Below are 57664 nucleotides of genomic sequence, written 5' to 3'. Positions count from 1 at the left end.
GCCGAACCATTATTATACCATTGGTACGACGTTGCATTTGCAGTTGTACCATCTAAAGTAATAGTTGAACCCTGACAAACCATAGCCGGGCCGGTAATCACGGGTGTGCCGGGAGCAGTACCCAATGTAACAGGAAAGTTTGATGAGGCGGAACTTGTACCGCAAGCCGAAGAAGCCGTTACGGTAAAATTGCCGGCAGTAGTCACAGCAAGCGAGGATCCTGTTTGACCACCCAAAGCCGAACCATTATTATACCATTGGTACGACGTTGCATTTGCAGTTGTACCATCTAAAGTAATAGTTGAACCCTGACAAACCATAGCCGGGCCGGTAATCACGGGTGTGCCGGGAGCAGTACCCAATGTAACAGGAAAGTTTGATGAGGCGGAACTTGTACCGCAAGCCGAAGAAGCCGTTACGGTAAAATTGCCGGCAGTAGTCACAGCAAGCGAGGATCCTGTTTGACCACCCAAAGCCGAACCATTATTATACCATTGGTAGGATGTCGCATTACTGGTTGTGCCATCTAAGTTAATAGTTGAACCCTGGCAAACAACATTAGGCCCGCTGACCACAGGTGTGCCGGCGGCATTACATAACGAAAAGGTTTTACTGATTTGAAAAGTCCCATTATCATAATTTTTACTCGCATTTATTGTATAAGTGCCAGGACTAGTAAGGGATGAAGGCGAAAAGGTATTCCCAGATACTCCAGGACCGGAAAAAGTAAGTCCACTAATATTTGAAAATGTTGTAAGATCAATATTTGCAGATGAGGGCGAAATATTGTCTAATTGTGATTCATTGCCATTCCAGGCAAGACTTTCGGGATATACGGTTAGTGCGCCAAAACGAGGTGTGCGATTACGCACATATTCAGCAAGTGATAAGACGATTGGTTGCGTAGCGGTACTTCCCAAGGGTTCAATTAATTGAGCCCCGAAAGTGAACATGTTTTGATCAGCAATATTCGAATTCCAATAAGAGGGATTGAAAGGTGCGAGGAACCTTCCATCTATAATATTTGGATCCGCATTATTCCTCGTTGCCACATACACTGAATCCAGGGGTTTCATATTCCATCCAGGTACAGGGCTTGACGGCTTTAAGATAAAGAGGAAATCTTCATAAATCCCCTGCCACTGACCAGTTAATATTGCATTTGGGCGAAATAACAGCATCACAACAATAGGATCGGATGTTAAGGTTGCCGCAGCATTTGTATTCACAAGGTAAACCGATGGTGCCTTTGACCAAGAAGGCGGAAATGGCTCAGGATTTGCCGGAGGTCTCACTTGCGCAATCACATTATATCCACTTAGGATTATTAATGTAAAAAGGATGAAAAACTTTATACTCTTTTTCATGGTTAATTGATTAAATATTTGATGCCTAATTGAATACCGTACCTCTCCCTGCCAAAAGAATTACTAACCATAACCTTTTGAGTAAAAGAGGTCGTAAGCATGAGGTAATCTGTGATTGCCGCTTCCACTTCCGCGCCGACTAATGGCCCGAAGTTGATTTTATGGCGGTCCTGGTACCAAAAGTCTTTAACTACATCGTAGCTGACATTGGCACCCATTCCAACATTGAAAAAAACCGTTTCCTGGATATTGTAAGGCGAATAATAATAAATCAAGGAACCGCCATAAGTGCCAAAATGCACCTGGTTAAAAATCCCGTTTTCGTAAGACGCACCCGCCTTGATATACCCCGTACTGGTTAGGTAATCGGTTCCGGATAAACTGTACGTAAATCCTATCGGCGAACGGCCAATAGCACCTTCAATTCCGATCTGTCCCGGATAGTGCCAGACAGACCCTAAACCGGTATTTCCCCCAAATTGGGCAAAGGCGCGGCCAGCAATCAGCATGATTGCTAAAAAAATTAGACTGTATTTCATATTATTTAATTACTGGAGGTTTTCATAGATTGATATTCCTTGTAGAGCAGTTGTTGCCTTTGCTGCCGGATTTTTTCACTTTGTGTTGCGGTCGGGGTTACCGCTTCTTTTCGCAAAGCGTCAGCTTTTACTCGCAGATCGGCAGATTGGATCATAAGGTCGCCACATTGTTTTAATAAACTCAGGCGCTCAGCGTGTGTCATTGAAAATTGACTATCTGTTTTTATTGAAGCGGACAACTCGACCGACTTTTCTGCCAGGTTATCAGCGGTTTTATCATAAAAATCAGCGACCTGGAGTTTACGAATACTGCTTGCATCGTCTAATTGTAACCTGGTATTTTGCGATTGCTGTAAATTTGTTGTCACCGCGGGCTGCGTTAAGTTTTGCTGATCCCGGCCATTGAAAGAATAAAAGACAGATTTGGCCGACTCTCCCGATGTTGCACCACTTTGTAAAAGTCTACCCGGCATCCCCTGATTTGGATTTGGGATAAGGTTTCCATAGTTTAACGAAATCCCCTGAGCCGCACTATATAAAGTGTTCATATTTGACCACTTTAAATTAGCTATCTGACTTACTGCCAAAAGTTGTTGCTTCACCTCACTTTGCATATTGAACATTTGGGAGGCTATTTTTTGGCTGTTATATAAAGTCTGACCGATGGTAGCCAAAGTTGCATTGGATTTCATCATATCTAAAGCTTGCTGCACCTGTGCCGCTATACTTTTTGAATGATATAGATAATTTGACGGCGTTACATCTATAACCGCCATTTGGGCCTTTACCATAAAGGGCAGTCCAAGGAGAAGGAGTACAAATAATTTTTTCATGCTTTGATTTTATGTGAATTGATTTAGTTACCTGTTATATATACCTGTTTGCCGGCCTCGATGGAAAAGGTCCGGTATTGAATATTTGAAGAACGTGGCCGTACACTACTCAAAAGGGAACCAACCACGCCTAATTGCGAGGTTACAATACTTACCGCTTGAGATGGCGCTCCGCTTGCATCAACCTTTGGCTCTCTTACGTTCGCCTCAACTCCCTGTATCATATCGTCACCCAACACCTGGAGGTTTACAGAAATTATTCCTTTATTGGTTTTAACATTTGAAATTTGAATGTTAACCCGCTTACCGGAAATTGACGCCTTACCATAAATAACCGTCCCTTCACTTATTATGGCATCATTAACTTTTAGATCACCCTTCATTCTTATTCCCACCGCATCGCCATCTTCAACCTTTTGGCTTTTCAGTATTTCACCCAAAATTGGTTTAACCGTTTCACGCTTAAAGGAAGTATAGTCACCATAGCCCGAAGACTGTGTTGTTGTTTTAGTCTCCGTTTCTTTATGCAAAGAACTTTTCGCAGTTGCGGTACCGCCGGAATTGTAAACGAAATTGAAAGGAGATCCTCCTTCTGTTTGAACTGGCTTTGCTTTCATGGCCGGCAGGTGAACCAGATTTTTCTTTTTGCGCGGATGAAATACCGCAACTGTTTTTTTGGCAGGAACCACCACACTAACAGGGGCGGCAGGTATCTTTGCCGGGCGCTCAGTTTCCTTTACCTCCGGTCTTCTGCTTATGATAGGTGTGTTTACCATTTTCATAATGCTGTCACCCTTTGGAACGGCCAGTCTACTCATTGAATCCTTTCTTGCCTTTTCCCGTTGGGCCTCATATAGTGTGGCTTTATCAACAACCACAGGAGCGTTTGCGCTATCAATATTTGGTTGGTTTACCAAGCTTCCGGAAGAATCGGCAGTTGTCGCAACAGCCTGGAAATAGGTGTACCCAAAAAACCCAAATACAATTAACACAAAGACCACAACACCGATGATGATCTTTTTCTGTTGTGCCTTTTTGGCTAATAATAGTTCTTCCGGGGTAAATTGACGTGCCATCTTAATTTTTTATAAATAGTGAACTCGGTACTTCTAATATTAAAACCCGCGAACTATTACGCTCTGTCATTTCTATGAGTAATTTGCCTTTACCTTTTACGGTACCGGCATCCATCACAAAACCATATAACTTAGTTTCCTTGAAGTCAACAAAGGCAGGTGTGTTTAACTGCTGGATCACTTCGAGTTGATTTTCGAGGGACGTATTTGAACCTAATAAATCACCCGCCTGGTTTAAATAAACCATTTGTGTTTTATCAATCATAAAGCGGTGCTGATTGTAATTTGAAACAATCAACTTTATATACAGCTTATCGCCGCTAAGTTTTATGTTTCCCATCGATAGAATTACCCGCTCCTTTTGGGTGGTAATAGTTTTATATGGCGAAACAATCGCGACAAAGGATTTTAGTTTATTATCTAAGTCGGCATCGAATTTTTTATCGTTACCGGTAGAATCAATTACCGCAGTTTTATCAGACGCCTCTTTATGATTGCTGCCGGATCTTTGCCCGTCCCTGTTAATTTCTTTTCCCCCTCCCTCGTTATTGCCGAGATCATACATGTATTTCTTTTTGCTATCGTTAGAATAGGCTACTATTTTGCTGATATAACCGGAAGATGTTCTTATCAATAAACCGGTCGGCTCAGTATTTTCACCTAACGGTTTTAGGAAAAAAGCGTCGCCTTTAACTATGCCAGTGTACTGCTTTGACCCAACTTCAAAATATGAAATGGAATCGTGGCAGATCACATAACTTGTCCTGGCTATGTTAACGAAAATTGTATCCAACTTTTGAGCCCTGCACAGTTGCCCCGCTAATCCAAAAATCACCATTAACAGTATTTTTTTCATGTTCAATTATTTAGGTGTTTGGACTAATGAATCAATCACTTTCTTATCAGCAGCTTGTTTCTCCAGCAGCTGGTTTTCGTCTTGTTTGACGTCAGCAGGATTGTAGACAATGCGGCTTAAAGAGGTAATAAAAAGGCCGTATGGATTAAGGTCCGACCGTTGTACCCTATCGAGGGTAAACTTATAAGCCAGCGGGTTTGAAATGCTTTTATCACCGTAATGCGTTATTAAACGCATAAATACAGCACCCCTTTGCGGCCTTGTATCTTGTAAAACGACTATTGAATCGATTTGAACAGTATTCGAAGCATCATAGTTTACATACTGTTGATACAAGTGGTTATTATCGTAATCAGCTTTTATCGCGCTGCCAAAATCGCGGTGAATTAATGGTAATGCCGCATTTAGATGCTGATTGTAGGTAGTAGCATCATGGGCAAACATGAGGTTGCAGAATACCTTTACGAAGTTCCTGGACTCGTACTGATTAAAGGTGTTGTCGTTGTCTTTTTCGGTGGCCCAGATCGTGCCGCTATCCGTTACAACAAACACCTTTTTTCCTACCTCTTTATTTAGTCTAACATATGCCCATAACCACCCGGCGTTGCTTAAAAACAGCGTCACAATGGCGAGTATGCAAATCCCCTTCATAATATCGAAGGTTTTTGAGAAAGTTTTAACGTTATCGGTTTTCATATTTTAATGGTTAGCGTTCTATTGAGTTGGTCTTGAATTATTACTAAAGGCCATTGCAAACCCCTGTACTGTAGGCGATGGCTTTGGTGCCGGCGAACCGCCGGAAGGATTACTTGGTGCAGCTGCATTTTGTATCTGCGAACTTTGGGAGGTAGTCGACCCGGACGCGAGCGCCTTAGCCCCCATCCCCGCGGCAGCGGTTGCCACCCCTGCCATTTTTGACATAAATGCCCCTGCATGGGATTGGCCGGCATACAGACTTGTTAAATAAGGAACCAGGATATAACATAACATCACTACCACATTCGTAAAGAGATAATTGGTCATGTTATCGTTACCCGAAAAGGTATTGATTACCATTTCTGAGTTACCTGATGATGCAATGGTTATTGAGCCATAACTTTGCAGATATACCTTAAACAGCATATCCAGAACTGCAAGCGTTAAATACCAAAAATGGACGTAAATAAACGATTGCAGCCATTTGGAGGCTAACGTCCTAAACATCGGAATTATAGATAAGGCCAAGGCCAGCGGGCCCACAGCATATAAAAAGGCCACCATCACATCACGAAGTGCCAGGATGATATACCTTACCCCGCTCATTCCTATTTCTATAATACCGTCGACAATATATTTGGTAATGCTAAAGCTGTCCCAAAACGACTTGTTCTGATTGCCTGCCTGTTGCATCTTTACCATTAAATCGTCAACCGCGGTCGAGGAATCAACGCTATGCGATAAGGAATCTAAAGCACCATGCAGTAGAGGCGCTAACTCTGTATAACCGGCAATCAGCGTCATTAAAAGTACCGCCCGGAAAATGGGTGTAAAATCAAAACGGATATCCTGCGGGGAAAATAAGCCCTGGAATACCGTACTGCACATTGCGATCACCGTAGCAATCGGGACAATATAAGTGTAGCTTACACTTGCTATTTGTCTTGCCACAACGTCCAGGCCGTAAAGATTTACATTTGTAATTATTGCTATCATAACGATGATTGTTGATCTTCAACTAATTGATTTATTGTAGATTCCATCCGCCCGCGCTCCCGGAATAGTTTGATAAGCTTATTGCGTTCTGATGCCTTGGAAGACAACGCAATCCCCATATGCGCAGGGGCCTCGATGATAAACACCTTTGCATTGTCACCGCGTTTGGTGAAGATCTCCCGCCATTTACCTTTTTCATCACTTCCCAAGCTTTGGATTAATGATATTTCATGGTCGGTATAGCCAAGGTGTTTTTGCATTAAAGGAAGCGAAGCAGCTGCCGGCCCCACATGATTTAAAATAATGTGATTGGTGCTGTTTTGAAGGATAGCAGCACATATTTTTGAACCGGCTATTTCAGCAATCGACTGCGTAATAATGGTGATTGAGCCCCCTACCTTACGCGAGGTACGGTACATCAATTCTATAAACTCATTAAGGCCGTTAAGCAACGACCAGGCTTCATCGATATAAATATATTTTTCCTGATCGGGAAACTTGCTGATTTGATCTAAGGCCAATTGGGTTATTAATAACCCGATAATCGGCTCTAAACTTTGATTGCTTTTTATCCGCGCCATATCAAAACACACCAGGTCGTGTTCAGATATATCTTCATCATCGGTCGCCGCGAAAACAGCGCCGAAGATATCTTCGGACACATAACGCTCTAAAGCAAACACAAATAAACTGAGGTCTATAGCCCCGGTCATTTGAATAAACTCTTTTTTAATGTGAACCGGCGTGTTTGGATCCTCGCCGTATTCTATATATTGGATAACATAATGATGGAAACCCTTTAATGACGGCCTTCCCATTATCTTTTCTTCTATTTCTGCATTGATAAATTTGTAATAGTTAGTGACAAGCTTTTCTAAAGCGCCTGTCCTGTCTGCATCATAATCTATCTCACGGCCTTTCCATAACACGGTTAAAAGCCCGACAAGAAAAGAAAGCTTATCGGAGCCGGCCAGATCGAACTTTCCGTATGCGTCTTTCAGTATATTAAAGGGATTGAAGCGCAGCGGTTTCTCCAGGGAATATTCCATATACCTGCCCTGTAATACTTCCACAACATTTTTGTAAGTACCGCCATTATCAATGATTATCTGCTTGCAACCCCGCTCTTTGCGTTGCGTCAATAAATAGCCCATCGTAAAGGATTTACCGGAACCGGTCGGCCCAATGGTTATACCATTCATACCGTTACCCGATTCATTGAAAAAGTCAACGGTTAACGGGTTCCTGTAACGGTCACAAAGGATATCACCCTTTCTATCTGGGAAATAGCTTGTAATCCAATGCGTGAAACACACTGCATTTTCAAGCGGCATGGTGATCCAGTTATACAGATCAGCAACATTGCCCGGCGCAAATCCTATAAAATACTGGAGCGTGTCTAAGGTTTCAACACGCACCTCCGCACCCGACATTGAACGAATGGCCGAGATAATATTATCTATATACCTTCTTCGCAGATCTGCGTCACCCTCCGCGATCGAAACGCAGCATTTTAATGACACTAATTTTTTGTCGTTTGCCCGAATATCCGCGGTTAGCTCATTTATTTGTGCTTCCGCTACAACATTATCCTGGTTTCCAAAAAGGTTAGATTGGGTATTTAGCCGTTTTGTAAAATCGAGGCTCTTTAATTTAACCTGTGTGTCTTCTACCGCAATAGCAGTATGTAAGATATGCGGGAAATATAAGGATTGCGTTAAAGGCGAAACAAAAGGTGATGTTACCCCCCAGGAGTTGTTAACCGCGTCACTAAGTGAACCGCCCTGCCCGGATAGGGATACCATGTTCACCACTTGCTCACCAACACTTATATTATTTTCAGTTCTATAAAGCGTGCGGGGATTTCCCTCGTGTTCGCCAAAGTAAAAGTCCTGATTGAAATACTGGCGGTAAACCTGTTTAAGGCCCTGGTTATTTAATTGCCTTAGCCTGATGCCGAAGCCGGTACTTAATGCACTGGCGAATTGTTCCCCGCCCGATTTAGCATTTGCCATTAATACTTCAATATCCTTTAATGGGTTTTTTAAAACCCCGAACAGATCTTTTTTTAATGCGGAGATCTGCGTGTTAATAGCCAGCATTTGGGCCATCTTTTCACTTTTGCTAAAGGATAAAAAACAATAGCTTTTATGAAAAAGCTGTTTTCTATCTTCAAAATGCTTTTGAATTTTTTGATTAAAATAACCCCTGGCCTCTTTCTTTGCTACATAAGGGACGTTATAATAAACATCCATCTTATGAAAGATCGTGCCCGGAGTTAAGTTCTTTAATGCGGATTGAAACGTTGTGTTTAATTGCTCATATTGCAAATTATCCAGCTTTTCTAATTCAATTCCGGTAACATCGAAGCCGATTACGACCCGACCGCTTTCCATTACCATTAGATCATCCTGAAAAGTAAAAACAGGATGATAGGAAATAGCATCTTCACGCTTTGGTATTGTTGCCATTTAAAAAATTTTAGTTGTAAATCAGTCTATTGAACCCTTGTCGGCTTAGAAGTCGCGGCTATCCGATTCATTGTTTAACCGGTTTTCGGCAGGTTCTTTAATCCAAATGTGTTTTGGTTGCAGGTACTTCGCGCTCAGTAGTGAAAATAAATAAGAGGGGTGCTTTTTGCCATTGGCAATACGCAGTAAGATATACAGGGAAGCAACTATCAGTACGGCTATTAGATAGTAATACTTTGATACCCTGAAGAACATACCTGCAACACCACCTCCTATAAAGAATACTAAGAACAGTAAGGCGATAAATCCAAAATCAGCGAAGGGAAGGCCCAGGACCTTACCCTCGCGTTCAACCACTTTATAGATCTTATGCTCCATAAAATTTGCAGTTGATTAGATATTTATTTTGGTATTACCACCGAAGTCAGCAAAGAAGTAGTTGAAACAACCCCAAACTATAATGCCGACGATAAGCCATAACAGGTTTGTTAAAGCGCCCTCTTTGTGTTGACCAAAGAAGCCGAGACATACTTTTACAACACCAAAAACCACCCCGATAAGGAAAATCACATTTACAATAGAGATAAATGTTGTTTTAAACTGGTTCAGTTGGGCGGCGGTTTGTTGGGCATGAACAACATTAGCCAGGAATACCAGGCCAAGGGTTAATACTAATGGAGATACAGTAGACGATGAACCTAGTTCATCCTTTTTAATTAGAGAATTTGATTTCATTTAGATAATTATTAATTGTTGTTATTTATAAGTGAACTTTAAAATTGTTTATCCTTAGCTTTTTATTCCCGCAAGCTGGATAGTGATATCGTTAGTTTTTATGAAGCAGTAGAAAATAGTGCTTGCTGGAAATCGGCATTTTCCAACAGCTGTTTTCTTGCTCTTTCTTTCAATGAGTTAGTTTTTTTTCCGGTTATTAATAAAGGATTATCACTTTCCAACATGGAAGCGACAAGTTGCTTTTCCAAATTATCCTTCCCAAGGGTCTCTAATTTATCTACAACCAACCGCGATAGTTTTTCGGCTGATTCACTAAACCCTCTTTCGTTCTTTAAATAATTTACAATCTCAAACCTGTCCTTTTCGTCCATGACGATGGTGTTGTTTAAAATATTCTGATGATTCTTTAGGATATAGTCATTAAGAGGATCAGGCAGCTTTGCCGCAATCTCTTCGATTTCTACTGATGATGTTTTTTCCGTAGTAGTAGTGTCCGTACCTTTGGACGGCTCGGCTTTAATATCAGCCGGAAATTCCATGCTACCAAGCCCGGTAAATTTCCCGTCTTTAAATACAGACGGCGCTTCGGCAATTTCTTCAGCTACCGGTAAGGCCGGCGCGATCTCGACCGCTTTGATATTCGGGACATCATCGGTTACCGGCACCACGTCCGGGTTATTGTTTAGGATTTCTTTATCGATAGAACTGTAAAAATATTCAAGGGTTGTTTCCTCCCCCTCCTTTACTGGCTGTAATTCGGTTTCCTTTGATCCGGCAACCGAACGTTCGGTATGCTCCCTTAGCCGTTCTTCAGCTTGCTTTTGCTCTGTTAAGTGATCTTTCACCGGCAGCAATGTTTTGCCCTGTTTGGGAGCAGCCTCTATCACTTCTGTATCCGATACCGGAACCTGGAAAAAAACGGTCCAGTCAATCACCAATATAAAATATAAAAGAACCACGGCGAAAAATGGCAGTAACAGGATGATGAAATTGGTACGCCTATGCTTTTCGTACTTATAAAATTCCAATAACGGGTTTGTGTGGCCCACCCTGCATAGGCCAACACACATTATTAAAATGCCCGCAATCGCAATTAAATGAATTAGTGTTTTTTTCATCAACGCTATTTTTATATGTAGAATATCAGGTAAAAGGTCATTACTTATGTTGCCAAATATAAACCAAAAATCGAAAAAACAAAAGGAATAATAACAAAACTAAAAGATTTCTTTTAATTTTACGTTTATACGGATAGTTGTTTATATTTGTTATCAGAAAATTTTATATTTTTATATTAATTTAGATTGAATAATATATGAACAATTACCCCTTGTCCCCAGAGGAGTTCACCGCCTTACAGGACCGAATACGTGCCTATAAGGAAGATATAGACCTCTCCACTTTCATTCGGGAAACTGATAGTTCATACTATAAAGATGAAACCAAATCAACCCGTACCAACCATATTCTAAAAAAGGATTATCCTAATTCAGACCAGGCCGAGGAAGTTATTTCCTGCTGGAAACGCAAATCTGATCATGGCAGCGGCCATTATATGTATGCAAACAAATTGGATTCCAAGGATAGCGGTTCAATTGTTGAATGGGTAAAATCCCGCAATCAAACAACCAGCATTATTAAGGTTGATGAAATAATATCCAATTATAAAAACCAACCCCAACTTATAAGGGATAAGGTTGCTAAAGCAGATAAAATAACGGCTGCGCCCGAAACCGGTCGCAACGTTAAAGTTGCCCAGTTTTTTAATTTATCCCCGTTAAATAACCGCGAATACCTCCATAAAAGGGGTATCGAGGATAAAGTATTGGATTCTAAAGAATTTGCAGGCCGGGTTTTTAATGAAGTGGTAAATACCCAAGGGGGTATGACCTTTACAAATACAGCCTTCCCGATTTTTGCAAAATCGGGTGACGTTATTGGTATCGAAAGGAAAAACTACGGCTACCATGACCCTGAACGATCTTTTTCAAGATCAGCTGCCGGGTCAGAGAAAGAAGCAGGCGTTTGGAACTCCAAACACAGTGCCGGCACGCCGGTCAATAAGGTTTTCCTTTGTGAAGCGCCGATTGATTGTTTGAGTTACCACCAGCTTAAAAATAACGGTACCGATAAAACCGTTTACTTCGCCTCAAACGGGCCCTGGACAAATACGCAGATCGATATCGTGCAGTCTTTTATTAATTCCGAGAAACCCGATAAAGTGATCTTAGCGCACGATAACGATACGCAAGGCTATAAATATAATATTCACATGGCGGGGCAAATATGCCGCCCTGTAGATTATATCGAAAAAAACGGCGATAAACCAATCGCCGGCAGCGGTATTCTTACGGACGATACCGCCATTAAAGTGACTTGTACGAATGCCGGGCGCTATCAGGTTAAGCTTAATTTTGATATTTCTTATGCTAATCAGCAACAGGGACAGGCTATTTTGAGTGACCTCCAAAGGAAGTTTAAAGATTTGGGAGTGAACGAGGAAGGCTTGCAAAAGTTTGATGCTAAAGTGACTAAGCAAGGTCCTAATAATGCCGAAATGGATGTGTATTTTCCCAACTCGACGTTTGAATTAGGGCAGGCAAGAGACCTGGTGATAGGTGCGCGTAAAATGGAAAATTATTTAGTCGTAGAGAAGCCGCGTAACAAAGATTGGAATTTGGATTTGAAAGATTTTATAGAAAAAAGTCAGAACCAGGTGAAAGGAGTCGATAAAGGTGATAAAGATTCAGTTTTGTCAACAGGTGACGTGATTTCTAAAAGCATGATTAAAAGTTTTCAGTCAGACGTGAATAATGATCTGGGATTAAGCAGGTAGCATTAATTATAATCTTTTTTATTTTTGTGCGTTTCCGTCGGTCGTACCCTTACAGAGTGCGCTTTGCTCCCGTCCGCGAAGGAGCGGACAAATTATTCCATAATTTCCTTCCAGGCTACTAACGCTTTTTTTATTATTTCCTATATTAGTCAAGCTTACCATTACAATCATTCATGGCTAAAGAATATTATCCCCCAATGGACACACTCGATAAAAAGCGCCTGCACAGGCTTTTTACGATGGCAAAAGAATTAACCCGGTTGCGTAAAGAAACCCTGTTATATCGACTTAATGATTATCTACAAGCAGCCTTTGCCAAAAATCTGATTGAAGATGAAACGGGCAGATCCTTCCTTGTTTTTAACGGTGTATCTGTTATTGGAGAAAAGGAACTGCTGATCTACAGAAAATATTAAGTATCGGTTTTACGAACTTTGAGGAGACCTTGCTCCAAGAGCCCGACCATGATGCAATGCAAGGGTTCCTTCATTTCTGCCACCTATCTTATTTTAAACGATACCAGGAATATTTTGAACCAGTTGCGGCAGACAGCATATTGACATTTAAGGGCGAGCCAATTCGGCCCAAAAGCAATTTTAAATCGATAGAGCATTTTTGTACAAATGCTGCCATGCTTACATCTTATTTTCTCACAACCAGGGATTCCGATCTGGAACGCGCAATGGTAAACTTTTAGCTAACTTCATTGTTTAAATGCTATGAATAACGAAAACCGGGAGACAATTTATTTTAAGGAAACAATCGAAGGCAACGAGCATTATTACCGCATCTTTATGACGGACGACCATTTCGACGTTATCCATGACGGACGTATTATAGGCCAGTTGCAGCATGATAGCGAATGGAAACAAATTTCAGGCGATCATTTATCCCCGGCTTGCATTGCAAAAATTGGCGAGAAAAATGAGGATCACTACGAATAATGTGCGCGCGATTTACACTCAGCAAAGCTGAAAAAGATATCCTTGCGGCCTATGCTGCCGAAATGATAGACCCGTTTAATGCCGATACCAATATTGCGCCTACTGATGGTGGATTGGTCATTCGTGCGGATAAAACTAACGAGATCCACAATTATCATTTTGGATTAGTACCGTGGCACGCCGCGGATACCAAAACAGACTATAAGGGCGTAAACGCGCGGAATGATAATTTGTTAAAGGGCCAGTGGAAGACCATCATGGAAAAAGGCAAACGCTGCCTTGTTATAGCGGATGGGTTTTATGAGTGGGAAAACGTAGATGGCGAAAAGTTACCCTGGCGGTTCACTTTAGATGAACGTGAAATATTTGCCTTCGCGGGACTATATGATACGTGGGTACATCCTACCACTAAGGAGGCGTATCGAAGCTTTGCTATCATCACCACCGAACCAAACAGCTTGCTTGAAAAATACCATAACCGTATGCCGGTTATATTGAGCAAAGAGGAAGAGCAATTGTGGATTGCAAAGGATCTTCCTTTAAAAGAATTAGTCGAACTATGCGACCCATTCCCCGTTGAGCAAATGAAGGCTTACCGGGTATCTAAAGCCGTAAACTCTACCAGAGTTAAAGGGGCGCTTAACAAAGGCCCCGAACTCATACTACCTGCAAACAGCGCCTAGTATCTACCCTTATTGCGGGGTATGCGCCAAGGCGCATATTGCGATATAGGAATTGTTGCATAATAACCCCGACCTACAGGTGCAGATTATTTGACCTCGGCTACCGAGGATATGGACAATAAGTTTAACCCTGTTTTAAACTTATTAAAGTTTACGTTTACGCTTTTCCAGAATTTCTTCGCGGTTAGAGGTTTTAAGAACGATAGAATCTGCTAAAGTATCGAATGATTTTAGTGACGATTCGTCTACTACAACATCATCTGAAGCAGAATACAAGGTTCCATCAAGTTTAAGCGGCAGATTTCGATTTTCGCTACTAATGTTGTGTTTTTTATAAATGTCAGCAATTTTGGTAAGTTTTACACCATTTATAGGAGTAACAAAAAAAACGACCAAAGCATTGGACGAACCAAAACGCTTTTGCACTTGGTCAGCTCTCATTTGTTCTAGCTTAGCAATTTTTGAATTGTTTATAATAAGGTTATGGGTTACCATTAATTCCTTACCGGAGGAGGGTGATATCACAATAAATAGAGTTGAAAATTTTTCTGCCGGTTTTTGATTGGCATGCTCTTGATGAGGCTTTTGAGCCATAAGAATAGTTGGAAAAAGTATTATCCCCAATATCAGTTTTAAGTTTCTTTTCATATTTTATATATTATTTTTTACTATAAGTTGATCGCACACCAAAAAAATAGCCTTCTGGTACAGTATTATATGTCCCTGATTCAGGATCGTACAACTGCCAACTATTATTGTTGTTATAACCCGTTATCATTACTTCATGAGAACTGTTCCCAGACGCATTTATCACTTCACCCATCATAAGAGTGTGGTTTACGATGTTCGTTTTCATCGTAGCGTAGGTTTGCGGTCCACCAGTACTGCTATCATTATTAAAATAATGATTTACTAATGCATCCATATCCGCCGAAGGTACACCATTTGTGTTTATCGTTGCTATAATTTGGGCCAAATTCATGTTTTTTGTACTGGCGTAATACAGTAGCGCATCTGATGCAGATATGACATTATTTGATGGCCCAATTAACTTTGACATTAATTCAATAACCTTGAACACGCACATTGCGCCGACTTGTGTGTCCGAGTTATTATTTGGCGGCAAACCTTCAAGGGGTAGTTGATGATCCGCAGGAGGGATTGTACCTGTGGAGGTAGTCCCACCGCCACCACTGCCACCACCACCAACCTCTGTAGGATTAGTTGGCCCTCCATATGTACCGCCCCCGCCGCCGTCATCACCACCACCAGGACTAGTAGTTATAGTAACCTCTGAAAGCGAGATGTCTGCTAATTTCAAACTCCTAACACTTTTGTTATATAAAAATGCAAGTTGGTTAGAACTTTGCTTTCCGGCGATATCTATCGTTAATTGATTTAGATAAGTATTTTTTCCGCCAACAGAGCTTGACAAATACACATTATTGTATTTCTTCTTTCCTGATGAGTACATCACCAGATAAATTCTGTCTTTTCCGTAGTTGTTTCGGTTTGAATTTCGAACTGTTCCATACTTTAGTTTTTAGCAAACACAAAGCTATGCTAAAAATATTAGCAATGTCAATAGGAAATGAAATTATTTTTATGCGACTAATTAATCCCTTTTGCGTGGGTTACGTCGCCGGTAGGGCCAGGTGCTATTGAGCACTTATTAGGAGGTCTATAAAATAGAAACCCCAGGTGCCGACCCAGGGTTTCAAGTTCACTTATAAATAACAACGATTAATGCTATCCATATACAAAATTAACAAATATTATTAGGCTTTGAATATCTTTTGACTATTATTTATTAACCAATAATAAGGCCATATTGTTTAGCTTCCTCTCTGAATTGTTTAAGCAATGCAGGAAGCATTTTTAATGCTTCGCTATCCCCTGAGATTTCGACCAATATCTTAAACTGGATACTGTCATCTATTTCGTCTACAGTCAGTTTACCTTTCCATTTAGCGGGGATATAATGCTGGGTCAGATCTTCATCTAAAAATTCTGAAGCACGAATAATTTGCCTTAAGGTAATGTCGTCTCTTTTCCAAAAATATTGTAAGTTCCGCTCACTCAAACCCATGTGTTCCCCAAATCGTTTTAGAACAATTTTACGTTCTAACAATTTATTTTTAATAAGGGTTCCAACAGGTTCTATCATTGTATACAAATCAGCAATTTTTTTTTTGCTTTTTGTGCCCACCGACTGGAAATTGATTGTTAGTATTAGCACCAATTATTTTCTATTTTTATACGATAGTTATAACTTTTAGTTAGTACGTAGAAAAAACTTATAAAGTGCCTCACAGTAAGGCATATAACCTATTTCAGGTATTTACCGTATAAATCTATAATTATTAATTAATCTATGGTTTATACCAACCTGAAAAAATCTTTCTACCTATACCTATTATCTTTCTATGAATACTAACTTCATTTTTAATCAAGGATTTACCTTTTCAAAAAACCCTCTTGATAAATGGAACTATCTTGCTGATTGTTCCTGGTCTGAGGATTATCGACTGCTAACTAAATTATTTGCCTTTGATAATGAGGCTTTAACAAGAGTTCTTGCGAGCAACGACAAACTAAAAACCTATGAATTATTTTTAATTTTTGATAACAACCCAGGATTGGGTAGTATCATCCTTGAACATTATTCGCTGCCTTATGACCATGATACCTTTTCTAATTTTATAAAATTTTTATGGAATCATGTTGATGTTATAATGAATGATATTGCTGATTGTGTTTATTTGAACGTCGACCAAACGCCCTTCGACCACTTGCCATTTCAATCCTTAATGGAAGAATACTTGCATATTTCTCACGATGATTTGAGTTTTTGCCGGTTGTTGATACCCATTAACGAAAAGCCATTGGTTGTTAAATAATAAGATCTTGCCTTTATAGTGGCTTAAACCATCTAAAGAGGGGGATGAGAAACGCCTTTATAACAAAATAAGACTTGTAAAAACGTTAGTATATGCGTATCTTTATATCATAAGAAAAACAAAAAAACATATTTATTCACTTAAAATACAACGATTATGAAAAGTTCATTAGTAAACAAAGTAACCCTTATTGGTAACATCGGTAAAGAGCCAATTTTGAAAGCCACCGAAAAAGGCCATGTTCTTAATTTTAGTATGGCTACAAACGAATTTTACAGCACCGGCGATGCTAAAAAACAGGTTACTGATTGGCACAATTGCGTTGCCTGGAAGGGTTTAGCCGAAACCATGAGTAAGCTTTTAAATTCAGGTACTAAGGTTCTTATCGAAGGCAAACTTAAAAACGATAATTACGAAAAGGAAGGAGGTGAAAAAATTTATAATACGCAGATTGAAGTTACAGGGTTCTATTTAATTGACCCCAAATCTAAAGAAGATTAATCTATGATAACAGGGAGGTTTAACAGCCTCCCATTTTTTATATTTGCTTTAATATGATAGCCACAATTTTATTTAAAGACAACTCAACAAATACAGTTCAATCTATTGTTTATGATCCTGAAGAAGTTGCCCAGACGGCGTTCGATGTTTTCACCGAAGGCGGTAGCGAACATGAGGGCCGCTATCAATGGGATTTGATCGCTCACCACCCCACAGAAGGGAAATTAATAAGACTAACGATGTTCACCAAAGCCTGATTATGCAGCAGCTAAGAGACTTTAATCCTTTTAACGAAATCCGCACAATGAGCAGCTTACATGTTGTTTTACCTATTTTAAAATTAGAAACCATCGAGGACTTTCTTGATTTCATTTTAAAACTTTATGCCGATGGCTATCCTAAACGGGCGAAATCATACTTTAACTTGCTTACCATAGATGAAAAGGACTTAGCAACAGATTATTATTATCGCGCTGTCATAGCTTTCAATGCTGCTGTTACTGGCGAACACACCACCCTCGACTACAACGAATTTATGCAGGTCGTACAGGCCCGCTAATTCTTTAAATATTATGCCGGGGATATTAGACGTTTTGATATGGAAATAACATTTAAAGATAAAGCGGATGTTACTCTATCGGTACGACTATTATAATATTTTTTTTGTAGATGCTTTTCTACCTGATTGATAAGATGCAGCACGACCAGCTATGAATTTTTGTAGATGAATATTAAACCATTCTATCTAAATCGGATATACAAAGAACCCTTCGCGAAATGCAGGATGCCGAATCCTTACCTTGAGGGCATCATTCAACTTTATAAGTAAAAACCTGCCTGCTCTTATGGCCAATGTATTAAAGAACAAATAGGTTTGGCGCTACTTAAAAAAAGTTAAGATTATTACCGAGCTTTCAACCGAGGCGGTAATCAGGAACATAGATAGGAGCCATTTTAAAAGAGCGGTGCAAAATGTTATATCCAATGCGGTTAAATTTTCTTATCCCGAGGGTATTATTAAAATTACCAGTAAAACAGATGGCAATCTTTTAATTTTAAAAATAGTCGATGCCGCCATTCGTTCATGGCGGGGATAACCTTGTCCGTAATAGCGGATAAGGTAGTTGCGGAAATATCCATCTGGTAGATCTCCATGATATGTTTGGAAATATCCCGTGTGCTCAGGCCAAGCCCATACAAACCGATAACCTTATCTTCCAGCTCTTCGGTAATGATCACTTGACGCTTTGGTAACACTACGGGTTCAAAGCTGCCAGACCTATCCCGATTGCTTTGCAGATCAAATTCGCCTGAAAGGCTCTTTACCCGTTTCGTGGTTTTACCATTAAGCCGATTGCGTAAACCTGCAGCTTTTTCTTCCTGCAGATGCGTTTCAAGTTCGCCCTCAAGTGCCGCTTCTAAAAAATGTTTCAGTAAAGGCGCAAAGATGCCCTTTTCGCCGTTAAGCGGTTTACCAGCGTACATCCCCTTGATCGCTTCACGTTTGAAGCTTTCAAAATCAAAATTGTTGTTCTCGTTCATCCTACTATATCTAAGTTAAAAATTCTATCCAAATTCTTAACTGACACAGTTCATTTTACAGTCTCATCTTTAAAGGCCATATACCCATCGGTATGCCCTATAACGTCATAATAGTTTCGGCGAACAACTATAGCATCCAATCCAGTATATTGCTTTATAATGCTCTCAACGTCTTTGCCGGGGTTGTCTTCATATACCTTTTCGGTCATAAATACCTTTTTAGTATTATGAACAAAGTTTCCCCCATCAATATTCAATGGTACTTCAATAATACTGGAAGTAAATGCTTGTGCTAAAGCCTGTTTAGTTAGCTTGTTTAGATAACGGTAGTAGTTCGCTTCCTTACCTAATGTGCAGTAGTTTGGCGAATAATTAAATTTATAAATTTTGTCACCTGCAAATACACCCATGCAATCCCTCAACCATATTTCATCAAAGTAATTGATAACTAAAGTGTCAACGTTTGGTTTATGTCTAAACCGGGCATTCAATTCGCGTTCAGTCTTTTTGGTATTAGTTATTACAAATAATTTTATATCTCTTGGAATTAACTCTATTAACTGATTGTTGAATTCAACCAGTGCTTCATATTCATTTGAAAATCCTTTTGGATATGCTAAAAAGAGGTTTGTAGATTTACTAAAATCTGCTCTAATCATTATTAATTCGTCAAAAAAAGACGCTCCACTGCGAACGTAAAAAGGAGATTTAAAAGGCAAAATTCCTTTTTTTCTTTTAAATTATTTACAATATATAGCCTTAAAGTTGAATTTACTTTAACAATAATGTCAATGTATATTAAATTCGTAGTCCGAATACTGAAATATATATTATATATTTGTAATTCAATTACGGCGCAACTAAAATCCGGGATTTTACACAAAGCCTGAATACAAATACCTTCTTAAAACATAATCTTTCATTAACTGGTTAAAGTATAAGTAAGTCAATTATAAACCGGTCTGCCCACTTGGTTGAAATACATGTTGTTGAATAAGCTGTTTTAAACAGATTGCCTGTTGGTGGTTTAGTATGGCTTGTGGTAGTTGGTACTACATTTTTTTGTTTTTGTACGTTACTGTGAGCAATTATTCAAACCACAATAAACACACACCACTAAATTTTAACAATTATGAAGAAAAAAAGTATTTTGGTACTTACCGCATGCTTAGCATTTTTTAGCTGCAGTAAAAAAGAGGGAGCGCCTACGGCATCCGCAGGTTTAAAAACTACGTTGGGGTCTACACCCGGTATCAATTCGGTAACCTCACTAAACTCGTGGGACCCGGTCGATGCCACAACCGCCTACAATGCCTTCAACACGGCTTGCTACAACCCGGCCACCAAGCTGTATTACAGTACCACGCTTAAAGACAACATTGCCGCCATCTGGACCAACGCCATCTTTTGGGACATGGCAATGGATAATTACAACCGCACCCGTACCTCGGCGGCGCTTACACGGGTTAATGATATGTATACCGGCGGCTATAACCAATACGCGCATTACGACTGGAATAATACCACCGTTTGGTTTATTTACGACGATATGATGTGGTGGGTTATGGCACTTTGCCGCGCCAACGCTATCACGGGCAACGCCACCTATTTAACCACGGCACAGTCGGGCTTTGACAGGGTTTGGAACGGATCATACGACGCCGCAGGCGGGGGTATGTTCTGGGATTTTAACCACTCGGGTAAGAACTCTTGTATCAACTTCCCTACCGTTATTGCAGCGATGCGGTTGTATAATCTGACGGGCAACAGCGCTTATTTAACTAAAGCACAAAACATTTATACCTGGGCCAAAGCCAACTTAACCAACACCACCACCGGCCAGGTGTATGATAACAAGATAGGCTCCAATCCTCCGGGCGGTACCGATTATACGTATAACTCGGGCACCGCTATTGGCGCGGCGTATGCACTGTACAAGCAGAGCGGCAATAGCGCTTACCTGTCTGACGCTACTCGCTATGCCGACTATGTTAAGAACAACCTGTGTAACGCGCAAGGCATACTGCCTGCCGAGGGCGACTTTAACGAACAGGGAGTAATGAAAGCCATCTTTGCCGACTACATTATGCAGTTGATAAACGAGGGCAAGCAAACACAATACCTAAGCTGGATCCAAACCAATGTGGATACTGGCTGGGGCAACCGCGATGCGTCGCGCAACTTGACTTACCGCAACTATGCGGTGGCTTGCCCTACGGGCTATATCCAAACCTACGAGGCTTGCAGCCTGGTGGCCTTTATGCAGTTGTATCCGGGAGTTACTTTTTACCAAAATACGCTGTATGGCGGCACGGTGACAGGCATCATCCCGAAGGGTAACTATACCCTGAGCCAGCTTACGCCGTATGGTTTTGTTAACGATTGGGCATCGTCTGCCAAGGTGCCCCAGGGGTGGACAGTTACTATGTACGCCAACGATAACTTCACGGGGCAGGCGTGGACATTGCCGAGTGGTGATACCCCGCATTTCCCTAACTTGACACCTAATGCCAATGATATAGTGACGTCGGTTAAGATCCAATAAGGGCATTCAACCTAAATTTTTAGAGGCATAATAGGTTATTTTACTTGTTATGCCTTTTTTGTAACTTGTATGCAGCAAAACGCAGTAGAACTGGTACCGAGGCACATTTCCATACAGATCAGGAGCACGCAGGGGGCACACATAAACATCAAAAACGCAGACTTTTTATGAGGCCGCTAACTTTCTTATCCGTCATAACTGCAGCATCACCGTTGGCAATGCTTTTCGGCACCGATAAACCGGCACCGGTGGCTGTCATCAGTACCGACGATTTTCAAACAGCATCGGGGTTAATATATTTTACGCTGTTACCGCAAATAACCTGCCTTTGCAATTCTGTTAAGCTGATAAAAAGCTGAGTCAGGTAAACCTGCAAGCGCCCAACTGCGTGCAGCACTGTATCTGTGGCTAACTACTGCCCGATCATTATTCGATAGAAAGGCTTTAGAGTAAAATTGCGCTGCTTTTAAATACTTCTTGCTTTGAAAGCTTGCAAAGCTGTATCAACATAGATTCCATATATCTGCTGCGAGTAGGCAGAATGGCTTTGATACAAAAAACATATTCCTATCAAAAAAGACGTACGTCTTAAATGTTCTTTCATAGTTGACGTCCTATGGGTTTAACTGCAATTCTGTATTGTCACGTACAAAATAAGTATTTACGTCTGCCAGCATATAGAAATGTTCATTAGCTTTATTAATAGGTAAGGTCATCGCATTTGCAAATCAAAGCAAGTTTGGTCTTTCCGAATATTTAAGCATATGTAAAGATAGTAAAAAAGTGTAATTACGCAGGCGCTTGTTGTTGCTTCTTCAAAGACGTTATAAGCCACCGAAGAGAGATGGGAAGCGTATTCCAAGTCCTTTAGATTTTCTTTGTGATTACTATTAAAACTATCTTGCTGACAAAGAATAGGGTGAACCAAGTCAACATTTGCAGCCTGAAGTTTTTAATAAGTTTTCCAAAGCACAAAGGCCTGGCACCGGCGGGGAAGCTTCAACAGGTTTAAGCCTTTGTTTTTCCCGCCAATGCATCGAGCAGCATAATGGTACGATCTATTTTAAAAGTATTGAAGGCACGGGTACTAAATTTTATATAGCTATATGATTGATAAAAGGATAACCTCTACCTATCCGGGATTTGATGAATCTTTGGCCTCAATAAAAAAATTCAAATCTTCCGGTGATCTTTTTAGCACCATGCTTACCGATGGCCGTATCATACACCATACCGCGAATGGGTTTATTTCATTTAAAAAGTGGCTACTTGATAACGATAAAGAAGATATTGGAAATTCAACTACAACAGATTAAACCAAAAACATTTTTCTCTTTAAACCACCGTTTAAAAAACGAACCTACTTATCCGAAAAAAGTAGATAGCTAATTTTATTTTACATAAATATTTATATTGCAGCATAAATCTTTGCCAGCCATGAAATCTGTTTTCTGCATATTATTTTTATTCCTGGTAATGTTTGCCTATAGTTCTTCGGCACAAAAAAAGCAACAACCGCAGTCTGTGCTTTGGAAAATACAATCGCCCCTATCGCATAAAACATCCTATTTATTGGGTACCTTACATTTATTCGGGCAAGCCTGGATAACCGCACACCCTAAAGTAGACAGCTTGATAAAATTAAGTGATATTTATATATGTGAAGTTATCGCTAATAACCCAAACGTTCATGAGCAACAACCTGTCAAAACTCCTACTCATGTAAAAGCGAAAGAACTTTTCGGCAAAAATTATGACAAGGTAAATCAATACTTTATTAAAACTACCGGCGAAGGCTTGCAAGAAAACATAGACAATGATGACGACCCTGCCGAGGTATTGAAAGGGATGACTTACTTTTTATCGCAAGTTATAGCGACCCAAAAGGGCTTCAAAATTGCGCATGATCTAATGGATAATTATCTACTTAAGGAAGCCATTGCTCAAAACAAACTTACCGTACAGCTTGACAATGATAAAGTACCACGAAGTGTGGCGACGGGAAACATCATTGACGACAATAAAATTAAATCTATTGTCAATTTAGTAAATATAATTACCGATTCCGCTTCGATTAATAAAGTACCGGAACTAACTGAGCTTAATTTATACGATAAAGGCAAGTACTCTTTTAATTTCACAGCTGCCGATAAGAGAGGTGAACAAATTGCAAAAGCGATAACCCGCAACAATTTCTGGATGAAAAAATTACCAGCGTATTTAATTAAGGGTAAAGTTTTTATCACCGTAGGTGCCGGGCATTTAGATGGTAAAGATGGGTTGCTGATGCAATTAAAGAAACGAGGCTATAAAGTTTCGCCGGTGAATTTGTAGGGACCTCCGAAATTATGTCACTCCCTCATCCGCAAAGCTATAAAACCCATCATTGGTCACTACCAAATGGTCAAGTACCCTGATATCGAGCAGTCGGCGCGCATTGGCAGTTTTCTTGGTGAGGTCAATATACAGTTGGCTCGGTTTAAAATTACTTGACGGGTGGTCAACTAATGACCGAGATATGCAACAGCATCAATTTCAACATCTCCTTAAACGCCCCTTTGAAATCTTCCAACCAGTTTTTTTGCACCTATTGCAAATATCTTTTAAATGTTTTTTTTTAGATATTTCTTGGCGGGGTACCAAGGCGGGGCTTTTTTAGCTAACTCCTTAAACGCATATTTGACGGCGACTACACCCCGCCCAATTAATTAACGTAACTGAATGGACGTTTCGTACGTAATTACCGAAGAAGGATTCGCTTTTGTTGAGCAGCAAATTAAGAAGAGCAACTCCTTCTTTCTTAAATTTCCTTTTATTTTGCTAATTATAGCAGTCGCGGTTTTTTTAGCAAAAATACATCCGATAACTTTACCGCCGATTTATTTTGGCGCGATTATGTATTTAATTCTCCTGTTTTTGCATTTAAGCCGGTTTAAAAAAACGATAGAAATCCATCAACATATCATAAAAAATGTTGATGTGCGCCAAGGCGAATTAATCCTTACAGGGTTTGGTTCTTATCGGAAAGGTGAAAGCACCTATATCCTAAAGCTATCCAATCGTACTCTTAAGAAAGGAACACCTGAAAACGCAGACAAAAACATTTACAGCATAAAAAATACTTTTTATATAGAATCTGAAGATCATCCAGGAGAGTCTTTCTTCTTCATAAGTTCTTTTTGGGATGATTGGCAGGAAATTGAAAATTTGATTAGCCATGAATAAGACTTGTTTAATATTTTGCTTATTAGTCCTTTCTTCGATTCGACTGTTGGCTCAACAAACAGAGGGTGTAGTAGATAATGGTACTTACATAGATGACAGGCTTGGCTGGACATTTAAGATTCCAGAAAATTTTTCGTCGGTTTCAAAGGAATCCCGAATAGAAGATACTCAAGCAGCAATAAAAAAATTAAAGGCAAATACTGTGAGTAATGGTTCCGTATTACTTTTATCCTTCAAAAAAAACGGCGCAACTACTGAACCGAAATTTTTGAGTGGCCTACAGAATAAAAGTGCAATAGGCGTCCCTATTGCAACAGAAGCTGACTTTATCAACTATATAAGTAATGTATTGAAAAGGTCCAGCCAGAAAGTAGAGATAAATACTTTCAAAAAGAAAATTGGACTAAAAGAATATTACGGCTATCAACTAACATTTGCGAATAATTTAAAGCAAAGAGGCTTAATTAAGATAATTGGCAATTGGATTTTTTACCAAACCTGGATCTTCGACAATGAAGACGACGCAAAGATCATCGAAGCCGCTATTTACAGCGCAAAGCTAAGATAAGATTGATTTCAGCATGATGGTTGACTGCTTTTAATAGCCCTTCAAAACATTATTCCTCGTGAAGTTTTTTTGAACAAAATCTGCTGCGTCGTTTCCGATCTTTGGTCTATAAGCCGAATTGAAACCCTGGAAAAATCTAAAACTTAGTTTACTTACTTTTTAAGACTAAATAAATATTTCACGATTATTGCTTTTAATTGTCCCCAAACTTGCTGAAGTCTCAAGGTTTGTGAGAACATGAAGCAGTGTTGTAAATACCGCAACCAGGCCAAGCCAGAACTCTCCCCCCCCTCATTCCCGCTAAACGGCCGTTTTATGATTTATATAGGATGCCCTTTGCATGAATTCGTTTTTGCCAAATTCACGATTTCGTTTTAACCCTTACATTTTATTACAAAAAATTCCTTAACTAAAAAGTGTGAAGTGGCGGTTTATGTACGTTTCAGTAATTATACCCATCTTACCCGGTTACGCGCTTTTTGCTTAACGGTTGAATAAGGGATCTTTGCGTTCAAGGTGAAGCTTATTATTAAATTAAATCAGAACATCATAATAATGACAGTTTTAATACGCTTAGGACTAATTGCCACACTCCCATACGATTGTATTAAAACTTTATCAAATGAAAGTGTACGTATGTATCTGTTGTTACATCACTCAACCTTGTAAGTATAAACTTGCCTACCTAATTCGCCATTAGCATTTATGCCCTCTACTACTACCCTATAGGTCCCAGGGCCATCAGCATTATAAAAATCGAGTGTAGTTTTCCCCTCAATGTCCGTGTTGACATACGGATTCCAGTAAATAGTTGTACGTAAGTCCGGCTGTTTATAGGACTCTGCAGGGGCATCGTAACGAGGTGAATAAAATTTACGAGCTTTGTTAAATCCCTTGGGCATAATATTAGCTATGTTTGGATAATAACGTTTACGTGCCGAGGATGGTTTAGTAATTATTAATACGTAACCTACATAGCCTTCAATATCGTCGCGAAGATCTTTCAAAGAATTTAGCAGGGCTACGTTTGTTCTAACTACCTCAATTTTAGCCAGGTCCTCCATTAAAATACCTCCGTCTAACATTTCGTCAACTTCACCCGGATCTCTTATTTTTCTTCCGTCAACAATAAGGCCCATTTTTCTTCCCTTAAATTTGTCTGTACCATCACTTGTGTGAACTAAATCATTAGAGGGCCGCATACTTACCATTGTTTTACGGCCTAAGTCATCGGGCTCGATACTTATACCAGGTAAACGACCTTGCATTGCCATGGCAAGATTATTGTAATTTTCAGGGTCGGGGATAGTAATCACCTTATCTACAGATTGCCCGGGCACTGTAAATATCTGCTGATCTGAAATATCCTCTCTTTTAATAATTTTCTTTGCTTTAATATCCACCTGTTTTAATATATGCAGCCCGGTTAGCTTAACTGTTTGACCCTGTTGTTCTACTTGTTGCTGATGGATTTTTTGCTGATTTATAATTGCTGTTACATCCGTGTTATTTGTATTTTTATTATTTTTGATAGTCACCTGTGGGATGCTGTCTACCGTTAGGATCACTTTATCGCTATTATTATTATCTTTGGCCTGGAGTGAAAATTTAGTATTATCCCCAATAAACATTTTATCAAACTTAAATCTGCCGTTTGCATCGGTAACGGTATCCCTTAGTATTCCTGCTCTTATTGATAGCAACTTAATAAGGGCCCCCGGCAAAGGTTTATGAGTTAAAGTTGTGACTAAACCCGAAATAGAAGATGCCAACCCCTCTGCTTCAAATACAGGTTTAGTATTTACAATAGTGCTTAACGTGTTCCATTCAAACCGGCGATAGCCTTGTGTCAGCATCAGGTTATCCAGTGCCAAGTTGACCGTATCTGTTTCGGCTGTAAAATAATAGTTGGGCTTTTCTATAAATCCTTTAATATCAGAAGTCAACAGGATATGCGAAAATATAGTACTCTCGGCAGTCTCATCAACATTTACCTGGCTTTCATCTATCACAGCTACAGAGAAGTTGCCCGATGTTGGTTTACCTTCACTATCATTGGCGCTTAGGTTAAGCTGGACATGGCCTTTACTTTCATAAACCATTTTTTCGGTTTTAACAGCCAATTGCATTTTATCATCGCCCTTAATAAATATTATGCGCTCGTTAAGCGGCTCATTATTACCATCAAAAATGGTAAACTGAGCTATACCGCCGGGAAACAATTTTTTATCCACCCAGAGCGAGGTTATAGCGCTGTTTATTGCCACTGGTGAAGCGAAAATAGTTTCGCCGCTACTTTGAGCAACCATTATAACGGTTGATTTTTGCAAGGTAACAGAGGCGCGGATTCGTACCAGGATACTATCTTTATTAGGCTGATAGACCGTAAGTACGTAGCCTTCATTTACGGCAGCTGGTAACACTATGTTTTTGGTTGTACTATCCGCGAATTTAACGGCAGCCGTGTAAGTTTTACCTGGTAGCGGTTTCAATAAAAAGCTGCCCATGCCGGCATGCAGGGTGTTAAATATGGCTACCGAATTATTGTCATTGTCTATTATCTTACCGCTTATTGCAGTTCCCAGACCATTAATACCTATAGCCTTGAAGGCGACCCTTGATGTAATGCCATTAACTAAACTACCACTCTCGGGGAAAAACTGGACATCGGATTGTTGCAGGGCAGGATTGTAATTCTTTTTCTTTTCGGTTTTTGCAGGATCACCTACGTTAAATATCCGGTCGAAAAAATATTCCTGCCCGGCGTTCAGCATCCATTTGGTATAAGCGCGTACGTGGTAGCTGCCCGCCGGTAAATAATCATTTAATACAAAATTGCCTGCCACCATACCTCCATCTACGGGTAACTTTAAAGCCTTCATAAGGGTATCGCGTTCATCCAACAAGTCAACATATACCGCGCCGCTTAGGGCAGATAGCTCATGCCTGCTGCCGGTAGTAAGATACCCCTTAAACCAAATGGTATCACCAGGCGCATAGTGAGGTTTATCCATATGCAGGTACACTTTCTCCTGCGGTAGGCTGTCTGTCCAGTTTTGCAAGGCTATGGTTAGTTTATCTACTGCATTATTTCTGTGAGATATAGCCGGTGTCGGAGGCTGATAATCGACCGGCAATTGATCGCCCACACGAGCTATAGCCCAGTTGCCCCGGATATAAAAATCCCGGTAATCCACATAGTTTCCTTTTTGATCTATTAATGATTGAGGGGTTGTTAATCTTAAAATAGAGGCATTTTTTTCAATAGGGACGACGATTTTATCATCTTTCATTTTATCCTTGAATCCGGCCGATCTTCGGGGATCGTAGGTAATATAAAGCTGCTTAAATGTGAATGAGATCAAATTGTTGCTGACAGCTGCCATCAGAGAGTCGAACTTTACCGGGCGGTCAACTATCATTACTCCTTCAACTCTTTTATTTCGGGTTATGAGGCCGTTAACGGTGCTGTAAGTATAAACAGCACTACCATATAACGGCCTTGTTATAAACCCATTTTCGTAAGTGCTGTTAGTATACACCGAACGCAAAAAATGCCTAAACGAACCCTGATAGGTTTCTGCGCGGTTTTTAGCCCATTTCTCTTTGTCGGCTTCGGTACCGTCTAACTCTTCAAAACTAAAATCACCGTGATATAGCGCTAAATTGTCTTTACTAATATAGCTGAAATCTTTAAGCAGATAGTGGATGCGGTAACCCAACCGATTGTTTTTGATGATCAAAAAGTCATTCGCCTCTGCCAGTAATAACCCTTTTTGGGTGCTGAAATGTATAATTTCCGGGTTAATTATATCACATTGCCGTGCATTTGCCGAAGTACCTAAAAAGTTTTCTTTAAACAGATTATAGTTTTTGTTCCAGGCACTTTTACGGCCTATTGTTACTTCGTCGAGCGTTATGGCTTTTGGCTCCAACCGCATTCTGATATTAAGAGCTGTATTTTGCACAAAAATATTTTGCGTTAATGGGGCATAGCCAAGCATGTGTACGGAAACTTGGAATGCGCCTTGTGGTACGCCTTTAAACCTAAACCGGCCATTCTCGTCGGTAGGCATTACCCGCTCACTCCCGCCTATAAAAACAGTTGCGCTTTTAAGAGGTTCGCCCTTTTCGTTTACAACTGTTCCGGACACATCATACTGCGCTTGTGCCAATACACGGACCGATGAAAAAAAAAGGATGGTAAAAAAGCAGAACTTGGCAAAGGTTTTCATAAGATCAGGCATTAGGTATAGCAAATATAGAATTTAAATTCTATTGCTTATATTATGCATAAAAAAAATCAAGAACTAATTGTTTAATTGAAAAAATAATTACAGCTTTACGTAACTTAAACATTATCAAAGTCTAAACCCATGTTACTCCATTACCGTAATAGTTCTATAATTTTCGTTTTCCTGAGTAGAATAAAAAATAAATCATTTTTTTATTCAAATTCTGTCGCCTTTTTTAATGTTGTTTTATATTATTTTAATAATAAGTCCTCCCCCCTTGTTAGACGTAATGATAAATCTAACGACCTGAACCAAAATAATAACCCTGATTTATACATTTATTTTAACTAATTTAAAAAGAAACATTATGAAAAAAAAGAAATTATTTATTAGTGCTTTCGCGATAGTATTAACGTTCACCATGGTTTTGAGTGTATATACTAGGGTTAAAGCAGACCCTGATCCCGTCCAAGGTTGCGTAGAGACCGGAGCGGCCGGTGGATATACAGGGTCAACCACATATGCCGATTGCGTGACCTGTAACGATATTGGGTACCCCGAATATTATACGGTAGACGATGTAACCTATTTCAAACAAGCACGAGGATATGTTCATAACCAGGTGACTTTGACCAATTGTTACGGGGGGGGCGTTGGTTGTTATAAAACAACATACAATCAAAGCTGGGATCCTGGGCCTTGTGAAGACTACATATATGTTGTAAGTACAGGAACTGGTAACTAACAAAAAACAATCAGGGTTATTATTAAATTTTTGTTTGTCGCTGTTCTCAGCGTCCATTTTCCAACGGGAACATGGAGGATTTCTATTTCCCTTGTTAAAGCAAGGTGCAACATTAGTAGATTATAGTAAATACCTTAAAATTAACCTAAAAAACCTTTCACAAAATTTGAATTATGCAAACCTATAAATTTCGCTATCCAATAATCATCCTGTTACTGTCATCATATTTGTTGGTAAATTTTTCTTGTGGTCACTCTTCAAGTAAATCAAACGGCTTGAAACGAATACAGCTGGGGAACAAAAAAAACGCTTTTGATCTAAAAGCTTCAGATATAGAAAGTCGTGATGAGTATGATATAAATGACCTATTTGATTCGATCCGTTATATTCCACTTCAAACAACCAGGGAAAGTCTTTTTAGCCAGATCAATCAAATGGAGGTGACAAAGAATTATATTGTCATCCGTGATGACGCAACCAAATCAATATTGGTTTTTGAAAAAAACGGCACTTTTAAGTTTAGGCTTAAAAGTAAACAAATTGATGGTTTTACAATAGACGATGCTAAAGATCACATTGTATTTATTGACAAACTATTGCAAAAAACATTCACCTATGATTTTAAAGGTCAATTAATTAGTGTTAAAAAACCTAAGTTTGATTATGTTGGCATTGCACATTTAGGTCCAAATCTAACTGCTTACTATCGATTCTTTTTTCCTGCCAATGACCTGGAAAAGTTCAATAATTTCAATATTGTAGTTTCTGACGATAGCGGCATTGTTAAAAAAGCGTTTTTGCCGTATGATACTGCCGTTGTTAATTATACAGAGATAGGTAATTCACCGAAATCATTTTACAAGAGCAACAAAAATGTTTATTTTATACAACCAGATGATTACAAGATTTTTTACAATCTCGACAACAGTATTTTGCCGGATTATTTTACCATCAATTTACCTGAAAAAAATACCCTGCCCGAGGATTTTCTGACGAATGAAAAATATTACAACAAAAGGTGGCGATATCTTAAGGATAACCCATATCAAACACGTTTGATTATGAATTTATATATAATAGATTCCTTGATGTCATTTGAAGTATCTGCAAGTGAATGGAATGATATTTTTTTATATGATATTAAAAAGAAGAAAGCTATTTCTGTCTTTAATTTTCTTAGCGGTCCTAAAAATAATTATTTACCTCCTGGACTGCATTTTTTGGCGGCAGATGATAAATGCTTTTACCGATCGGTGTCTGCAAAGCAATTATTTGAACCGAGACAAGCTCATCAAACTCAATTAAGTTACGCAACGCTTCCTAAAGAAATGAAATTATTTTACGACACCCAAAATAATTTGAGTAACCCTGTTGTAATTCAGCTTTTTCCTAAAAAGACTTTGATTGGGTTAAAGAACAAACGTCGTAATTCATAATTGACTGTATATAGAAAAATACGTTAACCATGAAGGTTTACCTTGTTTTAAATAGAATTGCATTTAGTATTTTAATTGTGATGCTATTGGTTATTATCTATCATCCAATAACTTCGCTGGGATTTGCCAGCATGGATGATGATTGGATGCTAATTGGCGATAAATTGGTTCATCCGGTAGTTGTTAACTTGAAATACCTGGCAGTATTGTTCACCTCGTTTAATGAGGTACAGTATTCGCCGGGTAACACTTTGTACTATCATGCTGTTTATTTGATAAATGGTTATGATCCTTACTGGTATCATATAATTGGATTGTTAATTCATTTGATAAATGTAGGGCTGGTATATTTATTTATAAAAAAAGTTCTTGAGCTTTTTCACAACAGTTCTGCCTCCGTCATAGCCAGCATTTGTTGTTTGCTGTGGGCTGTTCACCCTTTAAATATAGAAACTGTGATATGGGTATCGGCATCTAAAGTAATGTTATATAGTTTTTTTACTTTGATCGCTTTACTTGCAATTTTGCATTTCGCTTTATCTAAAAGTAAAATTTATTACCTGATAAGTTTAATCAGTTTTACCACAGCCTGTTTCTGTAAAGAACAGGCTTTAATATTACCGATAACTATACTTACCTGTTTTTTGATTTTTTATTACACCCAGTATAAAATATCAATTAAGTATTGGCTCTTCGTCTGCGCCCCCTTTTTCTTGATCGCTTTTGTGTTTGGTATTGTAACTATTGTAGCGCAGCAAACAGCGTATGGCAAAAGTGAACCGGCTTCATTGTATAGCTTTTTTGACAGGTTAATATTTTCTTTTTATTGTCTTTGCTTTTATATTTTTAATACGATCATACCTGCTAATTTACATTATCAGTATGATTACCCTATGAAACCGAATCAGGCGATGCCCGTAATTTATTATACCTTTCCAATCGCATTTTTCCTGATCGTTTCGTTTTGTGTGTATTTTTTTAAAAATCAGGCGTTAAAAGCGCTTTATTTTTTCTGGTTGCTGTTTTTCTTGATAAATATTTTTTTATGCATCCAAATTGTCCCGATGAGAAGGCCAGCAATTATGGCTGACCGCTACATGTATCTGCCTATTTTAGGTTTGATAGTACCAGTTATAATCTTTATTACTGATTTTTTTAAAACTTTAACATTAAAAAAAACCACTGTCTTGAATGCGATTTTATGCGGCATTGGTTTAGTTTACCTGACTTTTTTAATTATAACAAGCAGCCTGATGGCAGCTGACTGGCAACAATATAACTTAATTTTAAAATGAAATATTTCAAATCAATAATGGCCCTTTGCGCCTTAACCATAGTGGCTTCGATAGTAGTTTTATTATTCATGAAGAAAGATAAATCCAAAGTTGCGCCACCGATAAATGAAAATGTTTATGCCAATGCACTGAAGGAAGCTAAGGTTGTGTTGTGGGACAGTTATGTTCCTTTAATAGTTGAAGATGACTATAAACAATTGAACCCCAAAACTCCATTTATTGACACTACAAATAAGACTTTTACGCTTAGCGATATTACGGCTAAGAAATATAAACTGGTTATGAGGTATTCCTTTGTTGACTGTGATCAATGCGTTAATGCAGTATTGAAGCAAATTAAAGAAGCGGCTCAGCAAAATTCAATAAAAGATGCAATAGCTATTACAACTTCCGCTTCAGCCCGCGATTTTTTAATAAGGGCGAGAGAAACACCATGTCCGGTAACATTATATAATATTCCAGATGGAAGTGTTGGGTTACATATGGAAAACAGGAATTTTCCTTTTCTATTCGTTTTGACACCGGAGGGCAGAGCAATAAAAATCTTTATGCCGGCTAAAGAAAATATCGGGCAATTAAAAGAATATCTGACAAAAGCCTTAAGTTTTGTAAATACATCAAATCACAATGCAAAATTTAAATTTTAAAAATATTCTTGATATGTTCAAGCGAAATATAGTCGTTATTATAGCTTTTATTATATTCGGCCTTTCTGCCATATATAATAAAGGCTTTTACCAACCCGATGAACATTATCAAATTGTAGAATTTGCTGAATTAAAGAATGGCAACAATCAACCCTCTGATCTGGCATGGGAATATGGTGCCAAAATCAGACCCGCTATTCAGCCCTTAATTTTCTATCTACTTATAAATGGCCTTCGTTTGTTACAAATCACAGATCATTACACCATAACAATAATTTCGCGGTTGATTGTAAGCTTACTGAGTATAGCGGTAATAACTTTGTTCATCAATGTTACATTACATTTAGTTGACGCGAAGTTTAAAAAATATTACCAGTTTCTCTCCTACTTCCTTTGTTTTATCCCTTTTATAAGCATTCGGTTTTCATCTGAAAATTTTTCGGCATTATCATTTTTGCTTGGCCTTTGTCTGTTATATAAACCGGTAACCAAAAACACTTATTACCTTCTGGGTATCCTATTGGGTCTAAGTTTTTTATTTCGATTCCAAACTGCTTTTATGTCAATTGGCCTCCTCTTATGGCTTATGATCGTATTTAAGCTCGATGTTTACAATTTGGCAAAGATTCTTATGGGCGCATTATTAATTGTGAATATCGGAGCCGTTATTGATTATTGGTATTACGGGGTTTACACGTTTACTTTTGTAAATTATTTCACAGCAAACGTTGTCAACGATATCGCATCAAGTTTTGGAGCTTATCCCTGGTATTATTATATACAAATACTTATTACGACATGCTCTTTTCCAATAGCATTTGTTCTTATTAGTTCAATAATCATCCAATTGCTTTTTAACTTCAAAAATATTTTAGTATGGATCCTTGTGCCTTTTCTTTTCATACATTTTGTTACTCCACATAAAGAAGTGAGATTTTTGTTTCCTATCGGAAACCTGTTACCACTTCTAATAATTTCCAGCATACAGCTATTATATAATCGCAATCTAATTAACAGTTACATCCTAAATTGCCTCGCTGTTGTATTTATGGTTGTAAATACCATTGGGCTATTAATAAATGTTTTCTCTCCGGCAGATGAGGAAGGCAGAATGAATATAACTCAATTCATTCACCAAAAATATAACAGTAAAAATATTTTACTTTATTATATCAATGAGGTAAATCCATACAAGCCAATAACGCCTAATCAACGATTTTACTTAGATAAGAATGTCACGCAAAAAGAATTGGCATCAGAGATATCAATTATCCAACCCAAAAGGTTTAATACCACCCTTTTAGTTATACAAAAAAAATCTATAAAGCATAATATAAATTTATTGTCGCGAATAAGCTTAAAACCTTTAACATCGGGCGTCCCCGAATGGATACAGCGCTTAAAACATGCCGTTAATTTTCGAGATAATGATAACTCGCTGGAACTTTACGAAATAGACTACAGACAACAGTAATACCTCAGTATGAAATGGGTTAATTTAACAAAACCGAACCCACCGGTTATTTTTCTAATCAGCCTGTATCTGGTTTATTTTATTTTCTGGTGGCTTTACAAATTAGCAATTATGCCAGGATTACATGGTGATGAAGCATGGGCGGGTTTAAAAGCGATAGATTTTAAGAAAAATCACATTCATCAACTTTCAGGGATGAACCATTACACCGGCATTCTTCAACCTTATTTTTCTTCGATAGCGTTCTCATGGTTTGGGAAAGGTGTATTTCAATTAAGAATAATTGGACCCGTTTTTAATTTTATCGGGCTACTCATTTTATTTTTTATTTTTAAACCGGCGCAATACCTAAGGGTAACTTTGATTTTGTTTTCAATCATTGCGCAATCTGTTTTTCTTCTTATTACACCCAGAATAGCTTGGGAGGTTAACTCCTTTACCCTTTTTTTTATCTCCTTGTTGCTATTTGCTGTTCGTATCATTCAAACAAACAAAAATTCCTTCATTCAGCGTCTCGGATATGCTCTTTTTCTTATCGTCAATATTTTGGGTACATATAACCACGTAATCTTTTCATGTGTTTCAATAGCTGGGTTATTAGGACTATTGTTTTGGAGTTTACACAACAAGTCGCTTGAATATAAAAATCTTATTATACTGTGTTCGATAAACGCCTTGAACTTACTACTCCTTTTTTATGGAATGCAAGCTGAAATAAACAAACTGGTTCCAGTACTTGGTTATGTAATCCTGATAATTTTCTTTTTAATTATTTTTGAGTTATATCTATTGTATCGTTTAACAGAAATTAAAGTAAATAATTTCCAGATTACAATATCTCCTTTCATTTTCACTTTATTGTCTATCATTTTTATTAATTGCTTTGCTTATTTCCATGGTGTCGCCTTCTTTCAACTTGTTACTAATAATAAAGTACTATTACATTTTTTCTCTTACGATACTAATTTTGTTCAAAGTGTTCTGTACATAATTTGTGGCTGCACATATCTTTTATTTTTAATTAAATTCCTTATCCAGGACATCCTTAATCCAGCAAAGGCAATTTTTGCTTGGGTTATTATTTCATATTTTGGGCTATTTAGTTTGTATACAACAAACTGTTCGTTTAGATATTATTTATCCATCTTAATTATAAGCAGCGTATATATCGCGCTAAAATTTAATCAGCACCCTAAAGGCATATATATCTTTTATATAATTATGACATTAACAACTCTATCCATTAATAAAAACCTGTTCGACATCTTTATCAATGAACATAGAATAGTTAAACCTGTCTATTTTAATATGGGCAATGGGGTGATGGAAACATCAGCCCATTTTCTGCCTAACAAACCAGTAATTGATTTTCTAAAACGTAATAAGACACAAGTAATCACCTATGGCTCAAACCGATATTTCTTAGAACAGCCAATTAAATTTTATTATTCTATAAAACCATGGGTTAAGACAGCAAACAAGGCAGCAACAATTGACTATGACTTCGAAAGTTTTGGTAATGGCTATCAACTATTTAATACTTCATATTAACAGAATGATTATGCGATCAAAAAAGATTTTGTTAGCGGCTTGCGGACATTTAGTTTTAGCCGTTACATTTTATTTAATTTTATACCGATTAGGTATAATAACTTCATTTCCAGATGAGCGGAATGTTTTGAAATGGGACGCTGAGTGGTTTAATTCAATTCGATTGAATGGGTATGAATTTAGAATGAATGCGATATGTAATCTTGCTTTTTTTCCCTTGTTTCCCTATTTCTGGAAATGGACATTCTTAAATGGAGTAGGTATTAGCATTGTTAATTATTCCATTTTTATACTGTCATTAGCCTATTTATTAAAGGATGAAGTTATTTCTTATATTTTTCTTCTTTTTATTTTTTCAACTGCTTCATTTATCTTTTTCGCGTTACCTTATACAGAATCAATGTTCTTTCTGTTTGCGACTTTGATTCTTCGTGGCTACAAAACAAACTCCAGGATTATGATGATTACTGGTTTCTTTCTGGCATCGCTGGTACGCTCGGTTGCTTTAATATTTATTCCGGCAATAATTATCTGTGCATTTTTTTCCTCTAAACTACTATTGAGCAGGGAACTAGGTAAAACTGCATTTTATAACATTCTTGCTTGCTTGACAGGATTGTTTATTTCTGCGTATATCCAATACCATCAAACCCATAAATGGCTATATTTTTTAAAGGTTCAAAAAATTTGGGGACGTGAGTGGCTTTTACCTGGTTTCCCATTAACTTCCACTTATCCAGCACGTACAATGGGCATTGATGGTACAGCGTTCATAATTGGTATACTCGCCATTTATTTTTGCTTTAAATATGTTTTTGTTTTTATTAAAAAAACTTTTAAAAGCTCAAATATTGTTTTTGAAATGGATATTATGGTTTTATTCTCAATAATTTGTTTGGCAGGAATTACCATCTTAGATACATGTTTCACTTTTAAAATAAACTCTTCTTCCAATATTTGGAGCATAAACCGGCACATTTTCTGTACTCCATTTTATATTACATTTTTATTGTGGCTTTACAAAAGCTACAAACCGGTAAAATCAGAGCAGAGTTTTATTCTTTTGGTTATTTTAGCTGGAATATATTGCACAGGGCTTTACATCTATCCCAATTTGATTTTATCTTACTTTATTTTCTTTCTCTCCCTTTGCATATTCAAATATTGGCCAAGTTATCGTCTCTACCTGATACCAGTTTATATGTTCGGCGTAGTCATACAAATACTATTCTATCAGGATTTTTTAAGAGACTTATGGGTCGGTTAATTAGGTTCGTCTTGATCGAGACTAAGTCAAAACAATGTTAATATTAAAATTATCCTCCTAGGATTGTTTCGATTTAAAATTATTTGTTTATATTGAAACAGCAAACCACCTATATACCAATCACCTATGCGCCTACCAATTATAGTTAAAAACCTAATTATATCATTTTGCCTGCTTATTGTTTCAGGCACCGCTGTTTTAGCCCAAAAAATTATTAAAGTCGATTCTAGCCATGTGATGACCTTACGGGTCGATCCGTCAAATGCGGTGGGCGGTGTTGCTTCTGATTTTTTTAGCGAGGTAAATTATATCCCTTTAGAAACCACGAAAGAAAGCCTTTTTGGCAGTATATCCAAGCTGGAAATCACCGACGATTACTATATCATACTGGACCAAAATACACATTGCATTCTTTTTTTTACTAAGACGGGTAAATTTCATACCAAAATTAAAAGTTCAGAAGGATCACCCATATATGATTTCAGTGTTAATAAATGGACCAAACAGATAATTTATACCCGCGATAATTACAAAAATCTAGCTTATTGCGATTACGATGGTAAGATTATTAAAACCACAAAACTAGGCGGAGAAACAGCCAAAGACGAAGTAACCCAATATTCGTTTTACTTTATTGCACCCGATAAAATTGTTGGACAGAATTATCAAAATACTTTAGATAGCACCGATAAGTATTATAAAACATTTTCTAAATCGCTGATCGTATATGCTATGGATAACCATAAGGTATATGCTCAAGGGTTGCCATTTAAAAAATCAACAGGAAAGGTAGAATACGCCTGGACCGGTTTGGGCCCGCTAACCAGTTTTGGGGTAGACACGGCTTATTTCTATTCGAAAATGTGGGACTACAGCATTTACACCATAACGCCTAATGCCATACAATTTACCTACAAGTTTCATTTGCCTATGTTTTCGTCATTACCGAATGATTTTATGACAAATGCACTTTACGCCGACAAAAAATACGAATGGCTGCAAAAAAACAGGGACGTAATTTATGGTCTGGGCAATTTTTTTAGGACCGGTAATAACCTCGTGTTTAAAACATTTTCAGAAAACGGCTATAATAATAAAGAAGATAACCTGATCTATAATCTTAAATCGGGTACGCTTATAGCCTATAAACATATACAGCAGGATGAGCGATCCTATTTTTTGCCGATATACGACCCAACAGGCTATACATTTAACAGTAGTGGCATATTGGCATGTGCCAATGGCTATATATATACCAGCGTATCAGCTGTAGGTCTGTATAAGGGTTATAATGACAATACCGAGCAGAAGGTTAACTATCCGCCGGCATTGGCTGAGTATTTTAAAAAAGGCAGCATAAAAGATAATCCCGCCATTTTGCAGCTTAAACTAAAGGATGATCTATAACGTAACTGAATTTACATCCCTAAAAACTAAACCCAAACCCCATCATAAACCCTCAACCGTGAATATAAAACTAAAGTTGCTTCTTGCTATCTTGGTAGCAAGCATGGTACATGGTACTGTATCGGCACAAACGGCGCAGAGAACATCAGCCCAAACAGCACTAAAAAAAGACACTGTAAATGTAGGCACCATTACCGGGCTGGTTAGGGATAGCGTGCATAACTATGTTATGCCATCCGCAACGTTAGCTATTTATAAAGTTAAAGATAATGAGCTTGTAAGCTATCAACTGTCAAACGTTTATGGCAAGTATCAATTTAAGCTGATGCCAGTGGGCGTTCCCCTGCGCATAGTTGTAACGCACGTTGGTTATATGTCGGCAAAAACAGAGTTTATCATATCTTCCAAAACCAAAGCGATAGTATTAAAAACGATAAACATGGACCGTATAGATCAGTCACTTAAAGAAGTAGTCATTTCGGCTGCACAGGCACCTATGCAAATGCGCGGCGATACGCTTGAGTTTAATGCCAGCGCTTTTAAGCTAGATACTACAGCCGTGGTTGAGGACCTGCTACGCAAACTTCCGGGCGTAACTATATGGAATGATGGTATGATAACCGTTAACGGTAAAACAATAAGTAAGTTGCTGGTAGATGGGAAAGAATTTTTTGCAAGCGACAATAGAATTGCACTTCAAAATATCCCCAAAAGCTCGGTGCAAAAAGTACAGGTATACCAGAATAAGGAAGACCCGGATCCCATTACCCCGAAAACCGAAATGAATATTGTGCTTAAAAAGAACAAGAAGGACGGTTTTTTCGGCAAGTTTGGTTTGGGTGGCGGCACGCAGGATCATTATGCTGCCGACGGTATGATCACCTACTTTTCGCCAAAAACGCAGGTAGCGGTAGTCGGGGCACATAATAACGTTAACAAATCTGCCTATGATTTGGCTAGCTTAATGAGTTTTAACTCCTTTAAAGGCGAGGGTATAAATAGCGATTACCATAGCGACTTTACAAGGCAGGGGGTAAACATTTTTACAGGGGCTGGCTTTACAGCATCGCATGATTTTAGTAAGGACAGCGATCCGCGCCAGCCTTATGCTAAAACCAATATGCTAAAGGGTGAGTATTTCCTTAATGACGCCAATAACAATACCGTTAGACAAAGTCTGCAAATAATTCAGTTAAATAGCGGCGACCTGAGCCAGCTAAGCAATAGCACCAGTACTAACGACGAGTTTGGCCAGCGCGGCAACGCCTCTTACAATAAAAGCTTTCTGCACAGTTCAATAGGGAGTTCTGTTAGTTTTAACAACCGCAATAATACATCGACGAGTACACAAACTAATAATTCGGTCAATATTGCAACGGGCTTACTGTCATCGTCTAATCTTGAACAAAGAAACTCAACGTCGTCATCAAATAACGTAAGCGGCGAAATAACGTACAGGACATCCAGATACTGGGATAATGGGCACCGTAAAACTAAATTGCTCAACATGGACCTGAGCTATAGGTTTAACCTGTACAAAAGTGACGGAGATAGCAAAGCCATTACCGATTTTAAGGCGGCAGACGCCACCAGGGACAACTATGTTAATCGTCATTATTTAACAGATAGCAAAAACGGTACCCACACATTTAATCTCGCTTTTAGAGATATTACCGGGAGCGCGCTGTACCGCCCGAAGATCTTTAATATCGATGTGCGAAATGCCCTTGTTATAAGCGATGAGAAACAAACTAGCGATGTTGGCGACTTGCCTTTAGGTGGTACTACTTATGCTATAAACACCGGTTTAACTAATACAACCCATTTAAAAACAATTGATGAAAGGCCGGGGTTGAATTTTAGCAGGAGCTTTTATAAAACCCTTGATAACCGTTATAATAAATCTTTTTACTTTACGGTGTTTGCAGAGAACCAGTTCTTTATGCAGCGTAACTCGGCTTTGCAATCGGTCCAGAATATAAGCCGTTCATATTATTATTTCATCCCGTCAAGCAGTATTACTTATTATCATTATCAATATGGCAATAATAGCAAAACGTATAGCTTGAATTATAGCACCACGGTTGATTACCCGGAAATAGATCAATTTGCACCGTTGTATGATAACACAAATTCATATAGTATAAGGGTTGGTAATTTGTCTTTGAAGCCATCGTATAACGAAAAACTGACGTTTAATTATAATTATGAAGACCTGGCAACAAAACACCCTTTTAAAACACGCTTGACCCTGTCAGGAGGTATGGTTAAAAACAGCTTCTCGGATAATACTTTTTATGATGATTTAGGACGGTATGTACGTTCAACAATTAACCTGGGCGACAGGAAATATCTTAATTTCAGTAGCTCTATTGATAAGACTTTTAAATTGAAGGATCACCAGTTTGCATTTACAACCAGCCCGGGCACAAGTTACAATCGATATCTTCTTAATTTGAACGGGGAAACTCATGAAACCAAAACGCAAACGCTAAACATGTCGGCAGTACTGGTCTATAGTTATAAATCGATCTGTTCTGCCGGGTTTGGCGAGTATTTTGAAGGCAATAAAACCGAACAGTTAGGCTTAAACAGGTCTACCTATTACAAGTGGACAACCAACTTCGACCTGGCATTTGCCTTTCCGCGCAGCATATTCTTTAACACCCGCGTAAACTTTAACAACACCAAATCATCAGTGCAGGCAAATAATGTTTATTTTACCATCTGGAATGCTGATATGGGTTATCGTTTCTTGAAAGGTGCCGAAGCTGAAATAAAATTGTCAGCTTTAGATATCCTGCATCAAAACAGGTCTATCTATAACTCTGTCTATAACAATACAATTACTACCACTACGGCCAATGTATTGCGGCAATATTTTATGATTACGCTGGCTTATTACCCGCGTAAGTTTGGTTTGAAAAAATAGTGTGTCTTTAGAACATCGCTGAGGACGGTCTTAATGACAACCCTTACAAATTAGTTTTGATCAGATAAAATCTTGAAAAAACATATCAACCTCCGAATATGTTCGCCTTATAACGGTGGCTTATTTGCCCCTTTGGCTGCATACTTTTTTCTCCCCTCATTTATTGAGGTCTAGCAGAGCTAATTGCCTGTTAAATGATGGACTTGTTTGAACTTTATTTTTGGCCGGGTCATTTAATACCCTTGGCTAAAACACCCTGCGCTATAGTCTATAATTTTAACCCTAAAGGAAATCCAATCTTTTGTCAAAAAACAGTGGTGGTTACGTCACCCTTGCCCCCGCGCAGATCCCACTAAAAAGGATGGCCGGTTGGAATTTAATTTTTTTAGATCCGGCCAGGGTTATTTATAGCCATTCCTAAAATAACTTTTCCGCTAAAAATTGGTTGCCCGAAGATGAGCGGAAAAATTGGGAAGCCGGGAAGAACAAACAAAATAGTTCAACCCCTGCCGACAACGGCCGGGTGCTGTTAATGGCTTCATAACGCAATTATTAATTTATAAAAAAAGGATAACATCATAAAAGAATACAGGATCACTATTAAAAATATGTTTTTTGAAAAAAAGTGTACAGGCGATTTTACGGCAGCAAGCGCAGATCGGGCGAAAGCACATGCAATAGATTTTTACGCGTCCGCGCTCAATACCTTTACAGATGAAATTGAAATTTTAAACGTGGAGGTCATTAATAGTAACTTAACAACTTAACATTATGAAAACTTTTCAATTTGGAAACTACGCAGCACTGGCAACAATTAAAGAAGATAACAAAGTTTACGTTGAATACGAGTACGTAAAAGACGGAAACAAGATTGAAACATATTCACCTAATACAGATATGGACATTGTATTAGGAATGGTCCGTAATTGGTGTATTGAGAACGGTTTAATCTTATGGAGTTACTAACGCCCCCCTAAAAAATTTGCGCCCGAAAGGACGCATCTTATTTTCCCTCCCCCTCTGTTTCCAATTCGTCCCAAACTTATTTCCCCCATCGAAAAGGTAGGCCGCTTTTAAATTGAATTTTTTGGTGCGGCCTGGCTTTGTTAAGACAATTTAAATTGCCGATGAAATAATGGGAAAAAGGGGGATGATAAACGGGCGAAACAATAAATAAGACTTGCAAAAACGTTAGTATATACGTATATTTATATTATAAGTGAAAGCAAAAAACACACATATTTTATACATAATGGCTATAAAAATAGAACCAGTTTATATGACTGTAGCAGTATCAGGCAAAGCCTGGGACAAAACAGAACAGATTTTTTTGGGAGTAATACCCTGGGATAAGGCTGTAACAATAGCAAAGCAACAATCCAATAAAGTGAGGCTCTGCACAAGTCCCGGATACAGTAATCAAGGACACTATTTTCAACCTGAAAAAATTTAATCTCCCACATCATGCCACTTACAACAATATTAAACTATCAGCGATTAATGGCTTAAAGCCTACAGTTTACTGTACCATCACCAATTCATTAGGCCAGTCTTTTGACCTTGTCGAACATCCAACAATGGGCGATGAATACCCGGTGATCATTTTATATCACGAAGAAAAACTGGCTGTTGACAGTGATTTTTTTGATACCGCTGATATGGAGAGCGGAGGCGATTATGTACCGGTTTATTTATACGGAGAAATGCACTTAGCTTTTGAAATTGACCCGACAGACTTACAGCCGGAATAAAAATACCTATAATGAAAACACTCAAATTAAAGCCCGAGCATGAAACTTCGGTGATTGGTCAAATACTTAGCCTTAAATCACAGTTAGACTATCATAAGAATAATATAGCCCCTTTTTTCCATGAAATGGAAAAGTGGGAGCAAAAAGAATATAGTGCTGTTAATGCCGATAATGAGGTAGAATTAGAGCGATTGAAACAACATATAATTGCGAACACACCCACATTCAACCAGTTTTTGCAGCAGTATCAATCGGGACTTTGCGTTCCAATGTTTGTTAATATTTATATTCTAAACTAAGTAATAGCCAGTGAAAAATTTGCGCCCGAATGGGCGCATCTTTATTTTTTCTCCCCCTCTGTTTCCAATTCGTCCTCACGCTCACTTCCCCAACGAAAAGGTAGGCCGCTTTTAAATTGAATTTTTTTGGTGCGGCCTGGGTTAGTTAAGGCAATTCCTAAAATTAGACAGCATTTTACCCGTTTGAATTTTAAGCTTGCCGGCGTCCTTCCCCCCATCGAGGGGATCAGTCCGCTTTGCCCTTTCAGAGGCCCCCTTTGTCTTTTTGGCCCCCACACATACAAGTAATCAATATATACTACGAAGTTCGCCAGATAGCCCGGAAACGGGGCCCAATGCTCACGTGCCCATACACCTCCAAGGTAGTATAAAAAAAGACCGGACTTTCGCGGCATAAACCGTCAATCGTACCTCACTCCTATTTATTCCACGTTCCGGCATTTTTTGATCTCCACCTTGCCCTTATTCCGTTCTACAGGCGGTAGCAGCAGTATAATTAATTTTTTTTCACCTCACACTTAAAATTTAAAATCATGGCTACTACACAAAAATTAAACAAAAAAACCACTAAAAAATCTGTAAAACCGGCTTTCGTCTTAAAAGACACCTATCAGGAAGTTACCGACGCGGTTATACAGGCGCTCGAAGAAGACACTATCGTTTGGCGCTGCACCTGGAATAGAACCGGGTTCCCGAAAAACATAACTACCAATAAAAATTACCGTGGCTGGAACCTCTTTTGGTTAGACTTCCATACCATGAGAAAAGGTTACGAAACACCGTTTTACCTTACCTATAAACAAGCCGCAGAATTAGGCGGAACTATAAAACGAGGCGAAAGAGGTGTTAAGATCACCTATTGGGCAACTATAGACCTCAAAAATCAAACCGTCGAAATAACCGATAAGGTTACCGGCGAAGTTAAAGAGGGCCACCCTACCAAGTTAGTGCCTAAAGACTACACAGTTTTTAATATCGCGCAGACAGAAGGTATCGAGTTCCCAAAAGTTGAGGCCCTATTCTGCAACGATGCTGAAAAGATCGACGCCTGCGAAAAGGTCATTGAAGGAATGCCATTACGCCCCACAATCGAATATCACGGCGACAGGGCTTATTATCAGCCAGGCACCGACAACGTAGTTGTTCCACGCTTAGAAGCTTTCCAAAGCAACGAAGGCTTTTACAGCACACTATTTCACGAATTGGCACACAGCACAGGGCATAACACCCGGCTTAACCGCAAAGAGTTAACAGACTGTACAAAATTTGGCGACGAAAGCTACTCGAAAGAAGAACTTACCGCTGAATTAACAGCAGCGTTCCTTTGCGCGACAACTGGAATAAAGCAGCAAACACTACCCAATAGCGCCGCCTATATCGCAAGCTGGTTAAAAGCATTAAAGAATGACAAGACGCTGATATTAAAAGCAGCCGCACAGGCTCAAAAGGCCGCGGACTTCATCTTAGCGGATACTCAGGAAGAAGTACACCCATAAAATTAAAGCCCTTAAGGGGCTTTTTTTGCTCTTACTAAAAACATTTGTAGATGATTTTTTACCTGGTAACCCCGCTGCAGCAAGGTTGGCCATGAATTTTTGTAGATTATTAACCAAGCCGGCGCCGCAGATCTTCGGTCTCCGGAAAGGCTTTTTGTAGACGCTTTTCCCATACATACACATATAATATATATATATTCTAATCATAGCACCAAAGTTAACCAGGTAGCCTGGAAATGGGTGGCTAACGAGCACGTGGCAAAACAGCGCCAAGGTGGAGATAGAGCTGCCATAATTAAAACCTTAAAAATTATGTCAATCACAACGAAAACCTATTACCAGGTACCGGAAGTTAACCTTAGCTACTCCACCAATTTTAAAGTTTCGGAACGACCGATAATCAACAGTTCATCAACTGCTAATGATATATTTTTAGCCCATTGGGAAGAATTGACTTTTAGAGTTCATTTATCATTTCGTTTTTGCGCGCAGGCAGCGCCCGAAACAATCCATTACTGTCCATATACTATAAGCCTGTTTTAGTTTATGTACTCAAACACCCCTATAAGGGTGTTTGAAAAGAGATTATAAATTATTTTAACCTAATTTACAGATGAACTCTGAAGTAGTCGCTGGAAAAAAATATTATTAGTATAAGGCATCAAGTTATCATCTATTGTCTTGGCTGGCAATTCGAAAGTTACGCTTAACTTCAATTGCCGATTTAGAGAATCGAGTTCGGTTGTGCTTATTTTTGTGTCCTTTTGAAGATAATACTTGACCGATGTAACTTTCCCTGTATGATCATAATAGAGCACTACGGTCATAAATCGCTCCGGCAGAAGTTCCCTAAGCCTTGAGGCGCTAAATATCTTTGAAAAAGAATTGAAAATCTCGTTAGGGTCTTTATAATGAACTCCATCTGCTGATTTGAACTTAGTATATCTCGGTTGAGCATTGACGTCGTTTACAACTACCATCGATTTATTCATACTTTCCACCTTGTATGTTGAGGAGTTAACCTTCAACGTTCCTTCTTTTATTTTGTTTTGTCCGCAGGCAGCGCCTGAAACAACCACTAAAACACCTCCAAAAATTAATTTTAATTTCATATCAATAATTATTAATGTGCACAACCTGAACTGTTAATTAACGAAAACATCGCCGATGGCTCTAGTGAATTCGCCACCCTGTTACCATATCCCGTACCTGCGTTTATAAAATCGGTTACGAACGAGAAGTACCTTGTCAACTGGTCTGCTGTAAAACTAGCAGGATATTTTGTAAAAGAACTTGAGATGTCGGAAAGCCACGTAAAATATTCCGTGCTATTTAAAGCTAATGAACTTCCGTCATTAGTAATTAATCCTTGTAAGTCCCTCATGACCTTTGCTTCAAACTCAATGTTTGCAGAACCAGCGTGTGTTCCTAAATATTGAGTCGTCCCCCCAGGATATGTCTTGTTTTGATAGGCATGAAACATCTCCTCTTGTACGCCAGAAATATCGGGTGTGCTCGGGTTTTTAATCTTTATAGAGTCAGTAGGCGGAGAATAAGCTGCATTCTGAGTCAAACTTGAATTTACATCCCAGTAGAAGGTTTGGCTATGTGCATCCATGTAGTTATAAATCGCAGCGCCAATGCATCTGTTATTCAATGTGGTCAACAACGCTTCAATCTGCGCTTTCTGCGCAGCAGTTAGCCCAGTGGGATATTTCATTATTTTACTCAATTTTGGCGTAGGGTCTTGTTCACCCTGTCCAGGGGCACACCTGGGATTGCCTAAGTTTACTGGGTCACTGCAATCAATGTCACTCCCGTCATCGTAACAATACTCGCCCGTGCCAACATATTCCCTGTAAGGTTCACCACATTTATATGGATACGGACTATCCCCTTCGTAAAAACAATCCACAAACCATTCGTAAATTTCTACCGTTTCGCAGACTACCGAATTAACTTGAACCGCCGCTTTAGGACGGTCGGTTTTTATGTAGTTGTACCGCTTGACAACCTGGCCCCCGCTTATTTTCAGAACGAACAAGATTGTACCGTCCCACTTTTTATGAAACACGTAACCGTCGAAGTCACTGTCCAATTTATTTATTTTATTCTGAGTAATGTCGCCATTGTGCTTTTGTAGATACTTAGCATCGGGGACATAACTTATGATCTTTTGATAGATATTTCCAGCCTTGTTCTTGTAAATCACAAGCCTATCAACTGTCCCTTTTATTACATCCCCAGAAGGGTCTTCTGAAGTCTTAACGCCGTTGACTGTTATTGTGAGGGTTGTAGTGACTTTTTGTGTATACTTCAAAGGGATTTCGACAAAATCGTAATCGCCTTCTTTGCCTGAAACAGCCTTTTGCCAAAACAATGTTTTCATGTTGGCTTTCTTCGAAAGGGGGTCAGATAGGGTCTTTTTAGAGGAAAGGGAAACGGCTGTATTTCCTTGCTCAGGTTGAAGGGCGTTATTATAGTATTCTTGCGCCCAACTGATGTCGGGCGGCAAAATTATTGCATCGGTAGAGCCATGCAGCGATTTTTTACAAGAAATACCAATGACTAAAAGCAAAAGTGCGCAACAAAATGTTGCCTCGAGGAAGGTGTTTCTTTTCATGCGATTGGTTTATGTAGTTATCGTAAATGTATGGAAAAAATTATTATCCTAAAAGAATTAATTTTCTTTTAACATTATTTTTGATGAATTCTACGTGTGAAGAAGGGACCTTTTCCGGCATTGTGAGGATTACTTTAGCCACTGCCTTTGCTTTCGTGATTTGAGCGGTGTTCAAGTAAAACTCGAACAGTCGATACCTGGTCGTAAAGCGATTTGGTACAAGGTCCACGGCTCGTAGGTATGAACATTCTGCCTCTTGTAAATGGTTGAGAAGTAAGTATTTGTCACCCAGTTTCATATATAAGGTATTGCTCGTCCACTTGGTTAACGTGTACCTTAATAAGGTAACAGTTCGATTTTGGTCTTCGTCAGGCTCGCTCAAATCGCAGTAAAACAGCAGAAATTCTAAATCGTGTTTTAAGGAAGGGTACACGCCGTGACAGATTTTGCGAGCGTCATTAATAAAGCCAAACTTTGCAAGTTCTCTAGCCTGATCAAGCCTTCTGTAGTCAGAAAGTTTGGTGAGATAAGTTAGATTTCTCATCACTAAAAAGGCTACGAAAATTAATGTCGTAATTAGCAGTTGATGTCTTAACTTTTTTGTGAGGCTAAATGCGATAATGTAGGAGATTACCAGCGTTAAAACCACCTGAATAACCATCCGTTCCATTACGTGCGTAAAAAGTGCGGCTGTCGCTATTGCGACAACTTGCGAGATGCATAATTTAACAGGAGTCAATTCAGGACAGCCTTTCTTAGAAGTTGAAGCGTGAAGCTTAAATATCGCGTAAAAAAAACATACAATACCCGCAACACCAAGAAACAATCCATGTTCTATGATTAACTGCCAATAGTCGTTAAATGCGTAGTAGGTATTATCGGCCAACAAAAATTCCTTTACGGAGTATTTGCCCGCATGAAAGTACGCTGCTTGATAAAGGCCGTAACGTGTTTGAAAGCTTCCTGAGCCGATTCCCAGGTATGGATTGGAGCAAAACATATTCCACGAAACCTTGTAGATAAGGATTCGTCCCATAGACGAATCCTTTTTTAGACAGATGGTAAGAAAAGCGGAAACAGCAAATACTACTACAGAAAACGCAGCTTTCCGTTTACAGGTAAAACCGTTTATTTCAGAGCAAGTGAGTAAATATAAGATGCTTATTACATAACCAAGAGTGAAGGCTCGACTTCCGGCGTAAATAGAGCACAATAAACATGCAACATTTACCATGATGTACAGTATGGTCGCTTTCTTTATTTTCATCCCACAATTACTTTGCCTTAACGAGATAGTCGTTAGGATTCAAATAAAACATCTTTTTCCAGCCTTGCGCCGCTGGATGGTCATAATTTTTAAAAATCGGAATCAACGAGAAGATAGAGAAATGAAGGTGATAAGGTTTTGACAGCGCGTTTCCTGAATTTCCAACCGTGCCCATTTCATCCTTTTTCCACAAGAAAGAAAAACGGCTCACTTCGATGGTGTTTAAGTGGGCGAAATAATAAATTCTGCACCCCCCACCAAAAAGATATATAAACCTACCCCCATTGTTGCTCACTCCCTGGGATATCACTAATCCGGCAACCGGACTTAGTACTGGTGTTTTTTGCGGACTGAAAATATCAATGCCCTTATGTACTTTGGAAGTGTCGGTAGGGCAATACCAATAGCTTACAGAAGACCAATTGCTTTGGGATGCTCCTTTTACCGGAATTGCCAACTTAAATGTGTTATCAAAAATGTTAACATAAACTATTAAAATGCAAATGAGAGAAACCGGTATTATAAATAATATAGTCTTAAGAGAAATTTTCGTCCGCATTGATTTAGGTTTTCAAACGCAAGATAAAGCCTTTCGTTGATATGTCAAAATTAAGCACCCCATCGCCAAAAATATATTAGTGAACAAACACCTGATCGACTTTAGTATAACTAACATTGCTATACACAAGATTTACTGTGCGCTCTAAAGTAAACGTGTTAGCATCAATAGACACAAACTGCCCTGCAACATGGCGCCGCAGATCTTCGTTCTCCGGAAACACTTTTTGTAGACGCTATTCCTATACTCACTCATATAATATATATATTCTAATCATAGCACCAAAGTTAACCAGGTAGCCTGGAAATGGGTGCCTAACGCTCTCGTGGCAAAACAGCGCCAAGGTCGTATAAAAAAATGCCTGGACTTTCGCGGCATAAACCGTCATTCGTTCCTCACTTCTATTTATTCCACGTTCCGAGCTTTTTTAATCTCCACCTTGCCCTTATTCCATTCTACTGGTGATAGAGCTGCCATAATTAAAACCTTAAAAATTATGTCAATCACAACGAAAACCTATTACCAGGTACCGGAAGTTAACCTTAGCTACTCCACCAATTTTAAAGTTTCGGAACGACCGATAATCAACAGTTCATCAACAGCTAATGATATATTTTTAGCCCATTGGGATTTAGGTAGTATCGAATTTATTGAAGAATTTAAAATTCTCCTACTTAACAGAGCCAATAGAGTTTTAGGAATTTTTAACGCTTCATCTGGCAGTATGACAAATGCCATTGCAGATCCCCGCGTAATTTTCACAGCCGCACTTAAAGCCGCAGCCCCAGTAATTATTTTAGCCCATAACCATCCTTCGGGTAAGCTCCAGCCAAGCCAGGCCGATATAAACTTAACTAAAAGGTTAACCGAATGCGGTACTTTATTGGGTGTTGAAGTTGTTGACCATTTAATAATTACCAATGAGGGCTATTATTCTTTCGCCGACGAAGGGTTGCTGTAAAGCGCCGTTTGAGTGCCGCGCTACTTTTACCCATCGAGGGTAACGTAGCGCAAAACAATACTCACCCACCTTTATATCAATAATAGTTAAAAAGTTAACCAGGTTGTACCGAAACGGGCCGGCACACAAGGCCAGCTCTCCCAATGAAATATTAAATAGCCCGGACTTCCGAAAGTTAACCGTCAATCGCACCGCTCTCCTACCCATCTCCATAGCCCACGTCTATACTGTTTCAATAATTTAAAAGAGGGGGGAAATAAAACCGCTTATTTAAAAACAAGACTTGTATAAACGTTAGTATAACCGTATATTTATATCATAAGAAAAACAAAAAAATATGGCTTTATTGAATAAATCGACATTAAAAAGCAAAAAAACAGGCGAGGTTTTAAAAGCAATTTATAATAATGAAATCCCTGAAAAAGCTATCAATAGCTTATCAAAAGAAAAGCTTGCCGATTTTATTTTGGAACTTTTTAATAAGGGCGTAATTAATAATTACCTGCAATTAAGAGACTAAACAAAAATTCATTCACTTATAATAAAAACAATTATGGACTTTTTTAGCCAAATGTTACCACTTCTTGACGAAGGTAATTTAACAGTAGCCTTTTCTTCTATCGATAAGGAAACAATTACCGTAATGGTTGTTATGCAACCCGCCATCAAAGACCCAAATGTAAAAGTACTTAAACCTGTTGTCCTAACAGGAAAAGCCCAGGAACTTGACGAGGAATTTTTTAAGAGAATAACCGAACCTGTTATAAGGGCAAATGGCATTATTTCAAATATTGCTGAATTTGAAAAGGCAACAGCAAGACTTGAAAACGAAAACGCGCAGGTAAAAAAGGAAAAGGAAGAGCGCAAGAAAAAACATGATGATTTCGTAAAAAAGGCCGACGAATTGCTTAAAAACGAAACCGATGAAAATATAAATCAAGCTATTTCCTTACTCACTTCTGCTTTGCCCTTTGCTGAAAATAAAGACAAACTTACCGATAGGATTAGCGAGTTAAAAACTAAAGTTTCACAAACAAATTTATTTTAATCATGGCTGTTTTAGTAGAAAATACACGTTCATTTATTTATGTTGCTCATGGGGAAACGGAACCAATCGACCTTGCAGACCCTAACCCCGATTTTAGTGTTGAAGAAGTTTTAAACTTTTATACAACGGCATACCCCACCCTTACAACAGCTACTATCATGCCCCCTAAAATTTCTGCTGACGGTGGTATTAGTTACACGTTTAGCAGCACAGTAGGCACCAAAGGTTAATTATGGCTAATCAAAAAAAGAAATGCAAACAGCAACTACAAGAAAAAACGGCAAGGTTACATCACGCCATAGGCCGTATTTCGGAAAGGGAGGCGAACCGCAACAGTTCAAAACTGGATGCTTCCCGAGCCTTCCAAAAAAGACAAATACTGCCACATTCTCAAATCGATTTCTTGCCGTAAAGTTTAAGCCTCTTAACTCATTACGAGTTAAGAGCAAGCTTGGTATTTCCTCATCAAAGGGGGGTAAGGGTCTTTTTAAAGGGTTATTAAACGAGTGCTTGCCCTTTATTGGCAAAGTTCCGAATGTGCCAATAACTAAGCTTGCCGAACTGTTAAATAAAACGCTGACGGAAGTTTCTAAAGAAATCGGCTGCGATTTCACTATCGAAAAAAACGGCTACGAAGAAGACGATACCTATACTATCGTATTTTATCGTGCTTGTAAGGTTGAATATGATATGTGCGCCCCACGTTTAGCGTTTTTAACCAAACTTGAAAAGGAAAATGTTGAATGGTACAGAGCTGCGCTGGATGCTGTTCGCTATATAACACAATGTCTAAGCATCACCCCCGCCCACGAAAGCAGCAGTGTGTTGGATTACATATCAGAGAGGTTGGAGCGCGAGGAAGATTTTGAGGATGGTGAAAAAGAAGAATTAACCGCAATTTTAGAAAGTTACGAGACCGGATATGTAAGCGAGTTGCACAAACTAATTAAACTATCCCCACTACTTGAAATTACAGAACTTTTTAAGCTAATTGAAAGTCTCCCGGAGTATCCTTTCAAACAATCATTATTATCCTGTTTGGCTCTTTGTATTAATCCCAAACAAATCACTCATTATAATTTTTACCCCGAATTTGAGACATACGAAGATTCTTCACCCTTGAAGCTCGAATATTTATATACATGGATTTATGATTTCGATGCAGTAGAAGCCGAAATTGAAATGGAAAATCAATGTATTACAAACGAGTGGGGTTGTTCACAACCCCACACATTCTTTATTCTTAAAGGGCACGTTGGTTTAGCCCGTAATGAAGTGATATCTAAAATCAGGGAAACAGTTATTGAAGATACTTTTCCCGATAAATTAAACTTTTCCCTGTCTACTCTTTGTGATACGATAACTCAATATTTTGATAATGAACTTAATTGAAGAAATAAATCATTGCTACACACCAGTTGGTGCTATGGTAGTATATAAAAAGGAAGCAGCAAGCTATTCCAATAACGAATTTTATATTGAACATCACAAAATAGATGGTGATGGAAATATGCTTTCGGGCGCACCCTTAACAGAGGATGCAGTCAAAGAATTAGGCGATTATTTTTTTCAGCAAAAAACCGAAAATGAAAAAATTACAGGTATAGTTCCCGAAAGTCTCTTACACTTTAAAATGAGAACCAATACCCTGCCTGATATGGTTTGGTACAGACCCGCACAAATGATGGAAATGTTTTTTGTTGATACCTTGAATATACCGAACGGTTCTGCGAATGTCCCCGCTTTAATTTTTAAGGTTGAAAACGGTTCACTATCTGTATTTGCAATTAAAGAGGATAGCCGGCCTAACGAATTAACACCGCTTTTTCTTCCCCCTTTTCATAATTGTTCAAAGACCGGGTCGGTTTGTTTGGGGAGCGCAAGGGTTAAGCACCCAACAATTAAAGCATGGGCAACCCTCATAAATCTTTGGGAAGAACTTTTTTGGAAAAGCAAATTTAGCCATTTAGGTGACGAGACAACCAGTACTAATATAAACCTGTTTTGGAAATCACAGGTTTTACACCCAAACAACCCTTTTGATTTGGATATATTAATCGACAGCAAACTAACTCTAAAACACATTCTATAATGAAAACCCACTACATAGCCGACTATTTTAAAAGCCCAATGCACCCTATACATGTTAGTTTGATTGGCGTAGGTGGTACGGGAAGTCAAGTCTTATCTGCGCTTGCCAAAATGCACCTATCACTACAGGCGTTAAATCATCCGGGTTTACACGTAACCGCCTTTGATGATGATATTGTAACGGATGCAAATATTGCCCGTCAATTATATACACAATCGGATATTGGCCTTAATAAGGCTGTCATAAGTATACAGCGTGTAAATCGTTTTTTTAGCATTGGTTGGGAGGCTGTCCCTCAAAAGTTTGATAATCGAGTTGAACAAATTGGAAACATTATAATTTCATGTGTAGATACTGCAAAAGGACGGCTGGAAATTGAAAGGGTTATTCAGTCAAGCAAAAAGGGTAATGCTACAATTCTGCCCTATTATTGGTTAGACTATGGCAATCTACATAAAACAGGGCAGGTCGTTTTAGGCACGGTTGGAGAAATCAAACAGCCAACCGATGGAACGGCTATCTTACCATCTATTACAGAAATGTTTGATTTAACACTTGTCAATGAAGAAGACCAAGGGCCTTCATGCTCTTTAGTCGAAGCTTTGGAAAAACAAGACCTTTTTATTAATTCAACATTAGCTAATTTAGGGGCAAATCTGCTTTGGAATTTATTCAGGGATGGACAAATTAATTTTCACGGACTGTTTTTGAATTTAAAGAGTTTGAAGGTTAACCCAATTCCGATTAAATAAATTTATCCCGCAGGTGTAAACCTGCGGGTATCTAATTTTAACAGGAAAATGAATAAATCAAATACGACACCTAAGACCTATTTAAAAGCCAGTCCCTATAAGGATGCCCCGCTAAGGTTGTTTTTTGATGATATTGGATTTACCATCGCGCAGGAATTGGCCGTCTTTAAATCCAATACGAAGCTCTATGCCAGGCTTCGTGCTCCCCTAAAGATTTCTTTATCGGAATTTTATAGTATTTGCAAAATATCGGGTGAGCCATCACAAAACGTTATTATTAAACTTTTGTCTTATGTTAAGCCCGGCGAAACGCCTCCCCTCCCATCGCCACCGGTTAGGCTTAAAACAAGACCAAAGCTGATTTATAAAAATTATCCATTAAGCTTATTTTTTGATAAGCTTGGATTATCCACCGCCCATACATTGACGGTGTTTAAAAATTTTCCTACCCTTTACCGCAGGATCACCACTCCCGAAAATTTAACTATTGATGAATTTATAAAAATTGCCGAACTTTCAAATTCAAATCCGGGTCAACTAATGGCCGAATTGTTAACTCAGTTAAACTTTACAAAATGAAACCACAAACTCCAGTTAATGATATTATTGATCCGGACAAACCCTCACTTAACAACGATAAAATGTCCAAAATTGAACAGTCCAAGTTTGTCAATATTGACAAGAACATGGCCGCGAAAAGCCTTACGTTTACCCAATTCGAAGAGGATGAAACACTTTGCCGCGATCTTCTTATTTACATTTGCCATAAGTATCAGGGCAACTTGTTTTCTTTTGGTACGATTGATATTCATGATTTTTGTAAGGTCATGAATTATAAGAGACCTAATTTGGTTGGTATTGTAATCAATCCCTATCAATCCAGGTCAATGAACAGGGTCGAATACGATAAACTCCGTAAAAATAAAGAGCATATTTGGGAAACCAAATTTGAAAACGCTCTATATAAATTGAATAAAATTGAATTTTCTTGGCGCTTTAGCGGACAATCTCCGGATGGAGTAAAATACGTTGAAGAGACAGGTTTTAAGTTTTTAGACACCATTGTCGTGAAAAGCACCAGGGTTGCTAAAACCACTAAAAAACTTTATGGTTTTGCGCCCAATCAGCGTTTTATTGATAACCTGAGCAGCTGGTTTCTGTCAGTTAATCTTTCGGCGTTTACATCTTTAAGAAGTTATGAATCTCTTTATTTATACCTTATTCTTAGAAGGCACATGCAACATAGCGTACCTGGGTTTAAGAATGAGCCTATCGAATTTGATAAACTGTTATCATTAAGCGGCTTTGAAAACAGCCTTGACCGAAACAATAAAATTGGAATTACAAAAGCTTTACAAAAAATTGCGGCGGTCGACCCAACCCTTAATTTCTCTTACAATTGGGTCAAGGGTAAGGGTAGCAGATTTAATTATACTTTAATGTTGGATTTTTCTCCTGAATTAAGGTCTAACGCCCAAAGGTTAGAGGACATTATCTCACGGTTCGACAATAGGCTTTCTTTCGATCTATTAACTCATTTTCGAAGGGTCTTTCCTGAACATGCCAATCCGAATGTCACCATCGAACACGAAAAGGAGGCGTTTTTTAAATGGGTTTGGGATTTAACACAGAATTTTGAAGATAAGTCTGTAATTTATAAGGCCGCAAAGCATTTAGTTTTAGGAGACAAGGCCATAATGAACCCGGGAGAAGAAATAACCTATTTTAAAACAAAAAAGATATCCTCGGCTATACTGTTTAAGGCGAGTTAATATTACCAAGGGCGTTCCCTTTGGTCGTACCCTTACAGAGTCCGCTTCGCTGCCGTCCGCAGAGGAGCGGACAAATTATTCCATAATTTTCATCCAGGCTACTAACGCATTTTTTATAAAAGCCCTCTTAACGGCCCGCTTACGTTATTCAGCATCTACAAAAAGTAGATGCTTTTATATTTTATTTCTCCCGGGCCCGTGCTGATCCGGCCAACCCTTTATTTCTTTTGTAGATGTTTTTGCACCTGGTTGATCAGCTGCAGAATGCCCGGCCACGAACTTTTGTAGACGTTTGTTTGTCCTGGTTTCCCGGTTCGCATAACAACGGGCGTCGAGAATCCGCAGTCGAAACGGAAGCTAAAAAATAGCTTCTTTGCAGTTATTTAATTACCGCTTTCTATATCCTTAAATTTCGTTTATATTTGTTTTTATCTTAGAACAAATTCTTTTGTTCTATTGTGATAAGGTTTAGGTTAAAGCCCCCAAACAGCAAGTGTATTGGGGGCTTTTGTTTTTCCCTTATTAGCTCCCTATACATCCGCGAAACTTTTTTCGCCCCATTACCTATAAATAATAAATTAATGCTGTATATTTTGCATGCGGTTGCCGTTTTTAAATATAAAAGGATCTTTTTGGCGCAGATTAACGCTGTATATTTTGCATGCGGTTGCCGTTTTTAAATATAAAAGGATCTTTTTGGCGCAGATTAACGCTGTATATTTTGCATGCGGTTGCCGTTTTT

Annotated in this window: 59 protein-coding genes and 1 pseudogene; 38 read left to right on the top strand and 22 right to left on the bottom strand. The window is 38.6% G+C overall.

Annotation, left to right across the window (positions count from 1 at the left end):
* The 11 genes from ABIB50_RS26310 to ABIB50_RS26260 all read right to left on the bottom strand — a co-directional run.
* The coding region (locus tag ABIB50_RS26310) for a hypothetical protein (RefSeq protein WP_429384972.1) at positions 1–953 on the bottom strand (953 nt) is incomplete at its 3' end.
* Positions 954–1369: 416 nt separating this feature from the next.
* On the bottom strand, positions 1370–1906 hold the full coding sequence (locus tag ABIB50_RS26305; protein ID WP_429384969.1) for a hypothetical protein: 537 nt from the start codon (positions 1904–1906) through the stop codon (positions 1370–1372).
* A gap of 5 nt (positions 1907–1911) precedes the next feature.
* Positions 1912–2739 carry a hypothetical protein gene (locus ABIB50_RS26300; protein ID WP_429384967.1) on the bottom strand — a complete coding sequence of 276 codons (828 nt, stop codon included), beginning with the start codon at positions 2737–2739 and terminating at the stop codon, positions 1912–1914.
* Between the two features lie 23 nt (positions 2740–2762).
* Positions 2763–3815 (bottom strand): conjugative transposon protein TraM, encoded by a 1053-nt coding sequence (traM, locus tag ABIB50_RS26295; RefSeq protein WP_429384964.1) that lies wholly within the window; start codon positions 3813–3815, stop codon positions 2763–2765.
* Between the two features lies 1 nt (position 3816).
* Positions 3817–4671 (bottom strand): hypothetical protein, encoded by an 855-nt coding sequence (locus tag ABIB50_RS26290; protein WP_429384963.1) that lies wholly within the window; start codon positions 4669–4671, stop codon positions 3817–3819.
* Positions 4672–4677: 6 nt separating this feature from the next.
* Positions 4678–5367 carry a hypothetical protein gene (locus tag ABIB50_RS26285; protein ID WP_429384961.1) on the bottom strand — a complete coding sequence of 230 codons (690 nt, stop codon included), beginning with the start codon at positions 5365–5367 and terminating at the stop codon, positions 4678–4680.
* An 18-nt stretch (positions 5368–5385) separates the two neighbouring features.
* Positions 5386–6363, bottom strand: a complete 978-nt coding sequence (locus ABIB50_RS26280; RefSeq protein ID WP_429384959.1) for a hypothetical protein — start codon at positions 6361–6363, stop codon at positions 5386–5388.
* Positions 6360–8834 (bottom strand): VirB4 family type IV secretion system protein, encoded by a 2475-nt coding sequence (locus ABIB50_RS26275; RefSeq protein ID WP_429384957.1) that lies wholly within the window; start codon positions 8832–8834, stop codon positions 6360–6362. Before ABIB50_RS26275 ends, ABIB50_RS26280 begins: the two co-directional genes overlap by 4 nt.
* A gap of 45 nt (positions 8835–8879) precedes the next feature.
* Positions 8880–9212 (bottom strand): hypothetical protein, encoded by a 333-nt coding sequence (locus ABIB50_RS26270; RefSeq protein WP_429384954.1) that lies wholly within the window; start codon positions 9210–9212, stop codon positions 8880–8882.
* Between the two features lie 15 nt (positions 9213–9227).
* A complete protein-coding gene (locus ABIB50_RS26265) occupies positions 9228–9569 on the bottom strand; it encodes a hypothetical protein (RefSeq protein WP_429384952.1) in 342 nt (113 codons plus the stop codon).
* A 98-nt stretch (positions 9570–9667) separates the two neighbouring features.
* Positions 9668–10687 (bottom strand): hypothetical protein, encoded by a 1020-nt coding sequence (locus tag ABIB50_RS26260; RefSeq protein WP_429384950.1) that lies wholly within the window; start codon positions 10685–10687, stop codon positions 9668–9670.
* Positions 10688–10884: 197 nt separating this feature from the next.
* Here ABIB50_RS26260 and ABIB50_RS26255 point away from each other — a divergent pair, with 197 nt between their 5' ends.
* The 4 genes from ABIB50_RS26255 (at position 10885) to ABIB50_RS26240 (ending at position 14032) form a co-directional block, all read left to right on the top strand.
* Complete coding sequence (locus tag ABIB50_RS26255; RefSeq protein WP_429384948.1) at positions 10885–12405, top strand: toprim domain-containing protein; 1521 nt, start codon at positions 10885–10887, stop codon at positions 12403–12405.
* Between the two features lie 173 nt (positions 12406–12578).
* Positions 12579–12821: a hypothetical protein gene (locus ABIB50_RS26250; RefSeq protein WP_429384946.1), complete on the top strand. Its 243-nt coding sequence runs from the start codon at positions 12579–12581 to the stop codon at positions 12819–12821.
* A 303-nt stretch (positions 12822–13124) separates the two neighbouring features.
* Positions 13125–13349, top strand: a complete 225-nt coding sequence (locus ABIB50_RS26245; RefSeq protein ID WP_429384944.1) for a hypothetical protein — start codon at positions 13125–13127, stop codon at positions 13347–13349.
* Positions 13349–14032 (top strand): SOS response-associated peptidase, encoded by a 684-nt coding sequence (locus tag ABIB50_RS26240; protein ID WP_429384943.1) that lies wholly within the window; start codon positions 13349–13351, stop codon positions 14030–14032. Before ABIB50_RS26245 ends, ABIB50_RS26240 begins: the two co-directional genes overlap by 1 nt.
* Before the next feature lie 144 nt (positions 14033–14176).
* Here the strand turns inward: ABIB50_RS26240 and ABIB50_RS26235 are convergent, their stop codons facing one another.
* The 3 genes from ABIB50_RS26235 to ABIB50_RS26225 form a co-directional block, all read right to left on the bottom strand.
* Positions 14177–14680, bottom strand: coding sequence for a hypothetical protein (locus ABIB50_RS26235; RefSeq protein WP_429384941.1), 504 nt, complete (start codon positions 14678–14680; stop codon positions 14177–14179).
* A gap of 10 nt (positions 14681–14690) precedes the next feature.
* Positions 14691–15506, bottom strand: a complete 816-nt coding sequence (locus tag ABIB50_RS26230) for a hypothetical protein (RefSeq protein ID WP_429384940.1) — start codon at positions 15504–15506, stop codon at positions 14691–14693.
* 336 nt (positions 15507–15842) lie between these two features.
* Entirely contained in the window at positions 15843–16199 is a 357-nt protein-coding gene (locus ABIB50_RS26225; protein WP_429384939.1) for a hypothetical protein, read from the bottom strand.
* 259 nt (positions 16200–16458) lie between these two features.
* On the opposite strand from ABIB50_RS26225, the gene ABIB50_RS26220 reads away from it, so the two are divergent.
* The 4 genes from ABIB50_RS26220 to ABIB50_RS26205 all read left to right on the top strand — a co-directional run bounded on the left by ABIB50_RS26220 (position 16459) and on the right by ABIB50_RS26205 (position 17992).
* Positions 16459–16932: a hypothetical protein gene (locus ABIB50_RS26220; RefSeq protein WP_429384937.1), complete on the top strand. Its 474-nt coding sequence runs from the start codon at positions 16459–16461 to the stop codon at positions 16930–16932.
* A 156-nt stretch (positions 16933–17088) separates the two neighbouring features.
* Positions 17089–17433, top strand: coding sequence for a single-stranded DNA-binding protein (locus ABIB50_RS26215; RefSeq protein WP_429384935.1), 345 nt, complete (start codon positions 17089–17091; stop codon positions 17431–17433).
* Positions 17434–17486: 53 nt separating this feature from the next.
* A complete protein-coding gene (locus ABIB50_RS26210; protein WP_429384933.1) occupies positions 17487–17690 on the top strand; it encodes a hypothetical protein in 204 nt (67 codons plus the stop codon).
* A gap of 47 nt (positions 17691–17737) precedes the next feature.
* Positions 17738–17992, top strand: a complete 255-nt coding sequence (locus tag ABIB50_RS26205; RefSeq protein WP_429384931.1) for a hypothetical protein — start codon at positions 17738–17740, stop codon at positions 17990–17992.
* A 506-nt stretch (positions 17993–18498) separates the two neighbouring features.
* On the opposite strand, the pseudogene ABIB50_RS26200 reads toward ABIB50_RS26205, so the two are convergent.
* A pseudogene (locus ABIB50_RS26200) lies at positions 18499–18975 on the bottom strand (transposase); the annotation flags it as partial.
* Between the two features lie 50 nt (positions 18976–19025).
* Positions 19026–19634, bottom strand: a complete 609-nt coding sequence (locus tag ABIB50_RS26195; RefSeq protein WP_429384929.1) for an agmatine deiminase family protein — start codon at positions 19632–19634, stop codon at positions 19026–19028.
* Between the two features lie 473 nt (positions 19635–20107).
* Between ABIB50_RS26195 and ABIB50_RS26190 the strand changes: the two genes are divergently transcribed.
* From ABIB50_RS26190 to ABIB50_RS26170, 5 genes are all read left to right on the top strand, one after another.
* Positions 20108–21520, top strand: a complete 1413-nt coding sequence (locus tag ABIB50_RS26190; RefSeq protein WP_429384928.1) for a glycoside hydrolase family 76 protein — start codon at positions 20108–20110, stop codon at positions 21518–21520.
* Positions 21521–21687: 167 nt separating this feature from the next.
* Positions 21688–21879: a hypothetical protein gene (locus ABIB50_RS26185; protein WP_429384926.1), complete on the top strand. Its 192-nt coding sequence runs from the start codon at positions 21688–21690 to the stop codon at positions 21877–21879.
* 577 nt (positions 21880–22456) lie between these two features.
* Entirely contained in the window at positions 22457–22630 is a 174-nt protein-coding gene (locus ABIB50_RS26180; protein WP_429384924.1) for an ATP-binding protein, read from the top strand.
* Positions 22627–22836, top strand: a complete 210-nt coding sequence (locus tag ABIB50_RS26175) for a hypothetical protein (RefSeq protein ID WP_429384922.1) — start codon at positions 22627–22629, stop codon at positions 22834–22836. The genes ABIB50_RS26180 and ABIB50_RS26175 overlap by 4 nt, the downstream gene beginning before the upstream one ends.
* A gap of 121 nt (positions 22837–22957) precedes the next feature.
* Complete coding sequence (locus ABIB50_RS26170; RefSeq protein WP_429384920.1) at positions 22958–23854, top strand: TraB/GumN family protein; 897 nt, start codon at positions 22958–22960, stop codon at positions 23852–23854.
* 12 nt (positions 23855–23866) lie between these two features.
* Here the strand turns inward: ABIB50_RS26170 and ABIB50_RS26165 are convergent, their stop codons facing one another.
* A complete protein-coding gene (locus ABIB50_RS26165) occupies positions 23867–24040 on the bottom strand; it encodes a JAB domain-containing protein (RefSeq protein WP_429384978.1) in 174 nt (57 codons plus the stop codon).
* Between the two features lie 201 nt (positions 24041–24241).
* On the opposite strand from ABIB50_RS26165, the gene ABIB50_RS26160 reads away from it, so the two are divergent.
* Together ABIB50_RS26160 and ABIB50_RS26155 are read left to right on the top strand one after the other, a co-directional pair.
* On the top strand, positions 24242–24745 hold the full coding sequence (locus ABIB50_RS26160) for a hypothetical protein (protein WP_429384918.1): 504 nt from the start codon (positions 24242–24244) through the stop codon (positions 24743–24745).
* The gene (locus ABIB50_RS26155) at positions 24738–25313 is read left to right on the top strand and encodes a hypothetical protein (RefSeq protein ID WP_429384916.1); all 576 of its coding nucleotides are present in this window, start codon (positions 24738–24740) and stop codon (positions 25311–25313) included. The genes ABIB50_RS26160 and ABIB50_RS26155 overlap by 8 nt, the downstream gene beginning before the upstream one ends.
* A gap of 653 nt (positions 25314–25966) precedes the next feature.
* On the opposite strand, the gene ABIB50_RS26150 is transcribed toward ABIB50_RS26155, so the two are convergent.
* A complete protein-coding gene (locus ABIB50_RS26150; RefSeq protein WP_429384915.1) occupies positions 25967–29548 on the bottom strand; it encodes a carboxypeptidase regulatory-like domain-containing protein in 3582 nt (1193 codons plus the stop codon).
* A gap of 918 nt (positions 29549–30466) precedes the next feature.
* On the opposite strand from ABIB50_RS26150, the gene ABIB50_RS26145 reads away from it, so the two are divergent.
* From ABIB50_RS26145 to ABIB50_RS26080, 14 genes are all read left to right on the top strand, one after another.
* The gene (locus tag ABIB50_RS26145) at positions 30467–31729 is read left to right on the top strand and encodes a 6-bladed beta-propeller (RefSeq protein ID WP_429384914.1); all 1263 of its coding nucleotides are present in this window, start codon (positions 30467–30469) and stop codon (positions 31727–31729) included.
* A 326-nt stretch (positions 31730–32055) separates the two neighbouring features.
* Entirely contained in the window at positions 32056–33024 is a 969-nt protein-coding gene (locus ABIB50_RS26140; RefSeq protein WP_429384912.1) for a hypothetical protein, read from the top strand.
* A 68-nt stretch (positions 33025–33092) separates the two neighbouring features.
* On the top strand, positions 33093–33671 hold the full coding sequence (locus tag ABIB50_RS26135) for a hypothetical protein (RefSeq protein ID WP_429384910.1): 579 nt from the start codon (positions 33093–33095) through the stop codon (positions 33669–33671).
* A complete protein-coding gene (locus tag ABIB50_RS26130) occupies positions 33652–35145 on the top strand; it encodes a hypothetical protein (RefSeq protein ID WP_429384908.1) in 1494 nt (497 codons plus the stop codon). The genes ABIB50_RS26135 and ABIB50_RS26130 overlap by 20 nt, the downstream gene beginning before the upstream one ends.
* A gap of 9 nt (positions 35146–35154) precedes the next feature.
* Positions 35155–36696 (top strand): hypothetical protein, encoded by a 1542-nt coding sequence (locus tag ABIB50_RS26125; protein ID WP_429384907.1) that lies wholly within the window; start codon positions 35155–35157, stop codon positions 36694–36696.
* Between the two features lie 10 nt (positions 36697–36706).
* Positions 36707–37963, top strand: a complete 1257-nt coding sequence (locus tag ABIB50_RS26120) for a hypothetical protein (protein WP_429384906.1) — start codon at positions 36707–36709, stop codon at positions 37961–37963.
* Between the two features lie 126 nt (positions 37964–38089).
* Positions 38090–39370: a 6-bladed beta-propeller gene (locus tag ABIB50_RS26115; RefSeq protein ID WP_429384903.1), complete on the top strand. Its 1281-nt coding sequence runs from the start codon at positions 38090–38092 to the stop codon at positions 39368–39370.
* Positions 39371–39428: 58 nt separating this feature from the next.
* Positions 39429–42302, top strand: coding sequence for an outer membrane beta-barrel protein (locus tag ABIB50_RS26110; RefSeq protein ID WP_429384901.1), 2874 nt, complete (start codon positions 39429–39431; stop codon positions 42300–42302).
* A 771-nt stretch (positions 42303–43073) separates the two neighbouring features.
* The gene (locus tag ABIB50_RS26105) at positions 43074–43268 is read left to right on the top strand and encodes a hypothetical protein (RefSeq protein WP_429384899.1); all 195 of its coding nucleotides are present in this window, start codon (positions 43074–43076) and stop codon (positions 43266–43268) included.
* Positions 43269–43521: 253 nt separating this feature from the next.
* On the top strand, positions 43522–43755 hold the full coding sequence (locus tag ABIB50_RS26100; protein ID WP_429384897.1) for a hypothetical protein: 234 nt from the start codon (positions 43522–43524) through the stop codon (positions 43753–43755).
* A gap of 124 nt (positions 43756–43879) precedes the next feature.
* Positions 43880–44053 carry a hypothetical protein gene (locus tag ABIB50_RS26095; protein WP_429384895.1) on the top strand — a complete coding sequence of 58 codons (174 nt, stop codon included), beginning with the start codon at positions 43880–43882 and terminating at the stop codon, positions 44051–44053.
* Positions 44054–44064: 11 nt separating this feature from the next.
* Entirely contained in the window at positions 44065–44352 is a 288-nt protein-coding gene (locus ABIB50_RS26090) for a hypothetical protein (protein WP_429384894.1), read from the top strand.
* 533 nt (positions 44353–44885) lie between these two features.
* Positions 44886–45848 carry an ArdC family protein gene (locus tag ABIB50_RS26085; RefSeq protein ID WP_429384892.1) on the top strand — a complete coding sequence of 321 codons (963 nt, stop codon included), beginning with the start codon at positions 44886–44888 and terminating at the stop codon, positions 45846–45848.
* 312 nt (positions 45849–46160) lie between these two features.
* A complete protein-coding gene (locus tag ABIB50_RS26080) occupies positions 46161–46391 on the top strand; it encodes a hypothetical protein (RefSeq protein WP_429384890.1) in 231 nt (76 codons plus the stop codon).
* 59 nt (positions 46392–46450) lie between these two features.
* Here ABIB50_RS26080 and ABIB50_RS26075 read toward each other — a convergent pair whose 3' ends face one another.
* From ABIB50_RS26075 to ABIB50_RS26060, 4 genes are read right to left on the bottom strand one after another with little or no spacing between them, the layout of a single operon-like run.
* Positions 46451–46960: a hypothetical protein gene (locus ABIB50_RS26075; RefSeq protein ID WP_429384888.1), complete on the bottom strand. Its 510-nt coding sequence runs from the start codon at positions 46958–46960 to the stop codon at positions 46451–46453.
* Between the two features lie 11 nt (positions 46961–46971).
* Positions 46972–48471: a hypothetical protein gene (locus tag ABIB50_RS26070; protein ID WP_429384886.1), complete on the bottom strand. Its 1500-nt coding sequence runs from the start codon at positions 48469–48471 to the stop codon at positions 46972–46974.
* A gap of 43 nt (positions 48472–48514) precedes the next feature.
* Entirely contained in the window at positions 48515–49705 is a 1191-nt protein-coding gene (locus ABIB50_RS26065; RefSeq protein ID WP_429384975.1) for an O-antigen ligase family protein, read from the bottom strand.
* A gap of 40 nt (positions 49706–49745) precedes the next feature.
* Complete coding sequence (locus tag ABIB50_RS26060) at positions 49746–50195, bottom strand: peptidoglycan DD-metalloendopeptidase family protein (protein ID WP_429384884.1); 450 nt, start codon at positions 50193–50195, stop codon at positions 49746–49748.
* 598 nt (positions 50196–50793) lie between these two features.
* Between ABIB50_RS26060 and ABIB50_RS26055 the strand changes: the two genes are divergently transcribed.
* The 9 genes from ABIB50_RS26055 (at position 50794) to ABIB50_RS26015 (ending at position 56922) form a co-directional block, all read left to right on the top strand.
* A complete protein-coding gene (locus tag ABIB50_RS26055; RefSeq protein ID WP_429384882.1) occupies positions 50794–51258 on the top strand; it encodes a JAB domain-containing protein in 465 nt (154 codons plus the stop codon).
* A gap of 337 nt (positions 51259–51595) precedes the next feature.
* Positions 51596–51778, top strand: coding sequence for a hypothetical protein (locus ABIB50_RS26050; RefSeq protein WP_429384880.1), 183 nt, complete (start codon positions 51596–51598; stop codon positions 51776–51778).
* Between the two features lie 33 nt (positions 51779–51811).
* Positions 51812–52306: a PRTRC system protein E gene (locus ABIB50_RS26045; protein ID WP_429384877.1), complete on the top strand. Its 495-nt coding sequence runs from the start codon at positions 51812–51814 to the stop codon at positions 52304–52306.
* Positions 52307–52308: 2 nt separating this feature from the next.
* Positions 52309–52536 (top strand): PRTRC system protein C, encoded by a 228-nt coding sequence (locus tag ABIB50_RS26040; RefSeq protein ID WP_429384874.1) that lies wholly within the window; start codon positions 52309–52311, stop codon positions 52534–52536.
* Positions 52537–52558: 22 nt separating this feature from the next.
* Positions 52559–53698 carry a hypothetical protein gene (locus tag ABIB50_RS26035; protein ID WP_429384872.1) on the top strand — a complete coding sequence of 380 codons (1140 nt, stop codon included), beginning with the start codon at positions 52559–52561 and terminating at the stop codon, positions 53696–53698.
* Positions 53685–54398: a hypothetical protein gene (locus ABIB50_RS26030; protein WP_429384869.1), complete on the top strand. Its 714-nt coding sequence runs from the start codon at positions 53685–53687 to the stop codon at positions 54396–54398. The genes ABIB50_RS26035 and ABIB50_RS26030 overlap by 14 nt, the downstream gene beginning before the upstream one ends.
* Positions 54398–55150 carry a PRTRC system ThiF family protein gene (locus ABIB50_RS26025; protein WP_429384866.1) on the top strand — a complete coding sequence of 251 codons (753 nt, stop codon included), beginning with the start codon at positions 54398–54400 and terminating at the stop codon, positions 55148–55150. Before ABIB50_RS26030 ends, ABIB50_RS26025 begins: the two co-directional genes overlap by 1 nt.
* A gap of 48 nt (positions 55151–55198) precedes the next feature.
* Positions 55199–55729: a hypothetical protein gene (locus ABIB50_RS26020; RefSeq protein ID WP_429384863.1), complete on the top strand. Its 531-nt coding sequence runs from the start codon at positions 55199–55201 to the stop codon at positions 55727–55729.
* Positions 55726–56922, top strand: a complete 1197-nt coding sequence (locus ABIB50_RS26015; protein ID WP_429384860.1) for a hypothetical protein — start codon at positions 55726–55728, stop codon at positions 56920–56922. The genes ABIB50_RS26020 and ABIB50_RS26015 overlap by 4 nt, the downstream gene beginning before the upstream one ends.
* Positions 56923–57664 lie beyond the last annotated feature (742 nt).

The organism is Mucilaginibacter sp. UYCu711 (genome assembly GCF_050433825.1).
Taxonomy (GTDB): domain Bacteria; phylum Bacteroidota; class Bacteroidia; order Sphingobacteriales; family Sphingobacteriaceae; genus Mucilaginibacter.
This window is presented reverse-complemented; position numbering and strand designations above follow the sequence as displayed.

Excerpts from the sequence above, each read along its gene's own strand:
- ABIB50_RS26270 (WP_429384954.1), bottom strand. The coding sequence starts at position 9,212 with ATGGAGCATAAGATCTATAAAGTGGTTGAACGCGAGGGTAAGGTCCTG.
- ABIB50_RS26240 (WP_429384943.1), top strand. The coding sequence starts at position 13,349 with ATGTGCGCGCGATTTACACTCAGCAAAGCTGAAAAAGATATCCTTGCG.
- traM (WP_429384964.1), bottom strand. The coding sequence starts at position 3,815 with ATGGCACGTCAATTTACCCCGGAAGAACTATTATTAGCCAAAAAGGCA.
- ABIB50_RS26135 (WP_429384910.1), top strand. The coding sequence starts at position 33,093 with ATGAAGAAAGATAAATCCAAAGTTGCGCCACCGATAAATGAAAATGTT.
- ABIB50_RS26150 (WP_429384915.1), bottom strand. The coding sequence starts at position 29,548 with ATGAAAACCTTTGCCAAGTTCTGCTTTTTTACCATCCTTTTTTTTTCA.
- ABIB50_RS26285 (WP_429384961.1), bottom strand. The coding sequence starts at position 5,367 with ATGAAAACCGATAACGTTAAAACTTTCTCAAAAACCTTCGATATTATG.
- ABIB50_RS26030 (WP_429384869.1), top strand. The coding sequence starts at position 53,685 with ATGAACTTAATTGAAGAAATAAATCATTGCTACACACCAGTTGGTGCT.
- ABIB50_RS26275 (WP_429384957.1), bottom strand. The coding sequence starts at position 8,834 with ATGGCAACAATACCAAAGCGTGAAGATGCTATTTCCTATCATCCTGTT.
- ABIB50_RS26175 (WP_429384922.1), top strand. The coding sequence starts at position 22,627 with ATGATTGATAAAAGGATAACCTCTACCTATCCGGGATTTGATGAATCT.
- ABIB50_RS26290 (WP_429384963.1), bottom strand. The coding sequence starts at position 4,671 with ATGAAAAAAATACTGTTAATGGTGATTTTTGGATTAGCGGGGCAACTG.
- ABIB50_RS26050 (WP_429384880.1), top strand. The coding sequence starts at position 51,596 with ATGGCTTTATTGAATAAATCGACATTAAAAAGCAAAAAAACAGGCGAG.
- ABIB50_RS26305 (WP_429384969.1), bottom strand. The coding sequence starts at position 1,906 with ATGAAATACAGTCTAATTTTTTTAGCAATCATGCTGATTGCTGGCCGC.
- ABIB50_RS26015 (WP_429384860.1), top strand. The coding sequence starts at position 55,726 with ATGAAACCACAAACTCCAGTTAATGATATTATTGATCCGGACAAACCC.
- ABIB50_RS26080 (WP_429384890.1), top strand. The coding sequence starts at position 46,161 with ATGTCAATCACAACGAAAACCTATTACCAGGTACCGGAAGTTAACCTT.
- ABIB50_RS26280 (WP_429384959.1), bottom strand. The coding sequence starts at position 6,363 with ATGATAGCAATAATTACAAATGTAAATCTTTACGGCCTGGACGTTGTG.
- ABIB50_RS26225 (WP_429384939.1), bottom strand. The coding sequence starts at position 16,199 with ATGATAGAACCTGTTGGAACCCTTATTAAAAATAAATTGTTAGAACGT.
- ABIB50_RS26040 (WP_429384874.1), top strand. The coding sequence starts at position 52,309 with ATGGCTGTTTTAGTAGAAAATACACGTTCATTTATTTATGTTGCTCAT.
- ABIB50_RS26260 (WP_429384950.1), bottom strand. The coding sequence starts at position 10,687 with ATGAAAAAAACACTAATTCATTTAATTGCGATTGCGGGCATTTTAATA.
- ABIB50_RS26045 (WP_429384877.1), top strand. The coding sequence starts at position 51,812 with ATGGACTTTTTTAGCCAAATGTTACCACTTCTTGACGAAGGTAATTTA.
- ABIB50_RS26160 (WP_429384918.1), top strand. The coding sequence starts at position 24,242 with ATGGACGTTTCGTACGTAATTACCGAAGAAGGATTCGCTTTTGTTGAG.
- ABIB50_RS26170 (WP_429384920.1), top strand. The coding sequence starts at position 22,958 with ATGAAATCTGTTTTCTGCATATTATTTTTATTCCTGGTAATGTTTGCC.
- ABIB50_RS26075 (WP_429384888.1), bottom strand. The coding sequence starts at position 46,960 with ATGAAATTAAAATTAATTTTTGGAGGTGTTTTAGTGGTTGTTTCAGGC.
- ABIB50_RS26025 (WP_429384866.1), top strand. The coding sequence starts at position 54,398 with ATGAAAACCCACTACATAGCCGACTATTTTAAAAGCCCAATGCACCCT.
- ABIB50_RS26095 (WP_429384895.1), top strand. The coding sequence starts at position 43,880 with ATGGGCGATGAATACCCGGTGATCATTTTATATCACGAAGAAAAACTG.
- ABIB50_RS26125 (WP_429384907.1), top strand. The coding sequence starts at position 35,155 with ATGAAATGGGTTAATTTAACAAAACCGAACCCACCGGTTATTTTTCTA.
- ABIB50_RS26265 (WP_429384952.1), bottom strand. The coding sequence starts at position 9,569 with ATGAAATCAAATTCTCTAATTAAAAAGGATGAACTAGGTTCATCGTCT.
- ABIB50_RS26145 (WP_429384914.1), top strand. The coding sequence starts at position 30,467 with ATGCAAACCTATAAATTTCGCTATCCAATAATCATCCTGTTACTGTCA.
- ABIB50_RS26300 (WP_429384967.1), bottom strand. The coding sequence starts at position 2,739 with ATGAAAAAATTATTTGTACTCCTTCTCCTTGGACTGCCCTTTATGGTA.
- ABIB50_RS26105 (WP_429384899.1), top strand. The coding sequence starts at position 43,074 with ATGAAAACTTTTCAATTTGGAAACTACGCAGCACTGGCAACAATTAAA.
- ABIB50_RS26115 (WP_429384903.1), top strand. The coding sequence starts at position 38,090 with ATGCGCCTACCAATTATAGTTAAAAACCTAATTATATCATTTTGCCTG.
- ABIB50_RS26205 (WP_429384931.1), top strand. The coding sequence starts at position 17,738 with ATGAGCAGCTTACATGTTGTTTTACCTATTTTAAAATTAGAAACCATC.
- ABIB50_RS26035 (WP_429384872.1), top strand. The coding sequence starts at position 52,559 with ATGCAAACAGCAACTACAAGAAAAAACGGCAAGGTTACATCACGCCAT.
- ABIB50_RS26220 (WP_429384937.1), top strand. The coding sequence starts at position 16,459 with ATGAATACTAACTTCATTTTTAATCAAGGATTTACCTTTTCAAAAAAC.
- ABIB50_RS26195 (WP_429384929.1), bottom strand. The coding sequence starts at position 19,634 with ATGATTAGAGCAGATTTTAGTAAATCTACAAACCTCTTTTTAGCATAT.
- ABIB50_RS26210 (WP_429384933.1), top strand. The coding sequence starts at position 17,487 with ATGATAGCCACAATTTTATTTAAAGACAACTCAACAAATACAGTTCAA.
- ABIB50_RS26070 (WP_429384886.1), bottom strand. The coding sequence starts at position 48,471 with ATGAAAAGAAACACCTTCCTCGAGGCAACATTTTGTTGCGCACTTTTG.
- ABIB50_RS26185 (WP_429384926.1), top strand. The coding sequence starts at position 21,688 with ATGAGGCCGCTAACTTTCTTATCCGTCATAACTGCAGCATCACCGTTG.
- ABIB50_RS26215 (WP_429384935.1), top strand. The coding sequence starts at position 17,089 with ATGAAAAGTTCATTAGTAAACAAAGTAACCCTTATTGGTAACATCGGT.
- ABIB50_RS26235 (WP_429384941.1), bottom strand. The coding sequence starts at position 14,680 with ATGAAAAGAAACTTAAAACTGATATTGGGGATAATACTTTTTCCAACT.
- ABIB50_RS26085 (WP_429384892.1), top strand. The coding sequence starts at position 44,886 with ATGGCTACTACACAAAAATTAAACAAAAAAACCACTAAAAAATCTGTA.
- ABIB50_RS26190 (WP_429384928.1), top strand. The coding sequence starts at position 20,108 with ATGAAGAAAAAAAGTATTTTGGTACTTACCGCATGCTTAGCATTTTTT.
- ABIB50_RS26120 (WP_429384906.1), top strand. The coding sequence starts at position 36,707 with ATGCGATCAAAAAAGATTTTGTTAGCGGCTTGCGGACATTTAGTTTTA.
- ABIB50_RS26130 (WP_429384908.1), top strand. The coding sequence starts at position 33,652 with ATGCAAAATTTAAATTTTAAAAATATTCTTGATATGTTCAAGCGAAAT.
- ABIB50_RS26065 (WP_429384975.1), bottom strand. The coding sequence starts at position 49,705 with ATGGTAAATGTTGCATGTTTATTGTGCTCTATTTACGCCGGAAGTCGA.
- ABIB50_RS26155 (WP_429384916.1), top strand. The coding sequence starts at position 24,738 with ATGAATAAGACTTGTTTAATATTTTGCTTATTAGTCCTTTCTTCGATT.
- ABIB50_RS26090 (WP_429384894.1), top strand. The coding sequence starts at position 44,065 with ATGAAAACACTCAAATTAAAGCCCGAGCATGAAACTTCGGTGATTGGT.
- ABIB50_RS26020 (WP_429384863.1), top strand. The coding sequence starts at position 55,199 with ATGAATAAATCAAATACGACACCTAAGACCTATTTAAAAGCCAGTCCC.
- ABIB50_RS26230 (WP_429384940.1), bottom strand. The coding sequence starts at position 15,506 with ATGTACTCATCAGGAAAGAAGAAATACAATAATGTGTATTTGTCAAGC.
- ABIB50_RS26245 (WP_429384944.1), top strand. The coding sequence starts at position 13,125 with ATGAATAACGAAAACCGGGAGACAATTTATTTTAAGGAAACAATCGAA.
- ABIB50_RS26055 (WP_429384882.1), top strand. The coding sequence starts at position 50,794 with ATGTCAATCACAACGAAAACCTATTACCAGGTACCGGAAGTTAACCTT.
- ABIB50_RS26250 (WP_429384946.1), top strand. The coding sequence starts at position 12,579 with ATGGCTAAAGAATATTATCCCCCAATGGACACACTCGATAAAAAGCGC.
- ABIB50_RS26255 (WP_429384948.1), top strand. The coding sequence starts at position 10,885 with ATGAACAATTACCCCTTGTCCCCAGAGGAGTTCACCGCCTTACAGGAC.